Here is a 57,671-nt window from a genome sequence, read left to right on the forward strand (position 1 = left end):
TGTTATGTATAATCTAGAGGCAACGAATATTTCTGCTGTAAAAGGCGGGATCAACCAGCTTCTGGCATCGTTTCTTGGTGCAGTAACAACAGGAGTTTTAGTCTATATACTAGGTGTGAATGTAGTAACAGTCATGCTTGGGATGGGACTGACGCTTTTCATTGCCCTAAAGATTGACTACACAGCGGTCTCACCTGTGGCGATTTTCACAAGTATTTATATGACACAATATCTTCAAAGCGATGCACTGGGGAATCCCAGCATCCTTCTGACCATCAGACTGCGTATTTTTGCGCTGGGTCTTGGTGTCCTTATAGCTATGGTTTTCAATCTTGTGTTTTCCTTGATCTATTACAGGAAAATCACAAAGAAGAGGCTGGAATATGTGAAAGTGAAGCTGGATTTTGTCATGAGCTATACGTACCGTTTCCTGACGGAAGAAGGAGATTTGCAGCCTCAATATAATGCAGTATTTTCTTCTGCGTTTGCTGATATTGAAACGGTCTCCAGTAATTTGGCCGCATTGTCAAAAGACCCTCTCCTGCCCCTGAAAATATTGGAGAAGGAGCATCTGGAAACCGCCAAGGATATTGTAAAAAGAATGAAACTGATGACCCATCTGGCCTATGACAGCTGCTTTATCAAAGATACATTTAAAGTCATGATAAAACCGGATCAGCTGAAATCTTACCATGATTTCGCGGATAAGTTCGGACAACTTGATTTTCTCAAAGCAAGTCCTGACAAGGATAATTTCATGCCTCACTATCCTGTCTATGAGCTGGGAGAGGATCAGGCAAAAAGAATATATGAAAATTTGGATCTGATTTTTTCAGAATACAATACCATAGTGGAAGAACATCTTCGGGTGAAATAATGTAAATAAAAAGCACTGAAAGAACTCGCATTCTTTCAGTGCTTTATTGTCTTATGATCAGAGTGAACTTTCTAGAAGGTTCACAAGCTTCTCCATATATGTTTGCTCCAGATCGTTGAACCGGGCCAGTGAAGGACTGTCGATGTCAAGAACACCAAAAACAGCCCCTTCTTTATAGATGGGAACCACCAGCTCTGAACGGGATGCTGAATCACAAGCGATATGGTTATCAAGACTGAGCACATCATCCACACGCTGGGTTTTTCTTTCCTGTACCGCTGTTCCACATACCCCTTCTCCCACAGCAATTCTGTTGCAGGCAGGTTTTCCCTGGAATGGGCCAAGAATGAGGGTGCCCTCTTTCATCAGATAAAAGCCAACCCAGTTGATATCATCCATGTACATGTTTATGATGGCACTGATGTTGGATAAGTTTGCCAGAGTGTCTTTTTCATTTTTCAGTTGCGCCTTTGTAAAAAGAAGAGCGCTTTCCATTTTCTTTTCTGCAGTCATTCCTTTTGGATCTTTTGTCTCTAACATGCTGGTCTCCCCTTACTTTTCATCTTTCACCAGGTGTGTTCCCTTTTCATCCTGTCGGATCAGCCCTTTTTTCATAAGGTTTCCAAGAGCGATCTTAAAATAATTCTTGCTGCTGTTCCATTTTGTCTTGATTTCATCCGGTGTGGATTTATCATTGAATGGCATGAATCCGTCGTGTTCTTCCAGGTATCTGAGGATGGTATCAGAAAGCTCCTCTTTTGCTTCAATCATTTTCTTTCTTGGTGTAAAGCTGATTCTTCCATCTTCCAGTATTTTTTTCACTGTGCCAGAAATTCTGTCTCCTGGCTTTGCACTGAAGAAGTATTCATTCACCAGAATGATTCCTGGATACATATCATCTATGGCCACTTCCAGTGTGCCATTTGTCTGTTTATTATAAACAATGCCTGAAACGGTATCTCCTACTTTGTAGATCTCCTCTTCAGGTGTTTCCAGATATCTGCCGACTTCCGTGGAAGCAGCCAGACGTCCAGTCTTATCCTCATAGACAAAGAAGAGGTATTCTCTTCCCGTTTCCAAGGGGAATTTCATTTCTCTTTTGGGGACCAGAATGTCTCTTTCCAGACCAAAATTTACAAAGGCTCCAAAGTTTGTGACTGAAGATACACTTAGTACAGCAGTATTGTCAACTGTAACTTTAGGTTTCTTCATGGTGGCAATGAGACGGTCCTTGGAATCCCGATAGATAAATACTGTCACGGTCTCACCGACTTTTGGTTTCTCTCCTACGATGTTTCCGGTTGGAAGAAGAATATCATCTGAGGTGTTGCCTGTTTCTTTATCAAGATACAGGCCAAAAGATGCTTCTCTGGCCACTTTCAGTTCATTGTAATCTCCAAATTTAATCATTTTTTTCTCCTTTATGCGTCAGGCCATTTTGGTAATAATGTTCAGCGGAAGCCTCAATCTTCAGCACTTCTTCCGGAGTGAGATTCCTGATGAACTTTGCTGGCCGACCCATCCAAAGTTCTCCTTCTTTCACTACTTTTCCTTCGGTGACTAGACTGCCAGCACCGAGTATGGTGTTTTTCTCTATGACGGATCCATTCAGCAAAATGCTCCCCATGCCGATGATGGAGTGGCCTAGTATCTTTGTGCCATGAATGATGCAGCTGTGCCCAATAGTGACAGCATCTCCTACTTCCAGGGGCAGGTCATGGTCTGAGTGGAAAACACATAAATCCTGAATGTTCGTTTTCTTTCCGATTCTTATGGGAGCAACATCCCCACGAAGTACAGATCCATACCACACAGAGGAGCCTTCATCAATTTGAACATCCCCAATGACCATGGCATTTTCTGCGATAAAGGTATGCTCATTAATTTCTGGTGTGAGTGTATTCAGTGATTTTATCATACATCAGCCTACCTTTCTGAATTTAGTGTTTTTGACCTTTTAAAATCCTATTAAATTTCTTTTCTTTGAACCCCAAGGCGTTCCTATTGCGAAACTGGCAAAAAACCTATATGTTGTGTTTTTAGAGGTTGAATTGCACTAGATATGGTATTATACTTAAGCCATCGTAATAAATTCAGGAGGTTCGAAATGAAGGATATTAAAGACTTGTTCAAACGTTATTATACTAAAGAGCTGGAGAATAATAAAGACAAAACTGTATATGATCTGTTTGAATGGACCAAGAGAGATGTGCTTCTGAAAAATCATAAGACCGGTAAAGTTCTGGTGGATATGAAAGATCTGGAGTTTCCTGCTCATTATTCACAAAATGCAGTAGATATCATCGCTTCCAAGTATTTTAGAAAAGCCGGTGTGGACAATGAGCTTGGCTATGAAAACTCCATGCGCATGGTTGCCCACAGAATGGTGAATTTCTGGACAGAATCACTTGTGGATGAAGGAATCATCACAACGGACGAGGAAAAGGACATCTATTATGATGAAATGGTCTATGGACTGCTGAATCAGATGTATGCGCCAAACTCTCCACAGTGGTTCAACACAGGACTTCATTTAAGCTATGGTATCACCGGCGGACAAAATGATCTCTTCTACTATGATGAAACCGAGAAGAAAGTAGTCAAATCCAAAGACACGTATTCAAGAACACAGGCATCAGCCTGTTTTATCCTCTCTATTGAAGATAAGCTTCTTGGAGACCATTCCATCTCTGAGCAGTATGTCACAGAAACCAAGCTTTTTAAAGGCGGATCAGGAACTGGAACAAACTTCTCAAACATCAGAGCCATTGGAGAGAAGCTTACTGGTGGTGGCGTTTCATCAGGGCTCATGAGTTTCCTGAAGGGACTCGACAGAAATGCAGGAGCCATCAAGTCAGGTGGTACCACCAGAAGAGCAGCGAAGATGGTTTGTCTTGATATTGACCATCCCGAGATTGAAGAGTTCATTCTTTGGAAGGCAAAAGAAGAAGATAAGGTACGCGCATTATCCAAGATGGGGTATGATGCGGATATCGATGGAGAAGCCTACGAGACCGTATCTGGCCAGAATTCAAACAACTCCTTGAGAATCTCAGATGATTTCATGAGAAAAGTGAAAAATCTTGGGGAAAATCCAAATGAAACCATCACACTCAAAGGAAGAGTGGATGACAGAGTCAACCGGGACATTGAAGTGGCGAAGCTCTGGGAAGAGTTCAATGATGCTGCTTGTAAGTCAGCAGACCCCGCTCCTCAGTTCACGGATACATTCAATGCATGGCATACCTGCCCTGCTGGTGAAGATGGAGAACTGTATGCAAAGCACAATATGCTGAACTCCACCAATCCATGCGGAGAGTATGCATTCTTGGATGACACCAGCTGTAATCTTGCGTCCCTCAATATCTATAGATTCTACGATGTGGAGAAGAACCATCTGGATGTTAAAGGCTTGAAGCATATGATCGGACTGAACCAGCTTTTACTGGAAGCGTCGATTCACTGGGGACAGTTCCCTACCGTGGATATCGCAAGAAAGACCTATATGTTCAGAACCACAGGACTCGGTATTGCGAACAGCGCTTCCCTGCTCATGGCTTTAGGCATTCCTTATGATTCTGAGGAAGCGAGAGCATTGTCTGCAGCAATCATGGGCCTGATCACGGGAGAAAGTTATCATATTTCCGCTCTTATGGCAAAGGCTGTGGGAACATTTGAAAAATATGGCATCAACAAACCTTATATGAACCGTGTCATCAGAAACCATGCAAGAGTTGCAGGTGCCCTGGATTCTGAACTGGAAGAGCTCCATTATGAACCATTTAGAGTAAACCATGGGGTTCTGCAGGATCTTGGACATGTGGAACTGAGTGACACACTGAAAGAATCCTGGATGGAAGCTGTGGAGCAGGGTGAGAAGTATGGATATAGAAATGCCCAGGTGAGTGTTATTGCACCCACTGGCACCATCTCCTTTGCCATGGACTGTGCAGCCACATCCATTGAACCATTCTTCTCTCATGTTGTTTATAAGAAACTGGTTGGCGGCGGATATATGACCATTGCGAACCCTATCATCGAAGTGGCACTGAAGAACCTTGGCTATAGCCGGGATGAGATCAAAGACATCATGGACTATGTCGGCAAGGAAGAAAACGGCATGGTTGTAGATGGTAAGATTGAAGGTGCGCCTCATTTGAAGGAAGAACACTATCCAATCTTTGATACAGCGAATGTTTGTGGAACAGGAAAGAGATTCATTCATCACTATGGACATGTATACATGGTGGCAGCTCTTACCCCACTGGTATCCGGTGCCATCTCCAAAACTGTGAATCTGCCAAAGGAAGCAACAGTGGAAGATTTCAAGGAAGTGCATATCCGTTCCTGGGAAACTGGTGTAAAGGGTATTTCTCTTTACCGTGATGGATCCAAGTTCGCTCAGCCACTGAACACCAAGATCGACTACAAGGATGAGAACCTGGCTCTGGAGAATCTCACCTATGATGCTCTTCTTTCCTATGCGAAGGAAGCGAAGAACCATATGCCAAAATCATCCAGTGCTGCAGGAAACAGAAGAGAAAAGATGACAGGAATCCGTGCAGGACATACACATCCAGCACAGATCGAAGATGTTAAAGTATATATTACAGTGAATAGAAATGCTCGCGGAGAAATATCAGAAATATATATGACCACAGACCGCGAAGGAACACTGATCACTGGACTTCTGAACTCTTTATCAAAGACCATTTCTGTGATGCTCCAGTATCATATTCCGCCAAAGGATATTTCCAGAATGCTGAGAGGCCAGAAATATGAGCCATACGGATTTGTATCCAAGCATCCATATATTAAGAATGTGAGTTCCATCTCTGACTTGATCTCTAAGGTCATTGACATCGAGCTGGGAGATTTCTCCAGAGTTCAGATCAAACCGGAAGAAAATGATGTGCTTACAAGATCGAAATCCCGTTTTGTCAACGCACAGTTTGAAGAAGTTGCGACAAAACAGCTTTCTCTTGTGGTAGATGAACGTGATGTGAAAGACATTATCAAAGATGCAGAAAAAAATGGAGAGAAAATTTATGACTCCGTCTGCCCTACCTGTCAGAGTACAAGAATGGTAAAAAACGGAACCTGTAAAGTCTGCCTTGACTGCGGCACCACAACTGGTTGCTCATAAAACAAACCAATCTAACAGCGAAAACCCCCGTTGCCTTTTGGCATCGGGGGTTTATCAGTTCAAACCATGTGGTTATTTCTTTTTCTTTTTCCCTTTTCCGCTGTCCCGGATGATGTCTTTCTCATCCACATACTTCAGCTTGTTAGGCTTCGCTTTAGGTTTGATGACTTGAGTGTTTTGGGACTTTTCTTTCGGTACTCCAATCTTTGAGAGTCCTGAAAGATCTGCATACCATAGGAATAAAAAGACAAAGATTCCGGTTGGCAGATAGTTCAAAAACATATTGTCGGTATACGCTGGCACAATCAGACCAATGAAGAGAAAGACCAGTCCAAGGACCAGTACAATCCACTTGTTGATTTTGATTTTACTCAAGAAGTAGAGATTGGCCATGGAGTACACGACGAAAATACCGATAGAAAGTGCAAAGACCATAAGTAAATTGTTCCAGTTCAAGATTAAAACCTCCTCAGTTCTCTCTTATTTTAGGTTATTTCCAATTACTTGGCAAGAGGCCCACTTGCAGATCTGTTTTTGTAGAAATCATAACAATACTTTGTTTTTCAAAAGAGTATCTAGACAAATCGTTATTTTTTGTGTATTATAAATTCCATGGAAAAATAATATTTTTTTTACGATATTATTATTTTATGTCATTTTATTTGATATAATAAGTTATATCGATTATGGGGGTGCATTATGACAAGTCACGCAGGTATTAACTTAGATGATTTGGATCTGCAGATACTGGAGATTCTCATCAAAGACGCCAGAACACCATATCTAGAAATCGCTAGAGTATGCCATGTTTCCGGCGGAACGATTCATGTCAGAATGAAGAAAATGGAAGATTTGGGGATTATCAAAGGCACAAAGATCCTTTTGGATATGCCGAAATTAGGCTATGACGTCTGCTGTTTTGTTGGAATCTATTTGGATAAGAGTTCATCTTTCCAAGCGGCTATTGACGAGCTATCCAAGATCAATGAGATTGTGGAGCTTCACTATACTACTGGAGACTACTCCATTTTCACAAAGCTTGTATGCAAGAACATCGCTCATCTGCAAGACCTGCTTCTGAACAGCATTAATGTGATCAGCGGCGTGCAGAGAACAGATACCTTCATCTCTCTTTCTCAGCCACTGGATCGGAATATTAAGCTGTAATATAAAAAGCAACACTGCTATGGTGTTGCTTTTTTGCTTGTGTTCAGCTGTTCCAGCTGTCCAGTTCGTTCTGGATTCTCGCCGCAAGGATCTCATCGATATTTTTCTCATCTTCTGGGTCCAGCTCTCTAAGATAGATCGGTGGCAGAAATCTTAGATGGACTGGAACATGGGGTCTTACCCGATAGGTTTCCTCAAATACTTTATAAGCATCATTAACGACCATAGGCACAATGGCGGCACCGGACTTTTGTGCAATCTTAAAGCTCCCTTTGTGGAAGTCATTCATTTTTCTGGACTTGCTTCTGGTTCCTTCTGGGTAGATCAGCACATCGTGCTGCTCTTCCTTGATTCGCCTGATGGCCTCCAGAATGGTTTTTAATCCCTCACGGGCATTCTCGCGGTCCAGATACAGAACGTCCATCTCTGTGCCCAATCTGCCTATGATGGGCATGTTCAAAATCTCCTTCTTTCCGATGAGTGTCAGATGGCGGGATTTGATTTTCTGGATCAGAGCATTGACTGTTACATAAATATCGATATAAGACTGGTGATTCCCCATAAAGACCACAGGTTCGTCCGGGATATTCTCCAATCCATCCACGGTCAGGTTCATCTTGGAATATTTTATCAGTTCTCCAGTATGAATTTCCGCTCTTTTTACAATCTCATGATAGTATTCATCTTTTGAAAGGCTCTGTTTCCTCCGTTTTACCCAGATCAGTCTAAACCATAGGCGGATCAGAGACAATCCAAATCGGAGTTTTGCAATAATATCAAAAAGCATGTTTTTCTCTCCTCTTTTATTAGAACTAGTTCTATTATAAGGGATTTCTTACTTTAATCCTATGATTTTGTATCTTAGCGCATAGTTCGCAGATCTTCTTTCATAATATCCAATACAAACCATGTATAGGTTTAGAAAAGATGAATTAAATGGTAGAATAAGAAGATGAAAAGAAAGGAAATGAGCCATGAGAAAAAGAAGTTATATTCCTATGATACTGATTGCATTACTGGTTGCTGGTCTATCAGGCATCTATTTTTTTCTGGACTATGGCATTGTCGGCATCGAGAAAACATCTGAAGTCGAGAGAATACAGAATACTCCCCTGCCAGTGAAAGTTCATTTCATTGACATTGGTCAGGGAGATGCCACTTTTATAGAAATACTGGGTCAGACCATGCTCATTGATGCGGGAGAGAAAGAACACGCAGAAAAGATCATTGAGTACCTGAAAAGTTATGATGTGGAGAAATTGGACTATGTGATTGCAACGCATCCCCATGAAGATCATATCGGAGGTATGGGAGTGGTTCTCAGCGCTTTTGATGTTGCTTCGTTTTATATGCCTGATAAGCATCTTGTCACAAAATCATTCCAGCATATGATGAGCGAAGTAAAGAACCATGGACTGGAGCCGCTCTACATTAAGGGGGGAATGGTGCTTAATTTCAGCAAGGACATCCGCTTGGAGTTTCTGTCTCCAAACCGGGATACCTACCTGAATCCAAATAATTACTCTCCGATTATGAGACTTGTGGTTGGAAACAATGCGTTTCTATTTACAGCGGATGCTGAGGAACTCATTGAACAGGAAGTGCTGAGATTGGGTGTTCCACTGGAAGCTGAAGTGATGAAGGTTCCACATCATGGGTCTAAAACCAGCAGCTCTGAAGCTTTTCTTGAAAAAGTGACGCCCAGATATGGTGTAGTGACATCTGGTCTTGGAAATGACCATAATCTTCCCTCCCCTGAGATTCTGGAACGCTATGATACGCTAGGTATACAAATACTCCTGACCGAAGAGCTGGGAACTATTGTCTTTGGGTCCAACGGCAAAGAAGTGATTCCTCTACGCAATTGACAGAAATCCGATGGATAGTATAATTAGAATGACGATGAAGTTTTGGGCAGACCAAAACTTCTTTAATCTGTAAGGAGGCCATTATGAGCAAAATTAGAACAAGATTTGCCCCTAGCCCAACGGGTTACATGCATGTGGGTAATTTGAGAACAGCACTTTATGCTTATCTGATCGCAAAGCATGAGGATGGAGATTTCATCCTCCGAATTGAGGATACAGATCAGGAGCGGTATGTTGAAGGTGCAGTGGATGTGATCTTCAAGACACTGAAAGATACAGGACTGATTCATGATGAAGGTCCAGATGTAGGCGGAGACTTTGGTCCCTATGTGCAAAGTGAACGTAGAGATCTTTATAAGAAATATGCACTTGAACTGGTGGAAAAGAAAGAAGCCTACTACTGCTTCTGTACAAAGGAACGTCTGGACATGCTGCGAGACAATGCAGAAGCTCAGAAAAAACCCTTCAAGTATGATAAGCACTGCTGTGCGCTGTCGGAGAATGAAGTAGAAGAGAACCTGAAAAAAGGACTCCCCTATGTCATCAGACAGAACAATCCAACAGAAGGCGTCACTAAGTTTGAAGATGTCATTTATGGAACCATCAGTGTTGATAATGAAGAGCTGGAAGATATGGTGCTTTTAAAGAGTGATGGTCTGCCTACTTACAACTTTGCCAACGTGGTGGATGATCACCTGATGGAGATCACCCATGTGGTGAGAGGATCCGAGTATCTCTCCTCTTCCCCTAAATACAACCGACTTTATGAGGCTTTTGGCTGGAATGTGCCCGTGTATGTTCATTGTCCCCCCATTATGAAGGACGCTCAGCATAAGCTCTCCAAGAGAACGGGAGATGCATCTTTTGAAGACCTGCTTGGCAAAGGTTATCTGAAGGAAGCAGTGATGAACTATATTTCCCTACTCGGATGGAATCCTGGTACCACACAAGAAATTTTTTCCTTAGAAGAGCTGGTTGAAATATTTAACTACAAGAACATCAATAAAAGTCCTGCCATTTTCGATTCAGAAAAATTGAGATGGATGAATGGGGAATACCTGAAAAAGATGTCACTGGAAGAGTTCCATACGCTAGCACTCCCTTATATCCTAAAGGATATTAAGGAAAAGCCATTGAATACAATGAAGATTGCTGAAATTCTTCATAATCGTGTTGAAGTCCTTGCGGAAATTGAAGGTCAGCTAGATTTCTTCTATGCACTCCCTGAGTATTCTACCGAACTTTATACACACAAGAAGATGAAAACAGACAGTGCTGTGGCGCTGTCTTCCCTAGAAACCATCCTGCCAGTTCTTGAAAGTATACCGGATGAGGCGTGGACACTGGATAATCTTCATGAGATTGTGCTCAATAAGGTGAAGGAACTGGGTCTTAAGAATGGTCAGATGCTCTGGCCTATCAGAACCGCTTTATCGGGGAAACAGTTCACTCCAGGTGGGGCATTTGAAGCGGCAGATATACTTGGAAAGATAGAATCACTGGAGCGAATCAAGATCGGAATTGATCTGCTGAAGAAAGAGCTACAATAGTAAATAACAGTAGAAAAAGCAGTTAAAAGTAAAATTTTGACTGCTTTTTTGATGCTGTGAAACGAAGATAAATTCTCAGGAAATCAATTTACTGTAAAATAATCCCGGATTTTATCCAGCGTTTTTTCACCAATCCTATTTACATGAAGAAGATCCTCCACGGAGGTGAACCTTCCCGTTTCTTCCCTATAAGCAAGAATATTGTCAGCAGTGGATGGACCAATGCCGGTTACGGTCATGAGCTCTTCCCTTGTGGCAGTGTTGAGATTGATTTGTCCTTTCTTTTGACTACCTTGAATATTAGGAGGGATTTGAAGGAGTTCCTCTCCTATCTCAGGAAAGTAAAAGGATTGACCGTCTTCTATGTGCATGGCTAGATTGACCGTCCTCAGTTCAGCAGATTCAGTTCCGCCACCAGCTTTCCAAAATAGATCGTGGAGTCTGGAATCTTTATTCATCTGATACACCCCTGGATTCTGGACGGCACCTTTGATTTCAACGATGATTTCGCTTATTTCCTCGACTTTTTCTGGTAAGGTTGGAGAAATCAGGTCCGTAGCATCCTTTGTATCGTCCTCCACATAGAGATTCTTCTGTTCTAGTGCACAACCAGTAGAAATAGATAATAAAAGAGACATCAAAAGTAGAATTAAATATCTTCGCATGTTTTGGTTACCTCCTGCATTTTGGTCATATATATTATGCAGAAGTTTTGATTTTTTATAGAGTTGATTTCAATATTTTGTTATAATTACAACAGCGAGGTGTTAACAAATTGAGACATTATATGAGATTTATGAATTTTTTGCTTACATTGACACTGATTTTTTCACTTGGCTCCCCTCTTTGGGAAGTAAAGGCCATTACAAGTCCACCAGAAATCACAGCAGAATCTGTTCTGATTCTTGATGTGGAGTCTGGTGAAGTTATCTATGAGAAGAATGCAACAACAAAGCATATGATTGCGTCCACCACCAAAGTTATGACAGCGATACTGGCCTATGAGAACCTGGAGATGGACAAAGTGATCACCATCGGTCCCAATCCCCCTTATGCTCAAGGATCCTCCATGGGATTCAAGGAAGGGGAAGAAGTTATGGTGGTTGATCTGCTCTATGCCTTAATTCTTCACTCTGCCAATGATGCAGCAGAAGCTCTGGCAGAAGCAATAGATGGAACTATGGAAAAGTTCGCGGAAAGAATGACAAAAAGAGCACATGATATCGGCGCTGTTGACACAGTTTTCCATAATCCCTCAGGACTTTCCGATTCGGATGATCTGGAGAACAATAATTATACCACCGCAAAAGATCTTTCTCTCATCATGGCCGAAGTATTAAAGTATGATGAGCTTGTTGAACTGGGACAGAAAAAAAGTCACATGCTCCCTCTCACAAACCTTGTTGCGGACACCAACCGATGGGCAACCAATAAGAACCAGATGTTGTATCAGAACAGTAAGTTTTATTATGAACCTATCATTTTTGGTAAAACAGGATGGACGCCAGAAGCTGGATTTTCTTGGACAGCCTTGGCGGAAAAAGATGGACGAAAATTCGCTGTGTCTATGTTGAGGGCTGTGAATCAGGATACCTACTGGTTGGAGACCAGAAGTTTGCTTGAATGGGCTTTCCAGGAAACAGAAGTACATAAGTTGTATACAAAAGGACAGCTTCTTGAAAATGCTGTGCTCAGTAATGGTGAGACAGTTCCCCTTTATGCGAAGGATGATTTTTATTATGTTACAGCTCCATTAGAACGTCCGATGCCTGTCATTGATTTTCAAGGATTAGAAATCAGTCAAAATTATAATGCTGGTGAGACCGTACATGTGGCGAAGGTCACCTTAGACCAAGAGGTCATCGGAGAAATTGAACTCGTCTGCGAAGATAACATTCATCTCATTGCCAGTGAAGGAGAAGAGTCTCCAGAGGGAGAAGGTTCAGAATCGAAGAGTTCCATCTTCAGTCACCCATTTGTTCGAGTTCTCTCCATTTTATTCTTCAGTATTATACTCGTCTTTTCGGTCCTGTTCATTTTAGGGCTCGTACTGAGAAAACGTCGAAGAAGAATACGTTCTAGAAAAATGTCCAACAAAAGATTGCAGTATTTGAAGCAGCTGGAAGAAACCAGAAGATGATAGTGTAAAACCCACCTGCAGCAGGATGATTTATCCGGCTGCATGTGGGTTTTTTTAAGCTCACTTTAGCATGATATGTCGATGCGTAAAGCTATAAGGCTCCAGATGATGCACCTCACCAAACTGTGCTGAGATATCACAGCTCATATTTTCAAGTCCGATGACATCAGCAAGTACAGTCCGAACCTTTTCTGGTTTCGAATTTACAAGTATCAGGTGGCACTCCTCTTCCGTTTTCCTGAGGTAACCAAACATCTCTTCCTGATAAAAAGGGATGAATTCTCCTGATGTAAGTGCTTCATGGTTTTTTCTGAGTTCAATCATAGACTGGTAGATGGCAAAGATCTCTGGAGACTCCTTCCCCCAAGGGTAAGGACCGCGGTTAAAAGGATCCGCCTCCCCTTCCATTCCAGCCTCATCACCATAATAGATGCATGGTACACCAGGAAATGTCAGCAGCAGGCCCACAGCAACCTTAAGTTTTCGAGTATCTTTCAGCTCTGTGAGGATTCTACGGGTATCATGAGTACCCAGGTTGTTTAAAGCGGAATAAAGAGCTTCAGAGGGATAATTTTCTTTGAGAGACATAAACCTCATATAAAGGTCTTTTGCCCGCATGTGGCCATTAAGATAAGCTATGACCCCATCCTTAAAAGGATAGTTCATGGTTCCATGAAGTTCATCTCCTAAGAGATACCGTCTTCTTTTGCCATAGGCGATCTTATTGGACGCATCTTCCCAAACTTCTCCAATGAGAACCTGATCTTCACTTACAGCATCTATGGCTCGGCGAATCTCTTCAATAAATTCATCAGGCATCTCATCAGCAACATCCAGTCTCCATCCGCCTATTCCCATACGGGACCACTTCTCTATGACACCATCCCTGCCAACAATGAAGTTTTTATAACTGTCATCATTCTCGTTCACGTTGGGCAGGTCTTTGACGCCCCACCAGCTTTCATAATCATGAGGATACTGGAAAAAGTTAAACCAAGAGTAGTAAGGAGAATCTGTACTTTGTGCTGCACCTACAGTTTCATAGCTGCCAAAAGCATTGAAGTATTTGGAGTCAGCACCTACATGATTGAAGACCCCATCCAGAACAATACGGATTCCCCTTTTTTCAGCTTCCTGTAAGAGTGTCTTAAACGTTTCTTCATTACCGAACATCTCATCAATTTTCATATAATCACCAGTATCATATTTATGATTGCTTCGCGCCTTGAAGATGGGATTGAGATAGATTCCGCCAATCCCAAGAGACTTCAGATAATCCAGTTTTTGGAGAACACCTTTGAGATTTCCACCAAAGAAATCCCAGCGTAGAATATTCCCCTGATGGTCTTTGATGTACATGGGACTGTCGTCCCATGTGGCATATAGAAAAGAGTTCTTCTTGGGAGAGCGTACTTTTCCATGTTCTTCCCCATTAAAGAACCTGTCCACAAAAATCTGATAAAAGACAGCATTTTTATACCATCCAGGGGCACTTTTTTGATAGTTGTGTACGGTGATCTGATAGGGTATGAGTTCCCATCTGTTTTCACGGACGACGGCTTCGCCACCGATCCCTTGAGTGGGTGCACCCAAGTAAACTGTTCTGCGCATGCCGTGGTCATCATAGTTCAAAATAAAGAAATAAAAGCACAGTCCAAGTGCTGGAGAAGAAAAGGATGCGGTGAAAATGCCTTCCTCGGGAGAGGACATTTTTAAGTACTGTTCCCCCTGTCCTTCTTTGGAAACAACAAAAGTCACTTCTGGATTCATGGCGTGCTTCACAGAGAGGGTAAATTGAATCTCCTGATCTTTCAGCACAGCACCAAATGGTTTTTTGTGCTGAATCTGAAATGAATTATATTGGATTTGAATCTCGCGGTATTTCATCTTTTATTCTGAGACTGTCTGTCTCTTTCTCCTTATCTCGTTTCAGCTTATATTACAGAAGTCCTGGATTTCTCCAGGACTTCATTTATATTATCGGGTCTTATCTCTCAATGATTCTTGTGTCCCAGATTCCTGAAGCATACTGCATAACAGTAACATCTGCTGAAAACACGCCTGATGAGGAGATATTCTCAATGGACATCTTGTTCCAGGTAAATCTGTCCTGATACAAGGCATCAATCTTCTTCTGGGCATCCACATAAGAATCAAAGTCTTTCAGTACAAAGAACTCATCATTATAGTCGATGAGGCTCTTGAAGATATCGACTCCTTCCACAGGAATTCCTTTGATATGTCCGTTCACAAGACTGTCCAGCACTCTCTTAACACGGATATCTGATTCATAGATTTCTCTGGATCTGTAACCACCGTTTCTGTAGTAGCTGAGAATTTCTTTTTCAGTCATCCCAAAAATCACGATATTCGGATCTCCTACTTCCTCGAGGATTTCAACATTGGCCCCATCTAAGGTAGCAAGAGTGATTGCGCCGTTCATCATGAACTTCATGTTGCTGGTACCTGACGCTTCCTTTGTCGTTGTGGAAATCTGTTCGGATACTTCAGACGCAGGTATGATTTTTTCAGCCAAGGTCACTCCATAGTTTTCAAGGAAAACCACTTTGATGAGACCCTTTACCCTAGGATCGTTGTTGACCTGTTGTGCTAAAGCATTGATGAACTTAATGACTTCCTTGGCATAGTAGTAACCTGGAGCCGCCTTTGCAGCGAAAATATAGGTTTTTGGCACCATATCATAATTTGGATTTTCCAGAATCTCATGATACTGATGCAGAATATGGAGTGCATTGAGAAGCTGTCTCTTATAAGCATGAAGTCTTTTTACGTGCACATCAAATATGGAGTTTGGATCAACGATGATGTCATTTTTCTCCTTGATATACTCTGCAAGCTTTTCCTTGTTGTGCTGTTTGATGATTTCTACTTTCCTTTGCGCTTCCGGATCTCTTTTGTATTTTTTGAAAAGCTTAAGATCCTGAGGGTTTCTTCTCCAGGATGTACCAATGGTATCATCAAGAAGGGTGGAAAGTTCAGGGTTTGCAAGCATCAGCCATCTTCTGTGTGTAATGCCGTTGGTCTTGTTATTGAACTTATACGGATACAGCATATAGAAGTCTTTCAGTTCCTGACTTTTCAGAAGCTCTGTATGGAGCTTCGCTACACCATTGATGCTGTGGGTTCCATGAATACACAGATGTGCCATCTTCACAAATCCGCCAGATATGATGGCCATCTTTTCCACTTGGTCCTGCTGTTCGCCAAATTTAGCGGTGAGGATTTCTCTGAACCTACGGTCGATTTCTTCGATGATGAGGTAAATTCTAGGCAGAAGATCTTTAAACAGATCCACTGGCCATTTTTCAAGAGCTTCGCTCATGATGGTATGGTTGGTGTAGCTCATGGTATTCTGGGTAATATGCCACGCTTCGTTCCATTCCATACCCTCTTCATCCATAAGGATTCTCATAAGTTCGGGGATGGCTACCGCAGGATGTGTGTCATTAATGTGCACAGCAACAAAGTTATGCAGTTCAGACAAAGGTCTTCCTGCTTCTTTGTGCTGGGTTACGATGCTCTGAAGTCCAGCAGAAACAAAGAAATACTCTTGCTTCAGTCTTAAAACTCTACCCTCATGATTGGAATCATCTGGATACAGCACCTCTGAGATGCTTTCAATTTCGCGCTTATTAAGAAGCACTTTATGGAAGTTCAGCTCCCCTCTCGGTTCATCTGCGTAGTTCGGAACTTCAGCATTCCAAAGTCTTAACGTATTTACGGTTTTGTTCTCATAGCCAACGAGAGCGGTGTCATAAGGCACAGCCAGCACTTCCTGATAGTCTGTATGAACAGGTATCAGTTTTCCGTCCTCAGTGGGTTTCATCCAGGCATCGCCATAAAAGCGGACTTTCACAGCTTTATCTGATTTACGGATTTCCCATACATTGTCATCTCTCAGCCAGTTTTCAGGAAGTTCCACCTGATAGCCATCTACGATTTTCTGCTGGAACAAGCCGTACTTGTACCTGATTCCATTTCCGTTTCCAGGAATACCTGAAGATGCCATGGAATCCATAAAACAAGCCGCAAGTCTCCCAAGGCCGCCATTTCCTAGACCAGGATCCACTTCCACATCTTCTATGGATTTTAAGTTCAGACCCATCTCATTCAGTGCTTCCTGCACTGTGTTGCGGATCCCAAGATTCAGAAGATTGCTTGCCAGAAGTCTTCCCAGAAGGAATTCTATGGAAAAATAGTATACCTGCTTCTCTCCGTATTTCGTATATCTTGTGGTGGTTTTTGCCCATCCTTCGGAGATATACTCTTTAATCAGATACCCAAGGGTGAAATACTGCATTTGGATTGTCGCATTCTCCACTTCCTGAGCATAAAGTTTAAGCATTTTCTTCTCAAAGTCCTTTTTGAACTGTTCTTTTGTAATAATCATTCGGTTTTCTCCTTTTACTGTTTCAGAATGTCCTCAAACAGCTGTCTATAAAGTAGCGCAGAGGATGTCCAGCTGTAATCCATACCCATACCTTGTGTGATGATGTCTTTAAAACTGTTCTTGTCCTGATATGCTTCTAAAGCACGGTATATAGCTTGTAGCATATCATAACTGTCATAGTTTGAAAAGGTAAAACCGATTCCCTCACCTGTAAACTTATTATAAGGCGTTACGGTATCTTTAAGACCGCCTGTCTCTCTGACGATGGGCACACTGCCGTAGCGCAGTGCCATAAGCTGTGAAAGGCCGCAGGGTTCAAATTGCGATGGCATGAGAAAGAAATCTGTAGCTGCATAGATTTTCTGAGCGAGCGTACCATTATATGTGATATTTGCAGAAACTTTATTTGGATACTTGAAACTGAAATAGCGGAACATATCTTCGTAACGCCGCTCACCTGTTCCAAGAACAACAATCTGGAGATCGTTTTGAAGCAGTTCTTCTATGCGCTCCGCAATGAGATCGAATCCCTTTTGGTCAGTGAGCCTTGATATGATTCCGAACAGGGGCACATCTTCCCGAACCTCCAACCCCAGTTCTTTCTGAAGGTCCAGTTTATTCTGGATCTTTCCTTCCAGATCATTAGATGTGAATCCATGAGGAATATGAGGGTCCTTGGACGGATCGTTAATATCATAATCGATACCATTAAGAATACCCTTCAGTTTATAGGATACTTTCTGCATTACACCATGAAGACCCTCCCCAAAATACTCTGTCTTGATTTCATCAGCATAGGTGGGGCTTACTGTAGTCACAAGATCTGCGTAGTTGATTCCACCCTTCAGATAGTTGACATTTCCATAATACTCGAAACAGAAATCCTGAAGAAGTTCATTGCCAAGCCCTAGAAGATTCCCAAGCACATCTGGTGGGTAAACGCCCTGAAATCTCAGATTATGGATGGTCAGGACGGTCTTTACTTTATCATACTTTTTCTCCCAACGATACTTCGTGCGGAGCAGCACCGGAATGACAGCTGTATGCCAGTCATTGGCATGGAGCACATCAGGAATGAAATCAATCCTAGTTAAGATCTCCAGAATCGCTTGTGAGAAGAAGGAGAACCGTTCTCCATCATCAAAGTACCCATAGGGTGCTTCACGATGAAAGTAGTACATGTTGTCCAAAAAGTAGTAGTCAATCCCTTCATGCTTCAGATACTTCACACCCAGATACTGTTCTCTCCATCCAACACGTACAGTGGTTTCAAAAAGATGCTCCATCTTATCTGAAAATTCTTTCCTGATGGTGCCGTAGTTGGGCATTATGACTCTGCAGTCTTCCCCCATTTTTACCAGTTCTTTTGGAAGTGCATAGGCAACATCAGCCAATCCTCCTGTTTTTAAAAAGGGATAACATTCTGAAGTCGCAAACAAAATTTTCATAATTTCCTCCTATAGAACGGAGCCCTTGCTGACCACAAGTGGATTCTTTGGACTTCCCTTCAGTTCAGTTTCACTGGTTAAAATGACCTGTTTGTCCGTAATGACATTTTCCAGACTGCAGTTTTCTCTTACTTCAGAGTTTTGCATAATGATGGAGTCCTTCACAACACTGCCTTTGGCTACATGGACTCTTCTGAAGATAATGGAATTGATAACAGTGCCCTCAATCTTACATCCATTGGCAATCAGAGAGTTCTCTACCTTACTTTCTGGAGCATAGTAGGTGGGCGTTTCATCTTTTACTTTTGTTTTGATTTTATTCTCTCCAAAGAAAACCTCTTCGATATGATCTTCATCAAGCATATCCATGCTTGCTTCAAAGTAGTTCTCAATGGATCCGATGTTTTTCAGATATCCTTTGAACTCATAACCACGAACCTTATATTTGGTCACTGCATCGTGCAGTACTTCTGTAAGATAGACATTTTCTCCTGTGGTCACCGCATCAGTGATCATATCTACAAGAAGTTCTTTTTTCACGATAAAAATCTCCATAGAAACTTTTTTTCTTTCGGAAAGCATATCAGGTCGTCTGATGTTTTTCCCAAAAGCAGTGACTGAGCCGTATTCATTGGTCGTTACAGTATTGCATCTTTCAAAGCCCAAATCGTCCTCGGCAATATTCTTATAGACAACAGTGATGTCGGCTTTGGTGCTCAGATGATTTTTAAAGACTTCCTTTAAATCAATATTGCATACCATGGACGTTCCCATGATGACCGCATAATCCGCGGAGGCTTCTGTCAAATAATCAATGTTTGAAAAATAGGTGGATAAGTCTCCTCTTAAAGAGCTGTGGATGTCAGGCGTAGAATAAGGAGAGAAGTAGAATACGCCTCCTTTTTTGCGGTCGAGGTTCCACTCTTTTCCATTACCGATATGATCCATTAAGGAACGGTACTTATCATTTAAAAAAATACCAACGGTATCGATACCCGCATTCACCAGATTCGATAAGGTGAAGTCAATGAGTCTGTATCTTCCAAGATATGGAACAGATGCCAATGGTCTGTTGATGGTGAGCTGCTTCATGTAATAATCATTTTCTGTGAGGTTTACAACCCCGAATAATTTATTTCTTGGCATATTAGTTCCCTCCCTTGAAGATTTCGTGTTCGCCCACAACGGCGATTTCACCTTTTTCGTCGATGACAGAGTTGTCTGGAATCACTGCATGGGAGCCAATCATGGCCTTCCTGATGACACAATTCTTTCCAATCTTGACATCCTCCATGATGACGGAGTCATAGATTTCTGTCCCTTCGCCCACGATAACCTTTGGTGACAGAATGGATTTTCTGATTTTTCCGTGGACAATGCATCCTTCCACCACTAGTGAATCTTTGACATCTGCAGTTTTGGACAGGTATTGAGGCGGCATGGATGGATTTTTGGAGTAGATTTTCCAGGACCTGTCATTGATCTGAAGGGCTGAGTCCTGATCCAAAAGATCCATATTCGCTTCCCAAAGTGAATCAAGAGTACCTACATCTTTCCAGTAACCTTTGAAAGGATAAGCATATACCCTCTCTTTTGCATCCAAAAACTCGGGTATGACATTCTTGCCGAAGTCGTCCATATTCTTTCCGGCGTTGATGCTTTCATTCATATACTTTCTCAGCATCTTCCAGTTGAAAATATAAATACCCATGGAGGCTAAGTTGGATTTTGGATTTGCAGGTTTCTCTTCAAATTCAACGATTTTAAGTTCGCTGTCCGTATTCATGATACCAAATCTTGATGCTTCATCCCAAGGAACTTCAAGGACAGCGATGGTGAGCGCCGCTTCTTTCTCTTTATGATAATCCAGCATCGCTTCATAGTTCATTTTGTATATATGATCACCGGAGAGAATCAAAACGAAATCTGGATCGTAATCTTCAATATAGGAAAAGTTCTGGTAAATCGCATGGGCGGTTCCTCTGAACCATTTTTCTTCGGTGGCGCTGGCATAGGGCTGAAGGATGGTGACACCACCGGTCCCACGGTCCATGTCCCAAGGTGCGCCAATACCGATATGGGTATTGAGAATCAGCGGCTGGTACTGGGTCAGTACACCAACGGTATTCATGTTGGAGTTGGCACAGTTGGAAAGAACAAAATCGATGATTCTGTATTTACCACCGAAAGGAACGGCTGGTTTTGCAATATTTTTGGTGAACTTACCAAGTCTCGTGCCTTGGCCACCTGCAAGGATCATTGCTAGAATTTCTGTTTTCATCATTTGGCCCCCTTTATTCTTTTAGGTTTTATGATAAGAACGGATAATGGTGGAATGGTCACTTCCAGGGAGAAGTCTTTACCGTTCATCATTTCATCTTTTGTCTGATAGGCATTTTGGGAATAGTCCCAAGTTCCGCCATATTCTTTCAGCTCTGTATTGAGGAGTTCTTCATACTGACCTTCAAAAGGAACGCCAACTTTCACTCCCTGTCTCTCCACGGGCACAAAGTTGCAGATCACCAAAAGAAAATCTCTGGTGTTCTTCCCTTTTCGGATGAAAGTGAATAAGCTCTCCTCTTTGTTGTCCGCATCCAAAATATCGATGCCATCATAGGAATCATCAATCTCGTAAAGAGCTTTATGATCTTTGTAGATTGAATTAAGCACTTTCACAAAGTGTTGATGTTTCTGATGGTTTTCATGTTTCAGTCCAATCCATTCCAGACCTTCTCTGAATCTCCACTCCATCCATTGTGCAATCTCATTGCCCATGAAACTGATTTTCTTGCCAGGGTGGCACATCATATAAGTCATGAGTGTTCTAAGGCCACGGAATTTCATGATTTCATCACCAGGCATCTTATTGAGCAGAGAGTTTTTGCCGTGGACCACTTCGTCGTGGGACATGGGCAGGATAAAGTTCTCATTGAACACATACATAAAAGAAAAAGTGATCAGGTTATGGTGATTCTTTCTGTATAATGGGTCCAGCTCGAAATACCTTAAGATGTCATTCATCCATCCCATGTTCCATTTATGAGTAAATCCAAGCCCACCCTTTTCAATTTCGTGGGATATCAGCGGAAAAGCAGTACTTTCTTCAGCGATCATCAGTGCAGCAGGATACTCTTCTTTGATGACCGTGTTGAGCTTTTTAAGAAAGTCTACCCCTTCCAGATTTGTGTTCCCACCATACATGTTTGGAGTCCAGGGTCCATCGTCATAATCGAGATAAAGCATTGCAGATACAGCATCTACACGAAGTCCATCTATGTGGAAAAGATCCATCCAAAATAGAGCGTTGGAGAGCAGAAAACTGTGGACCTGTGGTTTTCCGTAATCAAAATGGGTGGTTCCCCATCTGTTGTTGGCTGCTTTATTCGGATCCTGGTATTCATAGGTTGGTGTTCCGTCAAAGAGAAGCAAACCATGGGCGTCTCTGCAAAAATGAGCAGGGACCCAATCCATGATTACACCGATTCCCTCATTATGGCATTCATTCACAAAGGCCATAAGATCTTTAGGTTCACCATAACGAGAGGTCATACTGTAGTACCCGGTAATCTGATAGCCCCAGGAATCGTCTAAAGGATGTTCCATCAGCGGCATGAGCTCAATGTGTGTGTATCCCATTTCCTTAACATAGGGGATGAGTTCTTTGGTGTACTCTTCAATGGTAAAGAATGTTCCGTCCCAATGTCTTTTCCAGGATCCCAGATGTACTTCATAGATATTCATTGGTTTTTCATTCACAGGCACTCTTTTGCTTCTTCCTCGCCAGTTGCCATCTGTCCATTTGAAACCATCCAGATCCTTTACAACGGAAGCAGTTTTTGGACGAAGCTCGGAGTAAAAGGCATAGGGGTCCGCTTTTAAAAACTCATACCCATCATGTCTTCTAATTCTGTATTTATACAGGACATTCTCGCCCAGACCTTCTATAAAACAGGTCCAGATTCCTGTGGAGCCTTGTGGAAACATCTCCTCATAACCCCAATTGTTAAAATCTCCAGCAAGGGTTACATTCTGTGCGTTTGGTGCCCAAACTGTAAACTGTACACCCTTTTTCCCTTCAAATTCAATGACATGAGCGCCCATAAACTCATAGGCCCTCCTGTGGTTTCCAGTGTTGAACAGATAGTGGTTGAATTCCGTGTTTAATACCTTGTTTGGATCGTCTTTTGTCTTTGCCATAGCTTCCTCCCATGTATCGAATACAGTGCTATTATCAGCGCTAGAATTTTGCTTGCTTATTCAATTGTACTAATCACGCAAAAAAACTATGTGATAATGTGAGAATATTTACTATTTTCTATTTATAATATACCATATTTCCACTGGTTCTAATAGTGCAAAAGTAGGAAATAAGCCATTTTTACTGATATATACAGTTTATTGGAATCGAGGTTTTACTCTCTCGTTACCCAAAGAATAAGGGCGATGAGTATTCCTAGAATAAACATAAGTTGCGTGAGCAAATACAGTGTGCGGTTTCTTCGGAAATTGGAAACAGCCTTTTTCTCCTTTTCTTCATAAGTGCTTCCTGTGATGCAATCATTCTCCATGATTTTTTTCTCTTTCTCCTTATATTCATCCAAGATGGGATTGAATGAGGAGGAATGTGGTTTTTTATGAGTTCTCATCTAAATTCTCCTTCCGCTTTTGTAGTTTCATTCTAACATTATTTTATGAAAATTATGAAAATACAACGTAAAAAAAGGTTGTGAAAAGCCTCAGCTTTCCACAACCTGTAATTTTGCGATTTCATTATCAATTGTATCCAGATCCAGTCCAAGACTCTGTGCGGCTTCCTTAAAGTCATCTAGAACCTCTGCGTAGGCGTTCATCGTTTCTTCAGTCACTGGATGCCTAAAAGAAAGATAAACGGCGTGAAGAGCCTGTCTTTTCATGATGGAGAGATCTCCACCATAAAGCTCATCTCCGATTATGGGGAATCCGAGATGACTGAGATGAACGCGGATCTGATGGGTGCGGCCTGTCAGTAGCTTTAGAAGAAGCAGAGTATATCCGTCTGCGTAGTGGAGAACTTTTACCTCTGTCAGACTTCTTTGGCCTCTTTCATCCACAACCCTTTGATAGGCTCCCTCTTCGTCCCTGTAGATGGGCAGGTCAATTAATGTAGTTTCTTCAGGGAACGCTCCTTTCACAATGGCCACATAATACTTCTCGTATAAGTCAGCCTGCATGTCCTGAGAAATTCGGGAATGCACAAACTGGTTTTTGGCAAGAATGATAAGCCCGGAGGTGTTCATGTCAAGTCTTGATACCAGTCTGATGATGGTGCTTTTTCCATTGCTTTTATAATGGTGCATCACAGCATTGCTGAGCGTGCCGCTTTGATAGGATTTCGTTGGATGTACCACCATATAAGGCTCTTTGTTCAGGACCAAAATCGCATCATCTTCGTATACCACATGGATGGGAATATCTTCCGCTTCGATTTCCTGATGCTCCTTCGCCTCCAAATGGATTCGAAGCTGATCTTCTTCCCTTAGTATATAATCGAGTTTTACCGTTTTTCCGTTGATCAGGATCCGCCTGGAAAGTGCAGCACTTCTCACAAATCTCGTGGACAGTCCCAGTTCATCTTTCAGGTAGGTTTTGATTTTTTCTCCCACATAGGTAAGAGGGATGGCTTTTTCAATGGATTGTAGATTCTCTCTATCGTTCATGATTGGTCCTTTCCTTCAGCACTTTTTCATAGTATTCCATTGCTGATCTGGAGATTGCAGCTACAGGCTTATTCAAGCTTTCCAGATGCCTAATGGTGCCTGACAGTGCAGTGAGCACTGCCTTGTCTAGATTCTCTTGTGCGAGTTTACGAAGCTCTTCCACACCAGGGAAGTTTCTGCCTTTTTCTATATAATCTGCAATAAATATTATTTTTTCAGTAAGACCCATTTGAGCTCGTCCCGTGGTGTGGTACCGCACTGCGTTCAACAGTTCTTCATTTCTTATACAACAGACATGCTCCAGATAAATCGCACCTGCCTGTGCATGAAGGATTTGGGGAGAGTTCCCATCATCAACTGGTACTTCCCCATACCGAAGGATGAGTTCTAAAAGGTTGGAGTCTTCATGATCTTTCAGCATATCATGACATAGGGCTGCAAGAGCGATGGTGTCCCTATTCCCGCCATAGAGGTCAGAAAGGATCAGGGCAGCTTCCATCACGCCTTCAATATGAAGGTATCTGGAGGGCTTCACATGGTCCTTCACATAGGCCTGCAGCTGTTGGAATGTCCAAGGATGGCACTGGTAAAGATGTTTCTCTTCAATATACTCTGCCACTTTTCTGGGGAGAAGCTCACAGACATCCTCACCCTCCTTCAGCCTGATTCTGATGTCTGTGCTGGAAATATCAACCGTTTCAGACTGGATGCGGAAAGCTTCTTTATGATTTTGACGGAAAAGTTCATCGGTTTTACGGGATGCATCTTTTGAAAATCCACTCCGTTCAATGACGGCAACCTCCACATACTTGAGGATTCTGCCAGGGTTTTTCCATTTCCAGAAATTAACATAAGAATCTTCGCCAATGATAAAAAAGAAGGTATCCAAAGGATGCCTTCTATGAAGTTCTTCTACTGTTTCATAGGTGTAGCTGACGCCGGCTTTTTCAATCTCAAAGGTAGAAACTGAAAAATCAGGATGGTCTGATAGTGCAAGATGAAGCATTTTCACACGTTCATCAGCCGAAACAGAAGTATTTTCTTTATGAGGGGGGATGAAATTAGGCATAAAAATCACGTGGTCAAGCTTCAAATTTTTCATAGCTTCTTCAGCCATATAAAGATGGCCTAGATGAACGGGGTTGAAGGTCCCCCCTAGGATGCCGATGTTCATCTTTTTGGAAGTTCTATTTTCTTATTGTTTTTGCTTTCTTTATAGAGCACAATCTTCGAGCCAATAATCTGAATGCCTTCACATCCGATTGCACTTACCAGCTGATCATGGGCTTCTCTTGCATCCATACCGCTGTTTTCCAGCACATGGATTTTGATCAGTTCTCTTTTTTCAAGAGCATCTTCTACCTGTCGGATAAAAGGAGCTTCAATGCCCCCCTTTCCAACCTGAAAAATCGGGTCAATCTGATTGGCTAAGCTTCTAAGATACGCTCTTTGCTTTGTTGAAATCATGTAAGTTCCTCCTATGCGTAATACTCAAATTCAAAATCATTGAGTCTGATAAAGTCTCCGTCTTCAATACCCATTTCTTTGAGGCGATCAAGAACTCCCTTGTTTCCAAGCACTTTATGGAAGTATCTCAAATGGCTTGGGTTATGGATGTCAACGGCATAAAGCAGTCTGTCCACGAAAGAACCCGAGACAACAAATACACCATCTTCATCAATCTCCACATCATAGGTGAACTGTTTGATTTCAGGAATAAAGAAGTCTTCCACCTCATAGATGGTTTCTGTCACTGGAATTGTCTGAAGCTTTTGAGCACATGCTTTCATAACTTCTGCAACGCCTTCCCCTGTAGCAGCGGAAATGGCATAGATTTCAGAATAACCGAGACTTTCAATCTCTTTTCTGAACTCATCCAAGTAAGATTTATCAAAGAGGAGATCCAACTTGTTCATGACCACAATCTGAGGTCTGTCTGTGAGATCCAATTTGTATTTCTTTAATTCTTCATTGATTTTGATGAAGTCTTCCACTGGATTTCTTCCCTCAATACCTGAAACATCTACGATATGTAGAAGAAGACGGGTACGTTCTATGTGGCGCAGGAACTGTATCCCAAGACCAACACCTTCAGAAGCTCCTTCAATAATTCCGGGGATGTCTGCAATGACAAAAGGATTGATTCCTGGCATTGCGACTACACCTAGATTCGGTTCCAGAGTGGTGAAATGATAATTGGCAATCTTTGGCTGGGCTTTGGATACCTTGGATAAAAGCGTGGATTTACCGACATTCGGGAACCCTAAGAGGCCCACATCTGCCAGAAGTTTCAGTTCCAGTGTCACATGACGTTCCTCTCCAGGCATACCTGGTTCAGCAAAGTCTGGAGCCTGCCTTGTGGGGGTGGCGAATTTGGTGTTTCCTTTTCCGCCCTTTCCGCCCTTTAGAACGATATACTTGTCATCAACTTTTGAAAGATCAGAAATGATTTTTCCGCTTTCTTTGTCCTTGATGACAGTTCCTAGTGGAACAGGAATAATGAGGTCTTCCGCATCTTTGCCATAACACTTGTTCTTACCGCCGTTTTCTCCGCGGCCTGCTTCGTGTTTTCTTTTATACTTGAAATTTAGAAGTGTTGTCATCGAAGGGTCTACTACGAAAATGATGTCACCACCACGTCCGCCGTCACCGCCGTCTGGACCACCATGAGAAACGTATTTTTCTCTTCTGAAGGAAATAGCACCGTCGCCACCATCGCCGCTTTTAATAAAAATATCTGCAATATCTATAAACATATTCATAGCCTTCTCACCTACCTTATCTGGTTTTTTTCTATTATACTACAAATCACTTGTTTCGTGATTTCTCTTTCCAAAAAATAAGGCCTGCATAAAGCAGGCCCATTCAAGCTAACTATTCTGCAACTGCTTCCAGTTCAACTGGGTAAACACTCGCTTTCTTTCTATCCTTACCAAGTCTTTCGAATCTTACGACTCCATCAACTTTAGCGAATAAAGTATCATCGCTTCCCCTGCCCACGTTGGTGCCTGGGTGAATCTTTGTTCCTCTCTGTCTAACGAGAATATTTCCTGCAAGAACAAACTGTCCGTCAGCGGACTTCACTCCAAGTCTTTTCGCCTCAGAGTCTCTACCATTCCTTGTACTTCCTACTCCCTTTTTGGAAGCAAAAAACTGAAGGTTTAATATAAGCATGGTGTTACACCTCCTCTTCAATTAGGTTAATAAAATGACCGTACTGCAATTTAATTGCTTTGATTCCTAATAGCAATGTCTCCATAATCACTTGGGCATCCTTCTTTTCAGAAGCATCTGCACCATCGATGCTGACGGATAAATAACCGCCATCTTCGTGAAGATCAATCTTGTTTTTCACTTTGAGCACTTCATCCAGACCATTATATGCCATCATACATTGTGCTGTAACTGCTGCACATACAATGTCTTTGCCATATTCATCATAGTCTGCATGACCTTCGTAAGTGAACGAGATCAGATTACCGGATTTTCTTAAAAATCGGACTTCAATCATGATTACGCTTCGATTTTCTCAATCAGAATCTTTGTGAAAGGCTGTCTGTGACCCTGCTTCTTTCTATAGTCCTTCTTAGGCTTGAACTTGAAGACAACAACCTTCTTCGCCTTACCATGAGCAAGAACCTTCGCAACAACCTTAGCACCCTCTACTACAGGGTTACCAATGGTCAATTCACCTTCTCCGTTGGAAACTGCCAAAACATCAGTGAGTTCTACAGTAGAATTCAGCTCTGCAGAAATCTTCTCAATTCTGAGAATATCTCCTTCAGATACCTTATACTGCTTACCACCTGTGTTTAAAACTGCATACATATGAAACACCTCCTCATATCAGTACTCGCCTTCAAGGTACAGCTTAGAGCTGTTTAACAAAACCTCTTCGGAGCGGCCTACAAAGTATTATAACAATCTTACATTGCAATGTAAAGGATAAGTTGCTATGTGATCAAATATTTTTCCATCTCTTGGATCTGATTTTTGAAAACCAGAGGAAGAACATCATAATCCAGGTGGGAATCTATAAATTCCAGATAGATTCTTTTCTCGCCCGAATCAATCGTATGGATAAAAGAGGTCATGTCCTCTCTGACATTTTTCTCGTAATGCTTATGCAGTTGAATGTGGAAATCTTTGATGTCGATCTGCTCAGTCTTGCTTGCCAGTTCATTCTTGATACGCATCATGACATAGGTGAACGAAAGTCTTCTACCAGATCCTTTACAGAAAGTGCAAGGCTCCTCAAGATAAGTATAGACGGGATACCCCTTTTTCTTTCTTGTCAGCTGCAGAAGTCCCAAATCTGTGATGGGATAACATTTGCCAAAGAGTGGATCTTCCAGAAATGCTTTTTCCACTGCTTCCTTCAGAAGAATTTTCTGCGCATCATTTTTCACATCGATGAAGTCTATGAGGATGATTCCTGATAAATTTCTGAGTCTGATCTGACGGGCAATCTCCTCTGCAGCCTGAAAATTCACCTCCATCACAAAGTCTTCTTTGCTCTGGGATCCTTTGTGCTTGGCGCTGTTCACATCAATAACCACCATGGCCTCAGTTTCTTCAATGATAATATTCCCGCCATCTTTGAGATAGACTTTTCGATTCCGGAGATTTTCCAGTTCGTTCTCAATACCGTAGAAATCAAAAAGACTTCGTTCGCTCTTGTGAAGCAGTGATGGAATTCCATATTCTTCTTCCAGCTCTCTCTGCAGGCTTCTTGTATTGACATAGATCATCTGTATTTTTGAGAAGTTGTCCCGCAGAATTCTTGAAAGAACAGAGCTTTGTCCATGAAGTCTCAGAGGTCCTGCTCCGGTTTCAGCTTTTTGATACACTTCATTAAAGGAGTGGGTGATCTGCTTTATTTCTTCCACAATATCTTCTCTTGCCGCATCCATGGATGCTTCCCGGAACAGAACGCGGTAGCCCTCTACCGATGTGAAGCTTCCATGAGCTTCAAGAAAAAGATCGCGATTGAGTTTTTTAGAAAACCCGAGACCTTTTCCGGGGAATAAAACCACGTACTTTCCACCAATGGAAATTTTATCTGTGACCTTCGTTCCCTTGGAGCCTTCCTCTTCTTTCAGTACTTCCACAAGGACGCTCTGACCTTCTTTGTAATCCTGAAATCTTTGGAAATCCTGAACATAGAGATAGGCATTTTTTTTTGCACCAATGTCAATAAATACAGATTTCAGAGAGTTTACCTTTTTTTTAATAATTCCAAGATAGAGGTCTCCGGGCTGAATGCTTCTCTTGGCATCTTCCACGTAAAATTCAGTCATGGTGCCTCGGTCTTTTAATACAATTCGACGATGTACATCATCTTCTATAAACAGTTCAATCATTTTATTCTACCTTTCTGAGGAGTTTAGACCTCAGCATACTTACTAGAAAAGAGTTGTTTTCTTTTTCATGCCTACATTGAGGACCATTCCGATGGCAATAAACGTAGTCAGCACAGAGCTTCCCCCGTAAGAAACCAGTGGAAGTGTGATCCCTGATATGGGCATGAGTCCCATGGTCATACCTACATTTTGAAGAATGGAGAACAAGAAAGATGAAAATACACCAACAGCAATGGTGCTGCCGAAAATATCTTCGGACTTCTTGGCGATTCTAATCATGCGATACAGGAGAAATCCATAGAGCAGGAGCAGTGTGACCCCACCTATGAGACCGAAATTTTCTGCGAGCACAGAAAATATAAAGTCCGTATGATTCTCTGGAACACGATTGAAAAATTGAGTGCTGGATTGTGTGGATACAGTCATGTCCTGAAGAAATTGACCAAAATTGAATTTTCCAGAGACTTGTCCTGAACCGATACTGATGACGCTTCTACTGAGCTGATAGTTTATACCTAGCTCACTTCCTTCATTGAATAGAAAACTTGTGAGTCTGGCACTCCAGTGAGCAGGTAGAAAGTTGGTCTGAAGCACAATGATGACAGACATTGCGACAAAACCAAATCCAGCAAAAATAACCTTTAGAGACAGACCAGCTGCGAAATAAATGCCCAACACAATGAAAAATGTGATCATTGTGATGCCCATTTCGGGTTGAAGCATCATAAGGATCATTGGCAGTGCGGCATAAAAAGTCACCTTCATGAAGTTTCTCAGATTGTTGATGTTTCCGTCCACTTTCTGAAGTTCTTTTCCGACCATCAGCATCGTGGTGAGTTTTGCAAACTCCGCTGGCTGGAATCCTCTTGAACCAATACTGAACCACCCTGCAGCTCCTTTCACTTTGGAAGTGAAGAGAACCATTACAAGTAGAAGTATTACAATCCAGTAGAATACATCCACTATTTTATAAACTTTCCGATAATCCATAAGAAGAATCACATAAACGACGCCCAGGGACAGAACAAGCCAGATAAGCTGAAGTCTTGCATAATAGAAGTTCGTAGCAGTATATATATTGAAGACACCATAGAACAGAATCGCCACTGCACTGAGCAGCATGCCGAAATCCAGTTCTTTGAGATCTTTGCGATCAATGATCAGAGCTTTGAGTACATTCATGTGTTAAAATCCCTTCCCTTATGGATACAAAAAATAAAAGTTGTATGCATTATTATAGTAACTCATACAACTCTCACTTTCAATTTAACATTTTCTTAGGATTTAGCCTATTTTTTCTTTCGGATCGGAATGTTTGCCACTAGAGCAGGTACTGAGCCAAACTCACTTTCAGTCTGTGTAATCTGCAGGTCCAATTCCTGGTCTATGTCGATTTCCACATACTTTCTCAGAACTTCCAGAATATCATTTTTGATATTCTCTAAAAGTTCGGGAGAAACATCTCCTCTGTCGTGCATTAAAATCAGTTTCAGACGGTCCTTCGCGGTATCTTTAGATCCGCTTTTCTTTTTAAAGAAGCTAAATATATCCATGCCGTACCCCCTCTACTTTTTTTTGAATAACTTGGATATTTTTCCGAAGAATCCGAGTTCCTCTGGTTTCAGGTTCAGTAGAGGCACTTCTTCACCGGTGATTCTCTTTGCGATGTTGATAAAGGCGGTTCCCGCCAAGGTTCCTTCAACGGTTACGATGGGCTCTCCTCTGTTGGTGGAAATTGTGATGTTTCGATCATCAGGAACGATACCCAGCAGTTTTACAGAGAGAATCTCCAAAATATCTTCTACATTCAGCATTTCCCCATTTTCTGTCATCTCATAGTTCAGTCTGTTGATGATGACCTTATGGTTCTCAATCCCTTTGGAGTCAAGCTTTCCGATGACACGGTCCGCATCTCTTACAGAAGTGACTTCGGGATTGACAACGATGATGGCACTGTCTGCAGCAGCCACAGAATTCTCAAAGCCCTGCTCTATACCTGCAGGAGAGTCAATGAGAATGTAATCAAACTCTTTCTTCAGCTCTTCAATGAGTCCGATCATCTGGTCTGTAGAGATGTCGTTCTTGTCACGGGTCTGAGCCGTAGGCAGAAGACATAAATGAGGAAGACGCTTGTCTTTGATCAGGGCCTGCTTCAGTTTGCATCTTCCTTCAAAATAATCAAGAAGTGTATATACAATTCTGTTTTCGAGCCCCATGAGGACATCAAGATTACGAAGTCCTGTATCCCCGTCGATGACGACGACTTTGTGACCGAGCTGGGCAAGCGCTGTACCTATATTGGCTGTGGTGGTGGTCTTGCCTACCCCACCCTTTCCGGATGTGATTACAATGGATTCTGGCATTTAAGTCTCTCCTTCTTTCTAATATTCAAACTTTGTTGGGATGTAAGGTTCCACATAGATGTTCCCATCTACAAGTTTTGCCACTTCTGGGAAGTTTGGTTCATTTTCTGCCGAGCGGGCAAAGGTGCCGGCTATGGACATGAGGGCCGGTGTAAGTTTGAGAGCTGCTACAAAAGCTTTCTCATTTCCGGAAGTTCCTGCAAAGGCTCTTCCTTTTAGCTGGCCTAAAATCACAATATTTCCTTCGGCGAATATTTCCGCCCCGATATGAACATCTCCCACTACAACGACATTGCCTTTATATTCTATCATCTGACCGCCCCGAAGAGATCTTGTGATGAACTTCGTTGGGCCTTCTTCGACGCCATCGAATATAGAAGGGAGATCCTCCTTACGATTGGATTCTTCAAAAGTGACACTTGACAGTGCAATGGTATCATAAAGGAGTTTTTCCAGCAGTGCTTTCTCCTCTTCTTTCAGCCGGATGGGGTACGTTGTAACATAGACAGCATTTCCGCTGTAGAAATTTTTAACAGGTTCCAGTTTTGATTTGACTGCTTCAATCAGTTCTTCAAAAGAATTGAATTCCAGCAGGTTTATGATGAGATTCAGGCCTTTACGGTTTCCTTTCATCTGAATGCGGTCCATAGTGCTCATTGAGTTCCTCCAAATGCTTAAAAATACATCTAGAATCTATTTTAAAGGATTTATAAGAATAATTCTACTCTAATCAGGAAAAACCTGGAAATTGACAAATTTTCATCAAAAAAAAGAACTTGCTTTAAAAAGCAAGTTAAAATCTCCATTCTTTCTTTACAATCGGTATTCTGCTGTAAGACACACAGGGGCGGTACAGAAGTATGCCAAGTACAGCGGTGTAAAGCGGCATGATGAGAAGAGCATAGTAATTCCCTTTTATCCCAAAGATCCAGAGCGTAAGAATCATAATGAGCGTTTTGACGCCTTGGGCAATGGATACAGAAAAGACCGGTACTGTTTTCTTTCCTTCCTTCAGTGTAAGCCCGATTTTTGAGAGAATCAGAAAAAGCAGAACATTGAGTAGGGTATTCAATCCAAACACATAGGGGAAAAAGAGATCCTGCATCACACCAGTGATTAAGCCGATATAGAATGCATCTTGCTCATCCGTCATAAGCATGAAGAGCCCCATGAATGTAAACAGTAGACTTCCGCTGGATTCATAGACAGACAGAAAAGGCAGAAGAGTCTGATCAAGAAGCAGCCAGAGGAGTACAGTCAGGAAAATAAATATCTTTCTCATCAGTACTCCACATCTCCCATGGATTTTGGCTTCACCACAAAAAGCTGAGCTGCTCGTTTAAAGTCAACAGCAGTTTCTACGATGGCTGTTTTCATAAGGTTTCCTTTGTCTTCTTCTACTCTTACCACCGTTCCTACAAGAAAATCCGGTGGATAAAATCTGCCTAGACCTGAGGTTACAATGGTATCGCCTTCTTTGATTGATGAATCAATGGGCAGGAAAGAGATTTTCGCCATCTGGGTCTGTCCGCTGCCAATATGACCCTCCAGGATACCGCTGATGGAAGCATCATCTGTTGATTTCACATGAATGGCAATATTCTCACTGGAGAGCGTTTCAACAAGTGACCAGGTTTTCGCAGTTTCTGTAATCTGACCTACGATTCCTTCTTCTGTCATGATCACCATTCCCGAAAGCAAACCATCCTCTTCCCCTCTGTCTATGATATAGGAAGTGATGATCCCGCCACCGGATCTGCCGATGACATTCACCCCCACATAGTCATACTGGTCTGCTCGGTTCTTGAAATTGAACATTTCACGAAGACGTTCATTTTCCGTCTTCAGCGCTTCATAATTTCGTAGATTTGCTTTCAGTTCAATGTTTTCCAATAAAAGCGACTCATTCTCTTCTTTGACTTCCTCATAGCGCAGAAAGAAGTCAATGAAACTCTCCATCCGCTTATTTACAGTATAGAGAACACTTTGCACAGGATTAAGGGCTGTGCCTGCACCGCTTTCTATAAGAGTTTTCTGATCTTTGTAAACAGTGAACCCGAATAATACAATGAGAACAGCTGCCAAGAGAATGATTCGTCTTGACAGCTTGTTTTTCAAAAGTTTGGACATTAATTAGTAGCTTCGCGCTATTTTGTCAAAATTGTCCAGTGCTTTACCAGCACCTAACACAACACAGTCAAGTGGAGAATCTGAGATCTCAACCGGCATATGGGTTTCATGGGTGATGAGTTCTCCAAGACCTCTTAACAGCGCCCCTCCTCCTGCAAGCATGATGCCCTTATCCATAATGTCTGCAGATAATTCTGGTGGTGTCTTCTCTAGTGTGGTCTTTATGGCTTCAATAATATCAGAGATTGGTTCATGAAGTGCTTCTCTGATCTGAGTTTCTGATACGGAAATGACCTTTGGCAGGCCTGTCACAAGATCTCTTCCCTTCACATCCATATAAGCTTCATCCTGGCCCTCAATTCTGAAAGCAGATCCAATGGTCATTTTGATGGCTTCAGCGGTTCTTTCTCCAATCATGAGATTGTATTCTCTCTTGATGTAAGCGATGATTGCCTGATCCATCTCATCTCCACCAACGCGGAGTGATTTAGCGACAACGATACCACCCAGGGAAACGACTGCCACCTCAGTGGTTCCTCCGCCAATATCAACAATCATAGAACCTGTTGGCTCATCCACAGGAAGGCCAGCTCCGATGGCGGCAGCCATGGGTTCTTCCATGAGGATGACGTCTCTTGCGCCTGCTTGCTTTGTTGCTTCCAGAATAGCGCGTCTTTCCACTTCAGTAACTCCTGATGGGAAACAAACGATGATTCTTGGAGAAGTGAAGGCGGATTTAGAAGCAGTCTTTTCAATGAACTGTCTCAGCATAGTCTGTGTCACGTCAAAGTCTGCAATAACACCGTCTTTAAGTGGACGGACCGCTACAATATTCCCTGGTGTACGTCCGATCATTCTTTTAGCTTCTTCACCTACAGCCAGAGGCTTGTTGGTATGGGTGTTGAAAGCCACAACTGAAGGCTCTCTGAGAACAATCCCCTTTCCTTTTACATAAACTAGGGTATTAGCCGTTCCCAGGTCAATTCCCATATCCTTGCTCATTCCAAATAAACGCATGAATGATTTTCTCCTTTCAAATTTACAATAAGTTCTTTTCTCTTAAACTGATATATTTCCCATCACCGATGATGATATGGTCTAAAAGGTCGATACCGACAATTTTTCCGACTTCTTTGATTCTGCTCGTAGCAGCGATGTCTTCACTGCTTGGAGAAGGATCTCCAGAAGGATGGTTGTGAACCATGATGATCGATGCGGCACTTTTGCGTATGGCTTCTTTAAAGATCTCACGCGGATGCACGATAGAAGAGTTGAGACTTCCAACGGATGCGTTATAAGTGCCGATGACAATGTTTTTTGTGTTAAGCAGAAGCACTTTCAGCACCTCTTGTTTGTACTCCCTAAGCTCGACCATAAGAAGATCCGCCGCATCTCCAGGAGCGTTGATCTTATAACTGTCTCCGCTTCGATAGGTCTGGAATCTTTTGGCCATTTCAGCCACTGATAAAATCTGGGATGCTTTAGCTTCTTTGATTCCCGGAATCTTCATGAGATCTTCCTGGGAAGCTTCGAGAAGTCCGTTGATGCCGTTGAACACAGTGATCACCTTTTGTGAAAGCTGAATGATGTTCTCTTCTCTAGTGCCGGCACGCAGAATGACGGCAAGGAGCTCACTGTTGGAAAGACTTTCAGCGCCATATCGGAGCAGTCTTTCCTGTGGTCTTTCGTTAAGGGCCATATCCATGATGCGATTTTCCATAAAATCCTCCAAAGATTGCCCAACCCATTTACATGATATAGGAATATTCTCTCAGACGGGTATAAAGTTCCTGTAAAGGCAAACCCATGACGTTATAGTAATCTCCATGAATCCCACGGATATAGATACCCGCAGCGCCTTGGATACCATATGCGCCAGCTTTATCCTGCCACTCATCCCTGGTGAGATAGAACTCAATCTCATTGTCATCCATTTTGGAAAAGGATACTGTAGTGACCACGGAAAAAGCAGTTTTCAGATTTCGGGCCGGATGTATGAGTGCAACACCTGAATATACATAGTGGTCTGTGCCCTGGAGCAGTTTCATCATTCGCTTCGCATCTTGCCGGTTCTTGGGTTTTCCAAGAATCTGGCCGTTTGCATAAACAATAGTGTCAGCACCTATGACGAGACTATCGCCAGAAAGCGTTTCTGAGACACTGTTAGCCTTCTCCATAGCAAGTTCTTTCACATAGTCACTAGGATTGCCCTCAAAAGAAACGGAGTCTTCGTCGAAATCAGATACGATGATTTCATACGGTATGTTCATTCTTTGAAGCAGTTCTTGTCTTCTCGCCGAAGCAGATGCCAATACAAAACGCACAAATATCCCTCCATTCCAGACTGTTACAGAATTTTACCCAAAAAATTCCTACTTAATAGTTTACCATCATAGAATTTTTTAAACAAGGTGGTAAGTATGATTTAAAGTTACTTTAAGAGAAACATCAGGGGTGGTTTTTTGGACGTAAGAATATGGGAACAAGAATAGTATGCGACTTCCTTTTAAACTTATGCAATAAAAAAATACTTCCGGTTCATCGGAAGTATTTTTAATCAGTATTTACTGTTATCCACCTGAAATGTTCTTTCCTTTAGAATCTTCTCCAAAGCAGATATCAGCTTTGCTAGGTTATAGTTATAAATCATGTCCTCTCTTGTGGAACTTTCCATGGTGACAAACTCTGTCTGGAAGATTTCAAGTGAGAGGAGTTTGTATAGTTTCTGATGGTTATCCTTTGTCATTTTCACATTGGTTTCACTGAGAGAAGTTGCCTCTGCATAGATAAAAACCTTCTCGGATGCTTCTACCATGAGCGTATAGTAGTCGTATTCCTCTTTGTCATATTTCTTCAGGATAAACAGCTCTTTGTTCAGTTCATTGAAGGTGTCTTTAAACCCATCCAGCTGAGTTCCAAGGGTGTCCAATCCATCGGATATTCCGTATAGTATCAGGTCTCCAACCACATGCCGTGCAGTGTCCCTGAATTTCTGGAAGCTGTCACGGACACGGATCATCTGATCCGGTGGATAAATCAGCATGTTGATTATGGTCGCAATGACAATACCAATCACTGTGTCCAGCGTTCTCTGCATGGCATAGATGGCAGGAGAGCTTTCTGAAGAACCTGTGACGATGATGATGACAAGAGTGATGGCAATGCCTGTAGCCTTCTTAATGTCCAGGAGATTGCAAAAAAGGATGGTGATGACTACACCTGCTGCCATGGTTATGGCACCATACAGTGGTATATAAGACATGAAAAGTCCGATGATTCCCCCCACCACGGTTCCAAGAACACGGTTATATCCAATCTTAAAACTGGATACCACAGAAGTCTCGACACAGATGACCGCTGCATAAATCAGCGCAAAGGACAGTTCATCATTGATGATGGAAGAAACAATATAAGACAGTACCACAACGAGTGCAGTTTTAATTGTTCTCATACCGATGAGTCTGTTTTTCATCTTAGACGTCCCTTTCCACCACGTTATCTTCATAGCTGATATAATCACTGAAGCTGCCGACGTAGAGTCTTGACTTCTTCCCCAGTTCATCAAGGGCCATGATATTGGTACAGGCGGTCACGCCGGACCCGCAATGGAAAATCACATCATCCACATGGAGAATTTCATGGAAGTTTTTATTTGCTTTCTCCAGATCGAAGGTCTGATCTTCCTTGAAATGTTCTTTAAAAAAGATGTTCAGTGCATGGGGAATATGGCCTTTTTTGTGGTCCACAGGTTCAACCAAACCTTGGTAACGCTCCTTGCTTCTGGAGTCTATGAGAAGCTTTCCAGAGAGAGAGCCGTTTTTCGCATAATCAGTGATTTCCTCTATGGGAGCAATCATATCCGGATGCGCTGTTAAAGTGATATTTCCCCGCTTTGTTTCGGAACTGTCTGATGTCAGGTCTTCAGGAAGAAGCATTTTGAATCCTCCTTGAAGAACATACACCTGAGACAAACCATAGTACTTCAGCATCCACCAGAGTCTTCCGGCGGATGAATTGTCTCCATCATCATAGATCAGCACACGGCTGTGGTTCTCCAAACCGATGGACCTTAACTTTTCCTCGAAATGTTTCATATCTGGAAGAGGGTGTCTGCCACCGTGTGTTCCTACTACATCCGCCAGGTCCTGATCCATATCAAGAAAGTGAGCTCCTTTGTAATGAGAAGCTGCATAGGACTTTTTTCCATACTCGGCATCGCTCATACTGTACCGCACATCAAGGACAATAAGATCTGGGTTCTCTATGAGAAAGTCACGGTCTTTAAAGTTTTTCATCGATCGCACTCCACTTCGCTTTTATTTAAGTTCTTTCAATACATCCAGTAAGAACTCATAAACATTCTTTACAGAAACAAGGTCCATATGCTCATCGGGTGTATGCACATCGTAAAGATTTGGTCCCAGGCTGATCATATCTAGACCAGGAATTCTTCCAGCCAGAATACCGCACTCCAAACCTGCATGAATGGCTTCGATCTGAGGTTTTTTGCCGTATTTTTCTTCATAAACTCTTATGAATGCATCCCTAAGGCTCGATTCTTTCGCGTATTGCCACTCCGGATAGGAAGAAGTGATCTCGGATACCGCACCAAAAACCTTTCCGATGGCATCCACTTTCTGAAGTACCATTTCTTTTCGAGATCCAACACTGCTTCTAACTGCAAAATCAAAATAAAGATGGTTGTCCTTCTCATGAAGCACACCTAGGTTCAGGGATGTTTCCACAAGACCTTTGATGTCCTGGCTCATGCTGATGACACCATTAGGCAGTGTGAACAGAAGGCCTATGGCTTTGGCTGTTGTTTCAGGAGTATAGAAAGGACCGGAAGCGTCGGATTTTTCGATCTGCAGCTTGAAGCCACTGTCCTGCGTCTCGATCTCTTTCCCGAGGAGGGTCTCAATTTCTGATACAGCAACCGTCAGATTTTCCTCATTGCCTTTCACAAGAAGCAGCGCTTCTGCCTCTCTGGGGATGGCGTTGTTCTTGGATCCGCCACGGAGATTTGAAAGAACAAAATCATATTTCTGGGAGAGCAGGTAAAGCGCTCTTCCAAGAAGCACGTTAGAGTTTCCGCGTTCTTTTGGAATGTCGATTCCTGAATGACCGCCACGAAGACCAGAAATGGAAAGCTTGTATACAGAACCTGTGGCCTCTTCGTATCCTAATGGAAGCTTCACGGTCTGTCTAGCGCCGCCTGCACAGCTCACAAGGAATGTTCCCTCTTCTTCGGAGTCAATGTTGATCAGCATTTTCCCTTCAAAAAGAGTACCGTCCACAGAGGCTGCGCCAAGCATACCGGTTTCTTCTTCTACGGTAATGAGCACTTCCAGAGGAGGATGGGGAAGGTCTCCCTGATCGAGGATTGCTAGAGCATAGGCTACAGCGATACCGTTATCAGCACCTAATGTGGTTCCGGTGGCATAAAGATGCTCCCCTTCTATTCTGAGTTTAAGTGGATCTTTTGTGAAGTCATGTACTGTATCATTGTTCTTTTCATCCACCATATCCATGTGGCCCTGGATGATCACAGGTACGCTGTTTTCATAACCTGGAGCACCTGGTTTCTTAATGAGGATGTTCATCACGGCATCCTGCACCACAAAAAGATTCCTGTCCTCAGCGAATTTTTTCAGATAATCTGAAACCGCCTTTTCATTACCGGATCCTCTTGGGATTTTGGTCAGCTCTTCAAAATAATGCATCACTTTCTTTGGTTCATAGGTCTGTAGTACGCTCATTTATTCATCCTCCTTCAGCTGGTCCAGAAGATTCTTGAAAAGATCTCCTAGTGTGACTGATTCTTCTTCTTCATAGTAGCTTTCATCTGTACCGGTTCCTTCGCGCAGAGAGAAGCTGATTCTTTTCTTTTCCTCATCTATCTCAAGGATTTTAACGGTGACTTCCTCTCCTTCAGACAATACTTCTCTTGGATGAGAAATATGCTCCTGACTGATTTCTGAGATATGGACGAGTCCATCCAGACCATTTTCCAACTCTACGATAGCGCCAATATCCAGAAGTTTACGCACTGTGCCGGTGTAGAACTGTCCCACTTTAAGGCTACCAGATTTGATCCAAGGATCTTCCTCTTTATTCTTCAAAGACAGGGAGATTTTTTCGTTTTTCAGATCTACTCGAATCACATGCACTTTTACTGTATCTCCGATGGAGACCACTTCACCCGGATGGTCGATTCTTCTGTGAGACAGGTCACTGATATGACATAGACCAGTTAGTCCGCCTAGATCAATGAACGCTCCATAGGACGCAATGTTTGCTACGGTTCCTTCCACTGTATCTCCTGGTTTCAAAGCTTGAAGAAGCTTTTTCTTGTTCTTCTCTCCCTGGAGTTTCAGGTAGGCTTTTCTTGAGAAGATGAGTTTTTTCTGAGTATCATCAAATTCTTCAACAAGTGCATCCAAGGTTTTTCCTGCATAATCTTTCAGATTTTCCACATAGCTGTCGGAGACAAGAGAAGCTGGCATAAATCCAGTGAGACCCTTGTAAAAGATTCTGAGTCCGCCTTTTACTTCATCCATAACTTTGACTTTTAAGGGAGTCTTGTCATTAAACGCAGCTTCCACTTCTTCGATGGAGACGATGGCATCCGCCTGTATTTTGGATAAGAGAACATTGCCCTCCCCATCATCTGCTTTCAGTACGATGACTTTAATGGAATCTCCCACCTGATAAAGATCACGGAGACTCTCATTATGGTCTTTGGTGAGTTCATCCCTTGGCACAACACCATCTGCAAAATAATTGATATTGACGATGACTTCATCAGCATTGACCTTCAGAATCGTACCTTCGAGGATATCCCCATCTTTTACTTTATTGAGCGTAAAGCCCTCCATTGCTTCAGCCATAGACATTTCGTGATTCATTTGTTCATCCATATACTTGCAGGCAGTTTTCTCACTGCCTCCCCCTTTCTATTCTTTGCAATAGCGCATTATATAAAGAATTCTAACATAAAAAAGCTGAAGAATCTTCAGCTTTTCACAGGAAATAACTATACAATCATCTTTTTGTCGGATATGAGGTTATAGCAATAGTCAATGATGTCACTTCTCTTGATGATCCCGATAAACACACCTTCATCATCCACAACCGGGACAAAATTCTGAGTTCTTGCAAGGACAATGATGTCATTGATTTCTGCACTGATGGTGACAACCTCGTGTTTCTTACGTCGCTCTATATCAGAGACTTTTACCTTGTTGGTGTTGCGAAAGGAAAGCCCTGGAGTATTTTTGATCTTCCAAAGCAAATCACCTTCTGTTAAGGTTCCCACGTATTTTCCTTCACGATCCAGAATCGGGATGGCCGAATAGCCATGATGTTCCATTCTTTCAAGCACCTGTCGCATGGTTGAATCAACCAGTTCGTAAATCAGCTCTGATTTCGGTGTAAGGAAAAAAGCAATATTCATATGCAAAGTACCTCTTTCATGATTTATTTACACTTTCATTATACCACAACAAGGAGATAAGTAATCGTATTCAGAAGATATTAAGGACTTATTTACAACTGCTTCATAAGTTGTTCTTCTGAGGCAGTACAAGAATCTCTGCGTTGTTTTCAAGAAATACCCGTTCTCTTTTATGGCTTGTGAAAATAAAAACCTGGTGGCAGGAGAACTCTTTTAAAAGAAGCTTCAGTGCATTCTCCATACGAAGATCATCGTAGCTGTTGAACACTTCATCCATAAATATTGGAACAGAGTTCTCGGAAAAGATTCTTTTTATCATGGTCAGCCGCAGGGATAGATAAAGCTGGGAAAGAGCACCACTGGAAAGTTTTTTATCATCTTTCCTATGGGTTCCTTCTTGAAACGTCATGTTATTAAGGTCTTCCACGAAAACAGTTCTCTTCATACCCGTTATGAGTTCAAATCTTCTGGTGACTTCATCCCCCAGGATCTGTACATATTGTTTTTTCAGGAGGTCTTCTGCAGTCATTAAGAGCTCTTTGGTTTTCAGAAGCACTGCCAGCCTCCGGTGAAGACCTTGCTCCTCCATATGTTTTGTGTTCAGATAGTCTTCCAGATAATAGGGATCCCTGAACTGGAGTCTTTCGTATGTTTCACTAAGCTCCATTTTTGAAGCTTTCATTTTGGCCATCTGCAGCGATAAGTGCTGTTTTTTCTCAGATAGAAGCTCTTCACTGATATCCTCTTGAAGAGAAAGCTCTTCAAAGGCAGACAGTTCTTCCAGAACTTCTTCCAGGGGCTCCTCTCCGATGAGTCCTTTGATGGAAAGATGAAGCTGGTTTTCTTTCTCCTCAAGAAGGGACCTTCTGACTTTGTTCAGTTCATAACTTTCCCAGAAGTCTTCCATGCTGGATTTATCTGGTTCATACCCTAAGGGCTTAAGATGATAAATAAGGTCTCTTTCAAGAATGGAGATTTTATCTTGCTGGTGCGTGATACGCTCTTTTAGAATAGTCTCTTTGGCTTGTCTTTCCTGATGCAGCCTGATGTTCTTTTGACAGGTTTCCATCACGGATACCAATTCTTTCAGTGTAGAGGTGCCAGATAATCTGTAGTAGTATTCCCTATTTTTCTTTATGTCTTCTATCTTTTTGGTGAGGATCCTCAGGTGCTGCGTGTTTTCTGACATCAAGAGAATTTTCTTGGATCTCAGTACTTCTTCGGAATCAAGGCCAAGCTCCGAGCTGATCTGGTCAATCTTTTTTTCTGAGTGCCTGATTTTTGTGAGCACATGAGACCTCAGTTTCCTCTGAACCGGAGGCGCATAGATGATGAGACTTGGAACCAGGAGAAAGTGAGTACTGAAGATCAGCCCTGAAGGTCTTAGCAGAGAGAAGACTGCAGCGGCAATGAAAAGCATCAAAATCAATGGGAATCGACCGCTTCTTTGTGTGCTTTTCAGCCACTTCAATTGTCTTTCGTATTCTTTTAAAAGAAGAAGCACTTCTTCTTTTCTAGAGCCAAATGAATGATCGTATCCCTGATGCTCTCGATTCTTCAGGAGTTCACGTTGCAGTCTATGCTCTTCTTGCTCCTCTTCTACCAGCTGCATCCATGTCTCAGCTTTAATTTCGTCCATGAGTTTCAGGTCTTCCTCATAAGTAAGATAGAGTTCCAGATCACGAACCGTCCTCTGATGCTCCTCATTCATTTTTAGAAGCTCCTCTTGGACCAGATGAAACTGTTCTATTTTATCTCGGATCATTCCAGCGTCTTCTTCCGTTAAAGAAATCCAGTTCTTCTCTTTTTCAGCCATGAGTTCATTCAGCTCATCCAAGGCGCCTTTCAGCTTCAGGATATCGGACTTCTTATGAAGTAAACGCGATTTTGCTTGGAGCTCCGAAAGAAGTTCCTCCTGCCTCTCGAGTGAAATCAGTTCAGTATCCAATGCTTCCAGTTCATTATGGATTTTTTCCTTTTCCAGAAACATCCTTTTGGATGCCTCCAACTCTGCAAATAGAGACCTGATTTCCCCTTGCAATTGAGGAATTGACCCTGCATTTTTTCCGCTTTTCAGTGCTTTAATCTGCCTGTCGATGTCTTCAGCCGCCTTTTTGTAGGAAACCTCTTCTTCTCCAGAATCCAAAAGATTGGAGAGCTTCATAAAAAGACCGTCATTTTTGTCGTTGAAAGCAGGCGTTGTCTCTGATCCCATGAATAATGTCTTAATGAATTCATGAACCGTCAGTCCAAAGATGCTTTTGCCGAGAGGCTCCTGATAATAACGCTGTTCCTTAGAACCTTTCTCATAGATGCGAAGGAAATCATCCCTTCTGTTCAAGCCGCTTCTTCTTTCGATGATCAGTTGAGAAGAGCCAAAGGATACTTCAAGACTTCCAAAAGCATAGGTTTCACCATGAGGAACTGCAAGTTCACGTAGATTCAGGTTGAACTCTTTTATGGGAACGGCTCCGTAAAACATCCATAAAAAGAATCTTTGAAGGGTGCTTTTGCCTGCTTCGTTTTCACCTTCGATCAGCTGTATCTCTTTGTTGAAGGACAGCTCCAGTTCTTTCAGTTTCCCGAACTGTTTGATGTTCAGTTGATGTATTCTCATTTCATTCCTCCGGGTAAGAGTGCAGCAAGTCCTGTTTTCTCTACTTCATTCCAGAATTCTGCATCGGATGATTCGCGGTTTTCATTGAGGATGTCCATGAAAATACCACGAAGGGAGTGTGGTGGAAAAGCGAGAGTGTTTTCAGCTAGGGTCGTTTCGTCTCTCAATTCAAAATCGGGCAGCTTCTCATAGAGCATCAATGAAAGCTGCGCAATATCGATGGAAAGATAGGGCGATACCTGTCCACGGAGCAGTATTTTGTAAATACTGGTATCGCTGTGAAGAGAGGATCGGATTTTCGAAAAGATTTCCTGGGTAGTCAAAAGGGATGTGATCTCTACCTCCAGGATTTCGTAGGTTCTCCTATTCAGCGGTTTAAACTGAAGCGCACTGCCGTTGCTGTAGATGGATCCCACAAGAACGCCCTTCTCCCCTGTTTCATCAAATCCCCGCCCCTCGGGAATCCCTGCGTAAGCATACTGTGTGCTGCCTTCTGACAAGATCCCGGAGAAAGAATGTCTATGGCCTAAAGCGATATAGCTGAATCCACTCTGGCGGATGCTCTCGCTTGACACTGGATTATATAGAGAACTCCCTTCTGTAACGTCACCATGCATGAGGAGAATTCGGATCTCAGCCTGAGTAGAGCAGCTTCTGCCCTGAAGCAGGCTTTCTTTGACATAACCAGATTGGAACCCAGCACCACAGACAACACAATCCAACTCCTCCAGATAAACTTCCTCATAGGAGGAGAAGATGTGCACATTTTCCGGGAAGGAAAATGTGCTGTAGGGGCTTTCGGGTATATAGGGGTCGTGATTTCCTGGTGCAATGAAGATTCTCCCTGGAAATCGCATAAACTCCTTCTGGAGATAAAGAAGCGTTTTTCTGGATACTCTCATGGAATCGAAAAGATCCCCCGTCAGCAGGATCAAATCTGCTTTCTCTCTCACTGCCAGTGAAATGATTCTTTCCACGGTATTTAAAAGTTCTTCTTTACGCTGGGATCTGAAATTTATATTATGTAGGGTCAGTGGAGAATCCAGATGAAAATCACCACTTTGAACTATTTTTACTGTTTTCATCACATCACCTCGAACTCTAGTTCTATTCAGTATAGCATGTTTGTGATGCTTAGAATAGATGTTCTGTTTTCTTAGGAGCACCTTGTGCTATAATTGCCATAATGAGTTCCATGGAGGTATTCAATATGAAGATCATTGCCCATAGAGGATTCAGCGGGAAATATCCGGAGAACACTCTGCTTGCTTTTGAAAAAGCAGTGGAGGCATCTTCGGATGCCATTGAGCTGGATGTGCAGCTCACAAAAGACGGAACGCTGGTTCTTTTCCACGACGACACCTTTAATCGTCTCATTCAGACCGAAGGATTCTTATTGGATCATACATGGACTGATCTTGAACAGTATCAGATCAGGAAAAGGCTTTTCAACAGAACAGTCTATGCGCCGATCCTATCCCTGGAATCTTATTTCAACTGGGCTCAGGACCGGGATATCATGACTGTCATTGAGCTGAAAAATAATCTGCGCTCCCATGAAGGCATGGAGGAAAAGCTTGTATCTCTTACGAAAAAGTTTAAACTGGAACACCGGGTGATTTTCTCTTCATTTCAAAAAGATAGTGTACTAAAACTGAAAGCTCTTGATCCTCTTATTCCCTGTGCCTATATCACGAAACTGAGAAAAGAAGAGGATCTGTCTTGGATAGAATCTGCTCAAATTGAATTTATTCATCCAAAATTCACCAGTCTCTGGCCCTGGAACATAGCCAAACTGAAAAAACTGGGGGTAAGAATATCCCCATGGACCGTAAACCATCCTCTATTCATGTGGTATCTTCTCCACATCCCAAATCTGTATGGCATGATCACAGACAGACCCGACAGATTGAAGAAAGTACTGCAGAGAAAAAGGAAAACCTGATCACCGCGCTGCGTAAAGCAACTGGAGATCAGGTTTTTTAGTTACTGCTGTTCTTCTAAATTAAACGGGCCCACTTCCTTGGAAAGATCAGCTGGTTCCTCCTCTGTCTGGACCGCTTCTACTTTCTTCTCTTCTTTTTTCACTTCATAGGAAGACATGGGTTCTCCATACTGTGTGAACTTGATATTGAGCTTCAAGTCATGAAGGGTAAACTTCTCTGCTGGGATGTCCAGAACGATATCATTATTGACCGAGGTCATTGAAATTTCCGGTTCCTCCATGGGAAGACCGTCAATCTCTTCTTCCAGAGCTTCTTCCACTTCATAATGGAGTGTCTGGTTCTCGGCTTCATAGGTGCTGCTCTTCTCTCCATGACTGCCAAGTCGTAGCTTTATATTGAGGTCACTCAGATTGTACTTTTCGATGGGAATTTCAAGTAGCAGTTCTTCTTCCACTGGTTTAGTTTCTGCAATTTTCTTTCCTTTTTTATGATAATCCTTATCTTTCAGCCCCATGATCTTATTCACCTGATGGATGAGCTCATCTATAGTTTTAAATTCATAAAGCTGGTCTTTAAATTTAAAAGACGGTTGTTCATTCCCCCACTTCCGGTCCTTTGAAAGTAAGGAGATTTCAGGAAACTCCTCCACCAGTGCTTTTACAATGTCCACGTGTCTGGGATTTGATGAGTTCAGTTTGATTTTCATTTTGATTCACTCCTTTACAGGCGCCCTTCTCTTTGAAGTTTTGCCAGTCTTTTTCTATATTTGTTGAATTTTCTTTCTGTCCGTATGATGAAATCCTCCTGACAGTTATAAGGGGCATCTTTTGTCTGGATTCTTTTATATTCGCCAGTGGAAGTAAGAATACGAGCTTTTGCTGTATCTTTCAAGTTCAGGTCCAGGATGGTTTTCAGCTTATGTTTTGCATCGTCGTTGGTCACGGGAATCATCAGTTCTATGCGTTTGTTGAGGTTTCTTTCCATCCAGTCCGCGCTGGAGATATAAAACTCCTCGTTTCCTCGATTATAAAAATAGAATATACGGGAGTGCTCCAAGAACCTGCCAACAATAGAACGGACCTTGATGTTCTCGCTGAGCCCTTTGATGCCAGGACGCAGACAGCATATTCCACGGATGATGAGGTCGATCTCCACGCCATCCTTTGATGCTGCATAGAGCTTTTCTATGATGTCTTTGTCCACCAGTGAGTTCATTTTGGCAATCATATAGGCCTTGTGGCCCTCTTTTGCCGCTTTTCTCTCCCGTTCGATGAGCTGCGTAAAATAGTTCCGCATATCTTCAGGAGCCAGAATGGCCTGCCGCATCTTCCCATACTTATAATGTCCGGAAAGTCTGTTGAACAGATCTGAGATGTCCTCTGCCAGTTCTCCGTTGCAGCTGACCAGGGACACATCGGTATAGAGCTTGGCTGTGATGTCATTGTAGTTTCCGGTGCCCACATGGAAATACCGTTTTATCTCGCTGTTTTCCCTTCGTATAATGAGCAGTGCCTTACAGTGGGTTTTCAGTCCCGTGACCCCGTAGATGACATGACAGCCTGCTTTTTCGAGCCTCAGCGCCCAGTTGATGTTGTTTTCCTCATCAAAGCGTGCCTTCAGCTCCACCAGTACGGTCACCTGTTTTCCATTCTCTGCTGCTTCAGCCAAAGCTTTCACGATGGGGCTGTTTCCAGAAACGCGGTAAAGCGTTTGCTTTATGGCCAGCACATCCGGATCAGAGGCGGCTTGTTTCACCAGTTTCACAATGGTGGAAAAACTGTCGTAGGGATGGTGCAGCAGCGCATCTTTATGGGTGATGGACTGAAAGAGATCATCATGGGAAAGAAGTTCTGGAACTGGCAGTGGTATGATTTCCTTAAATTTCAAAGACTCATCCACATGAAGTCTGCTGACTTTATGCAGAAAACGAAGGTCCAAAGGTCCGTCAATCTGAAACACGTTTTCCTTTGTCAACTCGAACTCATCCATGAGATACTCCAGCAGTTCAGAGGAGATGTGTTTTTCCGCTTCCAATTTAATGACATTTCCCCATTTTCTCAGTTTAATGGTTTCTTTGATCACTTCCAAAAGATCATCGGCTTCTTCCTCGTTATACTCCAGATCGGCATTACGGCTGATTCTGTAACAGGAATAGCCCAATATATCGAAAGCGTTGAATAAATCTTTCAGTTTCAGCTTCAGGATCTCCTCCAGAAGGATATACTGCTTTTCTGCCTCTGAACTTCCGGGAATATAGTAGAACCGATCCAGCACATTCGGTACTTGAATGGTTCCGATGTGATGTTTTTCAAGGGAAGCTTTGTCCTCCAGAAGAACGGCGATATTGAGCGTTTCTGAAGTGATCAGCGGAAATGGCCTGGACGAATCCACCACCATGGGGGTCAGCACCGGATAGATGCTGTGTTCGTAAATAGAATCCACATAGGAAAGCTGCTCCTCTGTGAGGCTCTTATGGTCCAGAAACTCCATACCGATGTTTTTCAGATCCTTTTTGATTTTTCCGTTGACCAGATGATACAGATCATCCAAAAGTATTCTTGTCCTTCTGTTGATGGCGGTGGTCTGTTCTTTTGGGGTCATACCAGATGAATCTCTTTTGTAGATTTTTGCGTGTATCTGATCGGATAAAGTCCCGTACCGAATCATGTAGAACTCATCCAGATTTGATATAACAATGGCGGCAAATTTCAATCGTTCGAAAAGTGGATTATTCTGATCCTTCACCTCTTCCAGAACCCGGTGGTTGAACTCCAGAAAACTCAGTTCCCTGTTGATGAAATCTTGGGGTGATGATAAATATGAATCCATGAAATTCCTCCTATCCTTCATTTGTTTAGTTCTATTATATCCATTTCAACCTTTGAATTATACAAAAATTGCGATAAATTCATAAGAAATTACATGTTGAGGGTCCAAGTCTCCCGATTTTATAAAGATAATCTCCTCTTCACGTATCCGTCAGATTGAGTGTTAGGAAAGATAAAGAAACCCTGATATAATAATATAAAATACGAAAGATTTGAAAGGAGGAGCTATGAGAATCGGTATCATCGACATAGGCTCTAACTCCATGAGACTGGTCGTTTATGATGTGCAGAAAACCTATTACACCGTGGTGGGTCAGGTCAGGCACTCAGCAAGACTCGGTCAGGATATGGTGGAGAATCATCTCCATCCTCACCGCATCGATTATGGAATCCGTGTCCTCAAACATTTCAAATCCTATATGGACTCGAAAAATGTAACTGAGGTCATTGCGGTGGCAACAGAGGCAATAAGAAAAGCCAGCAACAAGGAGGAATTTCTCGGAAAAGCAAAAAAAGCTCTCGGGAAAGACATCCGGATTCTTTCAGGAGAAGAAGAAGCTTTTTATGACTATTATGCTACAGTCAATACACTGGATCTGGACCGATGCCTTATGGTGGATATCGGAGGCAGCAGCACAGAGATTGCACTCATCCATGACAACAGGCTGCAGGAATCTATTTCCATACCCTTTGGAAGCATTGTGCTCACAGAACTATTTGATCTCAAACGCAATCCCAAAGCTGAGAATCAGCTTCACCAGTACCTGAGAAATACATTTCGTGATGTGCCCTGGCTGAAGAATGCCAAGGGATATCCCATTGTTGGGATTGGGGGGTCCATCAGGACTCTTGGAAAAATCGACAGGTTCAGAAAAGACAACGCCATGTTCATTTCCCACAACTACAGCATGGAGCAGAAAGATGTGGAAGAAATCTATGAGCTGATCAGAGGTTATTTGGGCGGGAAAGTTAAGAAAGTTTATGGACTCAGCAAAGACAGGGAAGACATCTTCATTGGTTCTTTAGCAACTCTAAACGTGCTTATGCAGGTGCAGAATGCCAAAAAAATCTTTGTGTCCAATGCGGGCATTCGTGATGGCTTACTTTTTGAGCACATACTTGGCAGAAATAAACGGGTTCGTGATGTGCTGGAGTTTTCCCTGGAGAACATCATTCAGAATCATATGTCTCCCGGTTATGAAGGAAAAGATCTGTTCAAGATCGTCAGCCCCCTTTACGGAGCGCTGACTAAAAAATATCCGTATCTTCTGGGCAATGGAAAAGTACTGAAAACCGCCACCTATCTGTATGATCTGGGCACCAGCATCAATTACTTCCAACGGGACCGGAATACGTTCTACAGCATCCTCAATGCACCTATAAACGGGCTCAGTCAGAAACAGATCTTAATGGCAGCTTCCTGCGCTTCTGTTTTTTCTGCCAATGATCTTCTGAAGGAGTTCTTCAACAAGAAGATTCTATCCCAGAGAGATATGAGGACCATCGAAATGCTTGGAATACTCATTAAGATTGCAGAAGCCATCAACTTCGGCGTTTCGAAAGAGGCACAGGTGAAGAAGGTGGAAGTCACGGAAGATGCCCTCGTCATTGAGGTCCATACCAAAGAGGATCCGATATTTAAAGAAGAAGAGCTGAAACCTTATCTGACAAAGTTCAGATATCTTTATAAAAGACATTTAAGGGTACAGTTCCAGTACCGTGGGTAATCATATCGGTATAATGAAAAGCTCTGGCTAGAAACAGCCAGAGCTTTTTGTGAGGTATGGATCTATTTTTACAGTCCGAACAATTTGTTCAGTAGGCCTGTGGTGGACAACAGGATGAGGAATACAAGAATTGGTACCACAAATTTAATCAGAATAGACCAAAGCTTTTCTGTAACAAACTTGCTTCCGATTTTGATTTCCTTCACTGCATTTGGCACGCCCCAGACAAATCCGATGAAGAGAGCCCCCAAGAGTCCGCCCAATGGAAGCAGATAATAAGATGTAAGCACATCCAGGAAATCAAAGATTCCATAGCTTTTTCCGTCGATCCAAGGAATGAGGAAATCGCTCCATTCGCCCATGGATAAAGATGCACCGATACCGATGATAAACATCAGGGTGGTGAATATGATTACGGATGTCTTTCTGCTCCACTTGAGCTTATCAATACCAAAAGCTACTGTAACTTCCATCAGTGAGATGGAAGAAGATAAAGCTGCAAAGAATACAAGTACAAAGAAGAGTGCTCCGAAAATGGAACCTAGAGGCATGTTCTCAAATACAGCTGGAAGCGTGATGAACATGAGTCCAGGGCCTTCACCTGGCTTAAACCCTAAGGCAAATACAGCAGGAAGTATTGCGAATCCTGCAAGGATGGCCACCAGAGAGTCCAGAGAAGGAATGATGAAGGCGTCTTTTTCCATGTCCTCGTCTTTTCTCAGATAGCTTCCATAGGTGACCATGATGCCCATGCCAAGGGAGAGAGAAAAAAAGACCTGGCCAAGTGCGGCGATGACAACCTTCAGCGTAATTTCACTGAAGTTCGGTGTCATGAAGTACTTGATACCTTCCATTGCTCCATCCAGTGTTACTGAACGCAGCACTGTAACCACTAGAAGCACAAACAGTGCAGGCATCAGGAACTTGGATGCTTTTTCAATACCACCTGAGATTCCACGAATAACAATAATTGCAGTGAGTCCCATAAAAATCAAGTGATATACAAGTGGTTCTACTGGAGAAGATATGAAGTTTGTGAAGTATCCTGCTTTGTCAGCACCAGTGCCTGAAAAAGAAGCAACGATATACTTCATGACCCATCCACCAACAACAGAGTAATAAGATAAAATGAGGAAGCCGGACAGAATACCAAAACCGCCAACAAATCCCCAACCCTTTTTGATCTTGTTGTAGGAACCGTAAGCATCAGAGTTCGCATGTCTTCCAATGGTCATTTCAGCCAGCATCAGTGTAAAACCAAGAAGAATCACAAGACCGATGTACACAAGCACAAATGCGCCTCCGCCGTTCTCGCCCGCAAGATACGGGAACTTCCAAAGATTACCTAAGCCAACTGCAGAACCAACGGCAGCCATCAGGAATCCGAATCGTGAGGACCAGGATCCTCTGTTATTTTCCATAATTATTCCCCCTTTTTATTTTTTAGAGTTTGTGATTTTTTCCTCAGGATTTACATCCTTTGAGAAGCTTCACACATCCGCTAAAAATTATAGGTTATATTATAAGTGCAATAGAAAAACATTGGCAATAAAAATATGCTTATCCTACTGAAGATTCCCATATCCGTAAATTGAACTTCATTTTCATGATGATTTATTATATTATTTTCCATAAGTTTATGAGAAAAAGACACTTGCAATCCTTTACAAATGTCTTTTTCGTTATTTCAGCTTGAAATTATTATAGAATTCAATATTTGTATGGGTTTCCCAACCGGAGTTTTTGTGAACTACTTGTCAAGGAATCGTTCGGTGCAGGCGGCGATGACTGTTTCAAGGACTGTGATCCTGGCATACCGTTTGTTGTTTCCGTTGATCACCAGCCAAGGCGCTTTTTTGACATTTGTTCTGTCCAGCATATCATTGATGGCTTCTTCATAAAGATCCCATTTTTCACGGTTTCGCCAGTCTTCATCTGTGATTTTCCAGACTTTGTTCTCATCAGCCTGCCGTGCCTCGAATCTCTTCAGCTGCTCTTCTTTCGAGATGTGGATGAAGAACTTCAATACGATGGCACCAAAATTTGTCAGGGAAGTTTCAAAATCATTGATCTCCTCATACGCTCTTTCTACATCTTTATTGGAGGCGAACCCTTCTACCCTTTCTACCATGACCCTGCCGTACCAGGAGCGGTCATAGATGGATATATGGCCTGTCTTGGGTACCTGTTTCCAGAAGCGCCACAGATAATGATGGCGCAGCTCCATGTCTGTTGGCGCAGCGGTGGTGCTGATTTCGTATCCAGTAGGATCCAGCTGCTGGATGATCCGCTTAATGTTTCCGCCTTTTCCTGCTGCATCCCAGCCCTCAAAAACAAGAATAAGCGGTATTTTCCTCTCATAGAGTGTATACTGAATATCCCGCATCTCTTTCTGAAGCCGATCCAGTCTATCCTTGTAGTCTTCTTTGCTCAGGTCGTGGTTTTCTTCATGTTTCTTCAGGATATCCGGATACTTTCCATTGAAGAAACCATCTCTTTTTTCTGGTTCCTCCTCGGCTCTTTTCTTTTCCTTCTTCAGCCGTTTTTCCAAACGGCTCACGATGGTTTCTAATACTTCGTTGACGGATACAAAGCTGCTTTCATATTTGATGCGGTGCCAGGAGCTTTGATCCTCTTCAACGATTTTCTCCATCTCTTTCTTATAGTCTTCATCATTATCACGGTCATACTCCTGAGCTTTCCACATGGTTCTGGGATTATCATACATACGCCTGATATGTTCCTTCTGTTTCTCTTCCTCAATGTCCACATAGAATTTGATCAGTTCTGTGCCATCATTACGAAGGGTCTTTTCAAAGTTTCTGATCTCCTGAAGCAGAATCTTGCTTCCATCATACAAGCTGTCTTTGATGATATTATTTTTCATGGCAATGTATAAAGAGTACCAGCTTCGGTAATAGATGTATACTTCCTGGTGGCTGGGTGAATTCACAAAATACTGCCATAAGAAAGGTTTTCTTCGCTCTGTTTCTGTTGGGGCATGGGTTGCATAGAATTTGGTGTATCTGGCATCCAGAGCAAGGAGCAGTTCATTGGACAACCTGCCTTTGCCTGAAGCGTGCACTCCTTCAAACACAATCATCACGGGTACTTTATACTCCTTCAGGACACGCTGAAGATATCCGACTTTAGTCACAAGTTTCTCTTTTTCTTTGAGATATTTTTTCTGTTCTTTTTCTTCCATGAGGCACCTCCACTTCACTATACACTGAAAAAATGTTCAGGGCGGTCTTTCTCTTCTTTGTAAGAGAGGAGAATGGGTAAAAATGTTTTACAAGCATCTATAATTCTATTATCCTATATTTAGAGCAAGAATGACTTCTTTTTTTGAATGTTATTATTTTTTTCACAGTTTACCCATGATCAGATAACAAAGTTAATGCAGGAGGCCCTATGCGATTTGAAATCAAATCTTTTCACGAACTGACCGTCTCAGAACTATATGCCATGCTCCGATTGAGAGAAATGGTTTTTATTGTGGAACAGAACTGTCCCTATCAGGATCTCGATGACACAGACCAGAAAGCGCTTCATGTGTTTTTGTACGAAGATGAGGAACTGGCTGCCTATACCCGTATTTTCAAAAGGGGGATCAAGTATCCTGAGGCTTCCATAGGGCGTGTTGTCACAAGTCCTGTTCATCGCGGCAAAGGATATGGTGCAAAAGTAATGAAGGCATCTATAGAAGCGCTGCAAAGAATGGGAGAGCCTCATATTGTTCTATCTTCTCAAGCTTACGCAGAGAAGTTTTATGAAAAGCTGGGATTTAAAAGGACTGGAAAGGAACCCTATCTGGAAGATGACATCCCCCATGTGGAAATGGAGTTTAAAGGAGAGTTGGAACATGAGTGAGAAAAGCTACGAAATTGTCAAAAGCACGAAACCAAAACGGAAAAGGCAGAGCTGGAATGAATATTTCATGAGTATCGCCAAAGTTCTGGCCATGAGATCTTCCTGTGACAGAGCTTATGTAGGTGCTGTCATCGTCAATAAGGACAACCGGATCATCGCCACTGGATATAATGGCAGCGTAGGAAGCAAAACACCACAATGTGATGATATTGGGCATGTGATGCGGGATGGACACTGCATTGCAACACTTCATGCGGAGATTAACTGCATCGCCTATTGTGCTCGGGAAGGAATATCTTTAAAAGATTCCAAAATCTATGTCACACACTTTCCATGTCTTAACTGCACCAAAGCGCTGATCCAATCTGGTATTCGGACGATTTATTATCTGGATGACTACAGACTGGATGATTATGCGCTGGAACTTATGAGAATCAATCAGATTGAGACAATCAAGCTTCATATGGAAGATGAAACATTGTAAAGTAAAAAAACCTCATCCTGTTCGGATGAGGTTTTTTTTACTTGTCGAATAAACCGCCGTTTTTCTTCATTTTCTTGGGTTTGGAAGTTCCTTGGATACTCTTTTCAGGTCTATCTGACTTCCCGTTTTTTCCGTTTCCTTGCTTCTTTGCTTCAATGATCTGAAGCATTTTTTCTCTTGCTGTATTATTCAGTGCCATACTTATCCCCTTTCTGATCCGCTTTTCAGTATATCCTATGAAGGAGCTAAAGAAAAGCAGTTATTTCTCGTAAGGTTTTTCTTTCTTAATTATCTTCATCTGCTTCTTCAATTCCTTCTGCATGAAGTCTATGATCTCACTTTGCTTCATGGTGGCATTTTTATACTCTGCAGTAGCAACAAGGACCATAAGGTTGATATAAGCATAGGCCAGCGCTGTAGTGATCAGCGCTGCTGTGCTGCCTGAAATGATTCCGCCAACCACTGTTCCTGCACCCGGAATCATTTTCAGAAGATTGCTCACAAGAGCCCTTCCGGTATAGACAGCTCCCGAAACTCCGGTAACCGATGAAACAATGCTTGTCACAAGAGCTTTATTCATGGATACACCAAAGATGCTCGTGATTTTTGCAATCATAGCCACTTGGCTGGATGCAAGGATGGGTGCATCCGCAAATGGAATGGGTGTGAAGCCCACCATGAAAGTTTCAGTGATAAATCCTCTGGACCATTTACGGGCAAGCTCCGCCTTTTTCATCACATCAACTTTCTGGGCGTTGATAAAAGCCGGCTCTACCTCCTCGGGCAGAAGCCTTAAAGTTTCATGGACCAAAGCTTTGAGTCCGGTGACAGGAAGCTCTTGAGAACCGATTCTATAAGGTTTAGCCACCACTGGAATAACCTGTTCCAGCTTGAGCTTAAGGGAACAGATGTAGTCCATGAGCATGGAAGTCTCTTCCTCCAGGATGCTCTGAGTGAGCACAAGAATCACCGGCAGTTTTTCTGAAAGCTCCCGAAGAAAACCCTCCTCAAAGGACTCCAAACGATGACTGGCTGAACTGATGCAGTACCAGACTGCATGGATTTCCTTGGATCTGTCTCCCGTGGCGCGGGCTCTCTGTATCTCTTCCAGTACTTCTTTGCGCACTTCTTTCTGTACCTGTTCGTTCAGCTCGAACCCTTTTGTATCGAAAAGAACCAATGGAATCCCTTCTTTTGTGATCCGTTCCAGATGTTTGGTCACTGGTTTTCCGATTCCTGTCTGGGTGAGATTTTCCCGGAATACCGCATTGATGAGAGTGCTTTTCCCTACACCTGTCTTTCCAGCTACTAGGATATTGACAGGCGCCATGGACTTTACCTCTTCTTCTGTTTTCTGCAATATGTCCTGAACTATATGTATAACATCCATTCATACTCCTCATTTCGGCTTTTCTTTCAGTGTACCAAAAAAGAGTCTGGTTTTCACCAGACTCCTGAATTGTTCAATTAAAGTACACGTCTTGCTGTGATAAATTTGTGGTATCTCATGGTGGTGATTTCCACGCTCTTGCCAGGTCTTGGTGAGTGGACCATGTTGCCGTTTCCGATATAGATTCCTACATGGGAGATGCTTCCACTACCAAAGAACACCAAATCTCCAGGCTGAAGGTCAGCGTAAGCTACTTTTGTGCCTACGGTTGCCTGTGATCTGGATACTCTAGGAAGGTTAATCCCAAAGTTTCTGAATACATAAGAAGTGAATCCAGAGCAGTCAAATCCGCTTGGTGTGCTACCACCCCATACGTACGGTGTGCCAATGAACTTGTATGCGTAGTTCAGTACTGCTTGAGCAGATGCACTGGCTGGTGCGCTGACAGATGGAGTACTTGGTTTTGAAGGTGCTGGCTGTTGAGAATTGCTGCTGTTATTTTGTGCTTGTTGAGCTTGTCTTTCCGCTTCAAGTCTTGCTGCTTCTGCCCGTCTTTCCGCTTCTCTTCTGGCTGCAGCTCTCTGGTTGAGGATTGATTTCCCCTGCTCAATGAGAGCAACCACCTTAGCATCGGTACTGTCTGTCACGATGCTGCTTCGGACAGCGCGGAGCTGGTCGATGGCCCCTTGAATCATCTCATCGCTGCTGCTGGAGTCGGCGATGATGTCGTCATTGTTTCCGATAAAATACAGTTCAGCCAATGCCAGGTTTCCAAGAATTTTCTTCTCTTCTTCTTCCATCTCTTCCAGAAGCTTTTCGGTTTCTGCCATTTTTACTTTCTGCTGTTCCAGTCGTACAACATTTTCCGCTTTCAGCACTTCAACTTCACGTTTTGCTGCATCCAGCTCTTCCTTCTGTGAAACGAGCAGATCTTTGATTGCCTGAATCTCATCTAAAAGCTGTTTGTCGATCTTTGCGAACTTGATGATGGCATCAGCGCGGGCGATAAAATCAGCGATGCTGTCAGCCCCAAGAATGGTTTCGATCATGCCGTTGTTGCCCTGCTTGTACATGGCTCTTAAACGCTCGCCATATTCTGTTTCTTTTTGGAGTAGTTCTATTTCAGTGTTTTTGATTTCTTCTGATTTTTGGGAGATTTCCTCATCCAATCTGTTGATATTGGCATCATTT

General features: G+C 42.5%; 54 protein-coding genes (2 of these 54 cut by a window edge). 10 read left to right on the forward strand and 44 right to left on the reverse strand.

Annotated elements, in window-relative coordinates:
* A protein-coding gene (locus DEF30_RS11660) for an FUSC family protein (protein WP_294099575.1) crosses the window boundary here: on the forward strand, positions 1-877 show its 3' portion. It extends 158 nt beyond the left edge of the window; only the last 877 of its 1,035 coding nucleotides appear in the window; its start codon lies beyond the left edge, outside the window; it ends in the stop codon at positions 875-877.
* A gap of 57 nt (positions 878-934) precedes the next feature.
* On the opposite strand, the gene DEF30_RS11665 is transcribed toward DEF30_RS11660, so the two are convergent.
* The 3 genes from DEF30_RS11665 to DEF30_RS11675 are packed head-to-tail and all read right to left on the reverse strand — an operon-like array spanning position 935 to position 2,795.
* Complete coding sequence (locus DEF30_RS11665) at positions 935-1,417, reverse strand: GAF domain-containing protein (protein WP_294099578.1); 483 nt, start codon at positions 1,415-1,417, stop codon at positions 935-937.
* A gap of 12 nt (positions 1,418-1,429) precedes the next feature.
* Positions 1,430-2,287, reverse strand: a complete 858-nt coding sequence (locus DEF30_RS11670; protein ID WP_294099580.1) for a S1-like domain-containing RNA-binding protein — start codon at positions 2,285-2,287, stop codon at positions 1,430-1,432.
* Positions 2,280-2,795 (reverse strand): gamma carbonic anhydrase family protein, encoded by a 516-nt coding sequence (locus DEF30_RS11675; protein WP_294099585.1) that lies wholly within the window; start codon positions 2,793-2,795, stop codon positions 2,280-2,282. The genes DEF30_RS11670 and DEF30_RS11675 overlap by 8 nt, the downstream gene beginning before the upstream one ends.
* Before the next feature lie 144 nt (positions 2,796-2,939).
* Here DEF30_RS11675 and DEF30_RS11680 point away from each other — a divergent pair, with 144 nt between their 5' ends.
* Positions 2,940-6,023: a vitamin B12-dependent ribonucleotide reductase gene (locus DEF30_RS11680; protein ID WP_294099587.1), complete on the forward strand. Its 3,084-nt coding sequence runs from the start codon at positions 2,940-2,942 to the stop codon at positions 6,021-6,023.
* A gap of 72 nt (positions 6,024-6,095) precedes the next feature.
* Here DEF30_RS11680 and DEF30_RS11685 read toward each other — a convergent pair whose 3' ends face one another.
* Complete coding sequence (locus tag DEF30_RS11685; protein ID WP_294099591.1) at positions 6,096-6,479, reverse strand: hypothetical protein; 384 nt, start codon at positions 6,477-6,479, stop codon at positions 6,096-6,098.
* Between the two features lie 243 nt (positions 6,480-6,722).
* On the opposite strand from DEF30_RS11685, the gene DEF30_RS11690 reads away from it, so the two are divergent.
* Positions 6,723-7,190 carry an Lrp/AsnC ligand binding domain-containing protein gene (locus DEF30_RS11690; protein WP_031575961.1) on the forward strand — a complete coding sequence of 156 codons (468 nt, stop codon included), beginning with the start codon at positions 6,723-6,725 and terminating at the stop codon, positions 7,188-7,190.
* Between the two features lie 43 nt (positions 7,191-7,233).
* Here the strand turns inward: DEF30_RS11690 and DEF30_RS11695 are convergent, their stop codons facing one another.
* The gene (locus tag DEF30_RS11695) at positions 7,234-7,977 is read right to left on the reverse strand and encodes a lysophospholipid acyltransferase family protein (protein WP_294099594.1); all 744 of its coding nucleotides are present in this window, start codon (positions 7,975-7,977) and stop codon (positions 7,234-7,236) included.
* A gap of 211 nt (positions 7,978-8,188) precedes the next feature.
* Here DEF30_RS11695 and DEF30_RS11700 point away from each other — a divergent pair, with 211 nt between their 5' ends.
* Positions 8,189-9,058, forward strand: coding sequence for an MBL fold metallo-hydrolase (locus tag DEF30_RS11700; protein ID WP_294099596.1), 870 nt, complete (start codon positions 8,189-8,191; stop codon positions 9,056-9,058).
* Positions 9,059-9,141: 83 nt separating this feature from the next.
* A complete protein-coding gene (gene gltX / locus DEF30_RS11705; protein ID WP_294099598.1) occupies positions 9,142-10,608 on the forward strand; it encodes a glutamate--tRNA ligase in 1,467 nt (488 codons plus the stop codon).
* Positions 10,609-10,691: 83 nt separating this feature from the next.
* Here gltX and DEF30_RS11710 read toward each other — a convergent pair whose 3' ends face one another.
* Positions 10,692-11,273, reverse strand: coding sequence for a helix-hairpin-helix domain-containing protein (locus DEF30_RS11710; RefSeq protein WP_294099600.1), 582 nt, complete (start codon positions 11,271-11,273; stop codon positions 10,692-10,694).
* Positions 11,274-11,404: 131 nt separating this feature from the next.
* Here DEF30_RS11710 and DEF30_RS11715 point away from each other — a divergent pair, with 131 nt between their 5' ends.
* Entirely contained in the window at positions 11,405-12,748 is a 1,344-nt protein-coding gene (locus tag DEF30_RS11715) for a D-alanyl-D-alanine carboxypeptidase family protein (RefSeq protein WP_294099602.1), read from the forward strand.
* A 60-nt stretch (positions 12,749-12,808) separates the two neighbouring features.
* Here DEF30_RS11715 and DEF30_RS11720 read toward each other — a convergent pair whose 3' ends face one another.
* The 31 genes from DEF30_RS11720 to DEF30_RS11870 form a co-directional block, all read right to left on the reverse strand.
* Positions 12,809-14,635 carry a glycoside hydrolase family 13 protein gene (locus DEF30_RS11720; RefSeq protein ID WP_294099603.1) on the reverse strand — a complete coding sequence of 609 codons (1,827 nt, stop codon included), beginning with the start codon at positions 14,633-14,635 and terminating at the stop codon, positions 12,809-12,811.
* 100 nt (positions 14,636-14,735) lie between these two features.
* Positions 14,736-17,159, reverse strand: coding sequence for a glycogen/starch/alpha-glucan phosphorylase (locus DEF30_RS11725; RefSeq protein ID WP_294099606.1), 2,424 nt, complete (start codon positions 17,157-17,159; stop codon positions 14,736-14,738).
* A gap of 14 nt (positions 17,160-17,173) precedes the next feature.
* A complete protein-coding gene (gene glgA, locus DEF30_RS11730) occupies positions 17,174-18,607 on the reverse strand; it encodes a glycogen synthase GlgA (protein WP_294099608.1) in 1,434 nt (477 codons plus the stop codon).
* 9 nt (positions 18,608-18,616) lie between these two features.
* Positions 18,617-19,753: a glucose-1-phosphate adenylyltransferase subunit GlgD gene (glgD, locus tag DEF30_RS11735; protein ID WP_294099611.1), complete on the reverse strand. Its 1,137-nt coding sequence runs from the start codon at positions 19,751-19,753 to the stop codon at positions 18,617-18,619.
* Between the two features lies 1 nt (position 19,754).
* The gene (locus tag DEF30_RS11740) at positions 19,755-20,891 is read right to left on the reverse strand and encodes a glucose-1-phosphate adenylyltransferase (protein WP_294099614.1); all 1,137 of its coding nucleotides are present in this window, start codon (positions 20,889-20,891) and stop codon (positions 19,755-19,757) included.
* Positions 20,888-22,804, reverse strand: coding sequence for a 1,4-alpha-glucan branching protein GlgB (gene glgB, locus DEF30_RS11745; protein ID WP_294099617.1), 1,917 nt, complete (start codon positions 22,802-22,804; stop codon positions 20,888-20,890). Before glgB ends, DEF30_RS11740 begins: the two co-directional genes overlap by 4 nt.
* Positions 22,805-23,019: 215 nt before the next feature.
* Positions 23,020-23,253: a hypothetical protein gene (locus DEF30_RS11750; protein ID WP_294099620.1), complete on the reverse strand. Its 234-nt coding sequence runs from the start codon at positions 23,251-23,253 to the stop codon at positions 23,020-23,022.
* 90 nt (positions 23,254-23,343) lie between these two features.
* Positions 23,344-24,303: an RluA family pseudouridine synthase gene (locus DEF30_RS11755; protein ID WP_294099623.1), complete on the reverse strand. Its 960-nt coding sequence runs from the start codon at positions 24,301-24,303 to the stop codon at positions 23,344-23,346.
* Positions 24,293-25,477, reverse strand: a complete 1,185-nt coding sequence (gene nadD, locus DEF30_RS11760; RefSeq protein WP_294099626.1) for a nicotinate-nucleotide adenylyltransferase — start codon at positions 25,475-25,477, stop codon at positions 24,293-24,295. The genes DEF30_RS11755 and nadD overlap by 11 nt, the downstream gene beginning before the upstream one ends.
* Positions 25,474-25,770 carry a ribosome assembly RNA-binding protein YhbY gene (gene yhbY, locus DEF30_RS11765; RefSeq protein WP_294099629.1) on the reverse strand — a complete coding sequence of 99 codons (297 nt, stop codon included), beginning with the start codon at positions 25,768-25,770 and terminating at the stop codon, positions 25,474-25,476. Before yhbY ends, nadD begins: the two co-directional genes overlap by 4 nt.
* Positions 25,771-25,781: 11 nt before the next feature.
* Positions 25,782-27,059, reverse strand: coding sequence for a GTPase ObgE (gene obgE, locus DEF30_RS11770; protein ID WP_294099728.1), 1,278 nt, complete (start codon positions 27,057-27,059; stop codon positions 25,782-25,784).
* Between the two features lie 118 nt (positions 27,060-27,177).
* Entirely contained in the window at positions 27,178-27,477 is a 300-nt protein-coding gene (rpmA, locus tag DEF30_RS11775) for a 50S ribosomal protein L27 (RefSeq protein ID WP_031575914.1), read from the reverse strand.
* Positions 27,478-27,481: 4 nt separating this feature from the next.
* Positions 27,482-27,814 (reverse strand): ribosomal-processing cysteine protease Prp, encoded by a 333-nt coding sequence (locus tag DEF30_RS11780; RefSeq protein WP_031575911.1) that lies wholly within the window; start codon positions 27,812-27,814, stop codon positions 27,482-27,484.
* Positions 27,815-27,816: 2 nt separating this feature from the next.
* Complete coding sequence (gene rplU / locus DEF30_RS11785) at positions 27,817-28,131, reverse strand: 50S ribosomal protein L21 (RefSeq protein WP_031575909.1); 315 nt, start codon at positions 28,129-28,131, stop codon at positions 27,817-27,819.
* 125 nt (positions 28,132-28,256) lie between these two features.
* A complete protein-coding gene (locus DEF30_RS11790) occupies positions 28,257-29,666 on the reverse strand; it encodes a ribonuclease E/G (RefSeq protein WP_294099635.1) in 1,410 nt (469 codons plus the stop codon).
* Positions 29,667-29,708: 42 nt separating this feature from the next.
* Positions 29,709-30,848, reverse strand: coding sequence for an FtsW/RodA/SpoVE family cell cycle protein (locus DEF30_RS11795; RefSeq protein ID WP_294099637.1), 1,140 nt, complete (start codon positions 30,846-30,848; stop codon positions 29,709-29,711).
* 107 nt (positions 30,849-30,955) lie between these two features.
* Positions 30,956-31,219 carry a cell division topological specificity factor MinE gene (minE, locus tag DEF30_RS11800; protein WP_294099639.1) on the reverse strand — a complete coding sequence of 88 codons (264 nt, stop codon included), beginning with the start codon at positions 31,217-31,219 and terminating at the stop codon, positions 30,956-30,958.
* A 12-nt stretch (positions 31,220-31,231) separates the two neighbouring features.
* Positions 31,232-32,029 carry a septum site-determining protein MinD gene (gene minD / locus DEF30_RS11805; RefSeq protein WP_294099642.1) on the reverse strand — a complete coding sequence of 266 codons (798 nt, stop codon included), beginning with the start codon at positions 32,027-32,029 and terminating at the stop codon, positions 31,232-31,234.
* Positions 32,030-32,047: 18 nt separating this feature from the next.
* Positions 32,048-32,686 (reverse strand): septum site-determining protein MinC, encoded by a 639-nt coding sequence (minC, locus tag DEF30_RS11810; RefSeq protein WP_294099644.1) that lies wholly within the window; start codon positions 32,684-32,686, stop codon positions 32,048-32,050.
* Between the two features lie 136 nt (positions 32,687-32,822).
* Positions 32,823-33,311: a hypothetical protein gene (locus DEF30_RS11815; protein WP_294099652.1), complete on the reverse strand. Its 489-nt coding sequence runs from the start codon at positions 33,309-33,311 to the stop codon at positions 32,823-32,825.
* Positions 33,311-34,159 carry a rod shape-determining protein MreC gene (mreC, locus tag DEF30_RS11820; RefSeq protein WP_294099654.1) on the reverse strand — a complete coding sequence of 283 codons (849 nt, stop codon included), beginning with the start codon at positions 34,157-34,159 and terminating at the stop codon, positions 33,311-33,313. The genes DEF30_RS11815 and mreC overlap by 1 nt, the downstream gene beginning before the upstream one ends.
* Positions 34,160-34,162: 3 nt before the next feature.
* Entirely contained in the window at positions 34,163-35,176 is a 1,014-nt protein-coding gene (locus tag DEF30_RS11825) for a rod shape-determining protein (RefSeq protein ID WP_031575883.1), read from the reverse strand.
* A 22-nt stretch (positions 35,177-35,198) separates the two neighbouring features.
* The gene (gene radC / locus DEF30_RS11830; RefSeq protein WP_031575881.1) at positions 35,199-35,879 is read right to left on the reverse strand and encodes a DNA repair protein RadC; all 681 of its coding nucleotides are present in this window, start codon (positions 35,877-35,879) and stop codon (positions 35,199-35,201) included.
* A gap of 28 nt (positions 35,880-35,907) precedes the next feature.
* Positions 35,908-36,483: a Maf family protein gene (locus DEF30_RS11835; protein ID WP_294099664.1), complete on the reverse strand. Its 576-nt coding sequence runs from the start codon at positions 36,481-36,483 to the stop codon at positions 35,908-35,910.
* A gap of 233 nt (positions 36,484-36,716) precedes the next feature.
* A complete protein-coding gene (locus DEF30_RS11840; RefSeq protein ID WP_294099669.1) occupies positions 36,717-37,610 on the reverse strand; it encodes an aromatic acid exporter family protein in 894 nt (297 codons plus the stop codon).
* A gap of 22 nt (positions 37,611-37,632) precedes the next feature.
* Positions 37,633-38,454, reverse strand: coding sequence for a sulfurtransferase (locus DEF30_RS11845; RefSeq protein ID WP_294099671.1), 822 nt, complete (start codon positions 38,452-38,454; stop codon positions 37,633-37,635).
* A 21-nt stretch (positions 38,455-38,475) separates the two neighbouring features.
* Positions 38,476-39,918, reverse strand: a complete 1,443-nt coding sequence (locus DEF30_RS11850; protein WP_294099674.1) for an aminoacyl-histidine dipeptidase — start codon at positions 39,916-39,918, stop codon at positions 38,476-38,478.
* Positions 39,919-41,079 (reverse strand): 30S ribosomal protein S1, encoded by a 1,161-nt coding sequence (rpsA, locus tag DEF30_RS11855; RefSeq protein WP_294099677.1) that lies wholly within the window; start codon positions 41,077-41,079, stop codon positions 39,919-39,921.
* 116 nt (positions 41,080-41,195) lie between these two features.
* Positions 41,196-41,615 carry a CBS domain-containing protein gene (locus DEF30_RS11860; RefSeq protein ID WP_074909196.1) on the reverse strand — a complete coding sequence of 140 codons (420 nt, stop codon included), beginning with the start codon at positions 41,613-41,615 and terminating at the stop codon, positions 41,196-41,198.
* Positions 41,616-41,718: 103 nt separating this feature from the next.
* Positions 41,719-44,232 (reverse strand): AAA family ATPase, encoded by a 2,514-nt coding sequence (locus tag DEF30_RS11865; protein WP_294099680.1) that lies wholly within the window; start codon positions 44,230-44,232, stop codon positions 41,719-41,721.
* Positions 44,229-45,317, reverse strand: a complete 1,089-nt coding sequence (locus tag DEF30_RS11870) for a DNA repair exonuclease (protein ID WP_294099681.1) — start codon at positions 45,315-45,317, stop codon at positions 44,229-44,231. The genes DEF30_RS11865 and DEF30_RS11870 overlap by 4 nt, the downstream gene beginning before the upstream one ends.
* Before the next feature lie 125 nt (positions 45,318-45,442).
* Between DEF30_RS11870 and DEF30_RS11875 the strand changes: the two genes are divergently transcribed.
* Positions 45,443-46,177, forward strand: coding sequence for a glycerophosphodiester phosphodiesterase family protein (locus DEF30_RS11875; protein WP_294099684.1), 735 nt, complete (start codon positions 45,443-45,445; stop codon positions 46,175-46,177).
* A gap of 41 nt (positions 46,178-46,218) precedes the next feature.
* On the opposite strand, the gene DEF30_RS11880 is transcribed toward DEF30_RS11875, so the two are convergent.
* Both DEF30_RS11880 and ppk1 read right to left on the reverse strand, forming a co-directional pair.
* On the reverse strand, positions 46,219-46,884 hold the full coding sequence (locus tag DEF30_RS11880) for a hypothetical protein (RefSeq protein ID WP_294099687.1): 666 nt from the start codon (positions 46,882-46,884) through the stop codon (positions 46,219-46,221).
* 14 nt (positions 46,885-46,898) lie between these two features.
* Positions 46,899-49,028, reverse strand: a complete 2,130-nt coding sequence (ppk1, locus tag DEF30_RS11885) for a polyphosphate kinase 1 (protein WP_294099689.1) — start codon at positions 49,026-49,028, stop codon at positions 46,899-46,901.
* Positions 49,029-49,233: 205 nt separating this feature from the next.
* On the opposite strand from ppk1, the gene DEF30_RS11890 reads away from it, so the two are divergent.
* Entirely contained in the window at positions 49,234-50,733 is a 1,500-nt protein-coding gene (locus DEF30_RS11890) for a Ppx/GppA family phosphatase (protein ID WP_294099690.1), read from the forward strand.
* 68 nt (positions 50,734-50,801) lie between these two features.
* On the opposite strand, the gene DEF30_RS11895 is transcribed toward DEF30_RS11890, so the two are convergent.
* Positions 50,802-52,154, reverse strand: coding sequence for a sodium-dependent transporter (locus tag DEF30_RS11895; protein WP_294099692.1), 1,353 nt, complete (start codon positions 52,152-52,154; stop codon positions 50,802-50,804).
* Positions 52,155-52,483: 329 nt separating this feature from the next.
* Entirely contained in the window at positions 52,484-53,938 is a 1,455-nt protein-coding gene (locus DEF30_RS11900) for a phosphate--AMP phosphotransferase (RefSeq protein WP_294099695.1), read from the reverse strand.
* 209 nt (positions 53,939-54,147) lie between these two features.
* Between DEF30_RS11900 and DEF30_RS11905 the strand changes: the two genes are divergently transcribed.
* Together DEF30_RS11905 and DEF30_RS11910 are read left to right on the forward strand one after the other, a co-directional pair.
* Entirely contained in the window at positions 54,148-54,606 is a 459-nt protein-coding gene (locus DEF30_RS11905; RefSeq protein WP_294099697.1) for a GNAT family N-acetyltransferase, read from the forward strand.
* The gene (locus tag DEF30_RS11910) at positions 54,599-55,090 is read left to right on the forward strand and encodes a deaminase (RefSeq protein ID WP_294099698.1); all 492 of its coding nucleotides are present in this window, start codon (positions 54,599-54,601) and stop codon (positions 55,088-55,090) included. The genes DEF30_RS11905 and DEF30_RS11910 overlap by 8 nt, the downstream gene beginning before the upstream one ends.
* Before the next feature lie 37 nt (positions 55,091-55,127).
* On the opposite strand, the gene DEF30_RS11915 is transcribed toward DEF30_RS11910, so the two are convergent.
* The 3 genes from DEF30_RS11915 to DEF30_RS11925 form a co-directional block, all read right to left on the reverse strand.
* Positions 55,128-55,289 carry a hypothetical protein gene (locus DEF30_RS11915; RefSeq protein ID WP_294099700.1) on the reverse strand — a complete coding sequence of 54 codons (162 nt, stop codon included), beginning with the start codon at positions 55,287-55,289 and terminating at the stop codon, positions 55,128-55,130.
* Between the two features lie 60 nt (positions 55,290-55,349).
* Positions 55,350-56,450 (reverse strand): GTPase, encoded by a 1,101-nt coding sequence (locus tag DEF30_RS11920; protein WP_294099703.1) that lies wholly within the window; start codon positions 56,448-56,450, stop codon positions 55,350-55,352.
* Positions 56,451-56,557: 107 nt separating this feature from the next.
* Positions 56,558-57,671, reverse strand: the 3' portion of a protein-coding gene (locus DEF30_RS11925; protein WP_294099705.1) for a C40 family peptidase. It continues 224 nt past the right edge of the window; the window shows 1,114 of its 1,338 coding nt (coding positions 225-1,338); its start codon lies beyond the right edge, outside the window; its stop codon occupies positions 56,558-56,560.

It is taken from the genome of Proteiniclasticum sp., assembly GCF_003514505.1.
Lineage (GTDB): Bacteria > Bacillota > Clostridia > Clostridiales > Clostridiaceae > Proteiniclasticum.

Bases quoted from the DNA above. Each gene is read 5' to 3' on its own strand.
- DEF30_RS11665 (WP_294099578.1), bottom strand. From the start codon at position 1,417: ATGTTAGAGACAAAAGATCCAAAAGGAATGACTGCAGAAAAGAAAATG.
- DEF30_RS11670 (WP_294099580.1), bottom strand. From the start codon at position 2,287: ATGATTAAATTTGGAGATTACAATGAACTGAAAGTGGCCAGAGAAGCA.
- DEF30_RS11675 (WP_294099585.1), bottom strand. From the start codon at position 2,795: ATGATAAAATCACTGAATACACTCACACCAGAAATTAATGAGCATACC.
- DEF30_RS11680 (WP_294099587.1), top strand. From the start codon at position 2,940: ATGGTATTATACTTAAGCCATCGTAATAAATTCAGGAGGTTCGAAATG.
- DEF30_RS11690 (WP_031575961.1), top strand. From the start codon at position 6,723: ATGACAAGTCACGCAGGTATTAACTTAGATGATTTGGATCTGCAGATA.
- DEF30_RS11695 (WP_294099594.1), bottom strand. From the start codon at position 7,977: ATGCTTTTTGATATTATTGCAAAACTCCGATTTGGATTGTCTCTGATC.
- DEF30_RS11700 (WP_294099596.1), top strand. From the start codon at position 8,189: ATGATACTGATTGCATTACTGGTTGCTGGTCTATCAGGCATCTATTTT.
- gltX (WP_294099598.1), top strand. From the start codon at position 9,142: ATGAGCAAAATTAGAACAAGATTTGCCCCTAGCCCAACGGGTTACATG.
- DEF30_RS11710 (WP_294099600.1), bottom strand. From the start codon at position 11,273: ATGCGAAGATATTTAATTCTACTTTTGATGTCTCTTTTATTATCTATT.
- DEF30_RS11715 (WP_294099602.1), top strand. From the start codon at position 11,405: ATGAATTTTTTGCTTACATTGACACTGATTTTTTCACTTGGCTCCCCT.
- DEF30_RS11720 (WP_294099603.1), bottom strand. From the start codon at position 14,635: ATGAAATACCGCGAGATTCAAATCCAATATAATTCATTTCAGATTCAG.
- DEF30_RS11725 (WP_294099606.1), bottom strand. From the start codon at position 17,159: ATGATTATTACAAAAGAACAGTTCAAAAAGGACTTTGAGAAGAAAATG.
- glgA (WP_294099608.1), bottom strand. From the start codon at position 18,607: ATGAAAATTTTGTTTGCGACTTCAGAATGTTATCCCTTTTTAAAAACA.
- glgD (WP_294099611.1), bottom strand. From the start codon at position 19,753: ATGCCAAGAAATAAATTATTCGGGGTTGTAAACCTCACAGAAAATGAT.
- DEF30_RS11740 (WP_294099614.1), bottom strand. From the start codon at position 20,891: ATGATGAAAACAGAAATTCTAGCAATGATCCTTGCAGGTGGCCAAGGC.
- glgB (WP_294099617.1), bottom strand. From the start codon at position 22,804: ATGGCAAAGACAAAAGACGATCCAAACAAGGTATTAAACACGGAATTC.
- DEF30_RS11750 (WP_294099620.1), bottom strand. From the start codon at position 23,253: ATGAGAACTCATAAAAAACCACATTCCTCCTCATTCAATCCCATCTTG.
- DEF30_RS11755 (WP_294099623.1), bottom strand. From the start codon at position 24,303: ATGAACGATAGAGAGAATCTACAATCCATTGAAAAAGCCATCCCTCTT.
- nadD (WP_294099626.1), bottom strand. From the start codon at position 25,477: ATGAACATCGGCATCCTAGGGGGGACCTTCAACCCCGTTCATCTAGGC.
- yhbY (WP_294099629.1), bottom strand. From the start codon at position 25,770: ATGATTTCAACAAAGCAAAGAGCGTATCTTAGAAGCTTAGCCAATCAG.
- obgE (WP_294099728.1), bottom strand. From the start codon at position 27,059: ATGTTTATAGATATTGCAGATATTTTTATTAAAAGCGGCGATGGTGGC.
- rpmA (WP_031575914.1), bottom strand. From the start codon at position 27,477: ATGCTTATATTAAACCTTCAGTTTTTTGCTTCCAAAAAGGGAGTAGGA.
- DEF30_RS11780 (WP_031575911.1), bottom strand. From the start codon at position 27,814: ATGATTGAAGTCCGATTTTTAAGAAAATCCGGTAATCTGATCTCGTTC.
- rplU (WP_031575909.1), bottom strand. From the start codon at position 28,131: ATGTATGCAGTTTTAAACACAGGTGGTAAGCAGTATAAGGTATCTGAA.
- DEF30_RS11790 (WP_294099635.1), bottom strand. From the start codon at position 29,666: ATGATTGAACTGTTTATAGAAGATGATGTACATCGTCGAATTGTATTA.
- DEF30_RS11795 (WP_294099637.1), bottom strand. From the start codon at position 30,848: ATGAATGTACTCAAAGCTCTGATCATTGATCGCAAAGATCTCAAAGAA.
- minE (WP_294099639.1), bottom strand. From the start codon at position 31,219: ATGGATATATTTAGCTTCTTTAAAAAGAAAAGCGGATCTAAAGATACC.
- minD (WP_294099642.1), bottom strand. From the start codon at position 32,029: ATGCCAGAATCCATTGTAATCACATCCGGAAAGGGTGGGGTAGGCAAG.
- minC (WP_294099644.1), bottom strand. From the start codon at position 32,686: ATGAGCACTATGGACCGCATTCAGATGAAAGGAAACCGTAAAGGCCTG.
- DEF30_RS11815 (WP_294099652.1), bottom strand. From the start codon at position 33,311: ATGAGAAAGATATTTATTTTCCTGACTGTACTCCTCTGGCTGCTTCTT.
- mreC (WP_294099654.1), bottom strand. From the start codon at position 34,159: ATGTCCAAACTTTTGAAAAACAAGCTGTCAAGACGAATCATTCTCTTG.
- DEF30_RS11825 (WP_031575883.1), bottom strand. From the start codon at position 35,176: ATGCGTTTATTTGGAATGAGCAAGGATATGGGAATTGACCTGGGAACG.
- radC (WP_031575881.1), bottom strand. From the start codon at position 35,879: ATGGAAAATCGCATCATGGATATGGCCCTTAACGAAAGACCACAGGAA.
- DEF30_RS11840 (WP_294099669.1), bottom strand. From the start codon at position 37,610: ATGAGAACAATTAAAACTGCACTCGTTGTGGTACTGTCTTATATTGTT.
- DEF30_RS11845 (WP_294099671.1), bottom strand. From the start codon at position 38,454: ATGAAAAACTTTAAAGACCGTGACTTTCTCATAGAGAACCCAGATCTT.
- DEF30_RS11850 (WP_294099674.1), bottom strand. From the start codon at position 39,918: ATGAGCGTACTACAGACCTATGAACCAAAGAAAGTGATGCATTATTTT.
- rpsA (WP_294099677.1), bottom strand. From the start codon at position 41,079: ATGGATGAACAAATGAATCACGAAATGTCTATGGCTGAAGCAATGGAG.
- DEF30_RS11860 (WP_074909196.1), bottom strand. From the start codon at position 41,615: ATGAATATTGCTTTTTTCCTTACACCGAAATCAGAGCTGATTTACGAA.
- DEF30_RS11865 (WP_294099680.1), bottom strand. From the start codon at position 44,232: ATGAGAATACATCAACTGAACATCAAACAGTTCGGGAAACTGAAAGAA.
- DEF30_RS11870 (WP_294099681.1), bottom strand. From the start codon at position 45,317: ATGAAAACAGTAAAAATAGTTCAAAGTGGTGATTTTCATCTGGATTCT.
- DEF30_RS11875 (WP_294099684.1), top strand. From the start codon at position 45,443: ATGAAGATCATTGCCCATAGAGGATTCAGCGGGAAATATCCGGAGAAC.
- DEF30_RS11880 (WP_294099687.1), bottom strand. From the start codon at position 46,884: ATGAAAATCAAACTGAACTCATCAAATCCCAGACACGTGGACATTGTA.
- ppk1 (WP_294099689.1), bottom strand. From the start codon at position 49,028: ATGAAGGATAGGAGGAATTTCATGGATTCATATTTATCATCACCCCAA.
- DEF30_RS11890 (WP_294099690.1), top strand. From the start codon at position 49,234: ATGAGAATCGGTATCATCGACATAGGCTCTAACTCCATGAGACTGGTC.
- DEF30_RS11895 (WP_294099692.1), bottom strand. From the start codon at position 52,154: ATGGAAAATAACAGAGGATCCTGGTCCTCACGATTCGGATTCCTGATG.
- DEF30_RS11900 (WP_294099695.1), bottom strand. From the start codon at position 53,938: ATGGAAGAAAAAGAACAGAAAAAATATCTCAAAGAAAAAGAGAAACTT.
- DEF30_RS11905 (WP_294099697.1), top strand. From the start codon at position 54,148: ATGCGATTTGAAATCAAATCTTTTCACGAACTGACCGTCTCAGAACTA.
- DEF30_RS11910 (WP_294099698.1), top strand. From the start codon at position 54,599: ATGAGTGAGAAAAGCTACGAAATTGTCAAAAGCACGAAACCAAAACGG.
- DEF30_RS11915 (WP_294099700.1), bottom strand. From the start codon at position 55,289: ATGGCACTGAATAATACAGCAAGAGAAAAAATGCTTCAGATCATTGAA.